Origin of the sequence: Salinimicrobium soli, from assembly GCF_048323655.1 — a bacterium.
GTDB lineage: Bacteria > Bacteroidota > Bacteroidia > Flavobacteriales > Flavobacteriaceae > Salinimicrobium > Salinimicrobium soli.
Map to the genome: position 1 here is coordinate 288358 of NZ_JBLUWW010000002.1, position 57671 is coordinate 346028.

A 57671-nucleotide genomic window follows, 5' to 3' on the forward strand; every position below is an offset into this window, starting at 1 on the left:
GCTATTTCCGGTTTATTAAAAAAAGTTTTAGATTTTCATTTTTTTAAAAAAAAGACCCACGCGTTGAAACGTGGGTCTTACACCGGAGCTCTTTTAACACTAACCATCAATGTACTTTAAAGCGCCCCAATGCGGGAAATATTTCTTATCTTAAAGACTGCAGAGCCGTTGCTTTGTTACACTAACTGAAGAAAATATTTTTATGAGTAAAAAAACCTTAGTACTGGGAGCTACCACCAATCCTGCCCGCTATGCCTATATAGCTATTAACCGGTTGGTTTCCAATAATATTCCCGTAGTGGGCCTGGGCCTACGAAAGGGAGAGGTAGCAGGTGTAAAAATTGAAAACGAAAAATTGCCTTTTAAAGATATCCACACGGTCACTCTTTATATTGGGCCTCACAGACAGGATGAGTATTATGAATATATCCTGTCTCTCAAACCAAAAAGGGTGATCTTCAATCCGGGTACCGAAAATCCTGAGTTTTACAGAATACTTCAGAAGAACAACATAGAAGTGGAAGTTGCCTGCACCCTGATCTTACTTTCTACGCAACAATACTAACCCAAGAAAGGTCAGGAGTCCGTTCAGGATCAGGACAAAGAAACCGAACTCAAAACCGAACCAGGCAAGACTGTTCACACTAATAAGATAAGTTAGTATTGGAGAGGCAATGGCCACTACCGGAACAAGTTTGTCCTTCACCTTCCAGTTGGTAAAGAGTCCGAAACTGTATAAGCCGAGCAAAGGACCGTACGTGTAGCCAGCAAAAACAAATAGTTTGGCTATCACGCTCTCATCCTTTATCACGTATTTAAAACTGATAATGACCAGGATGAGCACTACTGATGTCGCGATGTGGATCTTCTTCCGGATGCTTTCCTGTTTTTCTGCCGGATACCTGTTCTCAATATCCATAATGTCGATACTAAAGGAGGTGGTAAGTGCTGTCAATGCACTGTCTGCACTACTATACGCCGCTGCGATCAATCCAAGAATAAAGAATACTGCGATTCCCATTCCCATAGTTCCCTGTGTGGCGATGACCGGGAAAAGATCATCTTTAGAAGCGTCAATTCCATTCTGACGGGCGTATTCGGTTAAAAGTACTCCAAGGGTTAGGAACAACAGGTTCACAAATACAAGGACCACGGTAAACCAGAACATGTTCTTTTGAGCGTCACCAAGGTTGCGGCAGGTAAGGTTCTTCTGCATCATATCCTGGTCCAGCCCGGTCATTACAATGGTAATGAATGCTCCTGAAATAAATTGTTTCCAGAAAAAGTCGGCACTTTTAAAATCATCAAAAAAGAACATTTTTGAGAGGCTACTGTTTGAAATATGAGAGATGAGGTCTCCGCCTTGAATTCCAAGATCTGTAGAAACATAATAAATACTTACCCCAACCGCGATCAACATACAAAGGGTCTGCAAAGTATCGGTATATACAATGGTCTTGATCCCCGATCTAAAGGTGTACAGCCAGATGAGGAGAATGGTCATGACCACAGTAGCCCAAAAGGGGATTCCCAGTTGATCAAAAAGAATTATCTGCAGTACATTCGCTACCAGGAACAACCTGAAACTGGCACCTACAACCCTCGAAAGCAGGAAAAAGGAAGCTCCCGTTTTGTAAGAGTAAAATCCGAACCGGCTTTCCAGGTAACTGTAAATAGAGGTAAGGTTCATCCGGTAATACAGCGGCAGTAATACCAGCCCTATGACCGCGTAACCTACAACATATCCCAGCACTACCTGCATATAACTGAACTGGCTGGCTTCCACCCATCCGGGGACTGAAATAAAGGTGACCCCGCTGAGGGAGGCTCCAATCATTCCGAAGGCAACCACATACCATGGCGATTGCCGGTTAGCTTTAAAAAATGTAGCGTTGTCTGCTTTGGTTCCGGTGATCCAGGAAATTCCAATAAGCGCTATAAAATAGCTGGCAATCAAAAGAAGGATATAGAGGGGCTGCATGTAGTAAATTTTTCGGCAGCAAAATACAAATAAAGCCGAAATAGGCACTAGTTGCCGTGTGCCTTAATTTTATGGCGCTTGTCACAAAAAGCTGTAATTTTGACTTATGGAATTTTCATCAAAATTATTGGAGGAAGCGGTGAATGAAATGTCACAGCTTCCGGGGATAGGAAGAAGAACAGCCTTACGGCTGGTGCTGCATTTGCTCAAGCAGCCGGAATCACAAACGGTGGCGCTGAGTAAAGCTTTACTCGACTTCAAGACCGATGTCAAATTTTGCAAGAACTGTCATAACATCAGCGATACCGATCTTTGTGAAATCTGTGCAAATAAGAGCAGGCAAAGCGAAGTGGTTTGTGTGGTGGAAGATATCAGGGATGTGATGGCTATTGAGAACACCAGCCAGTATCGCGGACTTTATCATGTACTCGGCGGAAAGATCAATCCGATGGAAGGCGTGGGTCCATCTCAGCTGAACATAAAATCCCTTATTGAAAAGGTGAAACTGGGAAAAATAGAGGAGATAATTTTCGCGCTGAGCAGTACTTTGGAAGGAGACACCACCAACTTTTATATCTATAAACAATTGGAGGGGCTGGAAGTAAAGACCAGTACCATTGCCCGCGGGATCGCGGTGGGTGACGAACTCGAATATGCAGATGAGGTTACACTTGGGCGCAGTATTACTAACAGGATCCCGTTTGAAAAGTCTCTGAAGAGTCAGTAAAATCTGGAGTACTTGATATTTGTCAGGGGAAAAAGCAAAAATTAAACTTCGTTTTAAAGACCTGAAGTTGTAATTTTACTCGGAAAATTTTTTGAAGATCCTTACTTCAGGGGCGGCGAAAATCTTTTCGGAATATAAAATTATTATTAAAAAAGCATATTTTTTAGTAATTTCGCATCATACTAAATTTAAAACATCTTCGATTTAAGAATATGGCAAAATTTGAACTTAAGTTACCTAAAATGGGAGAAAGTGTTGCTGAGGCAACAATTACTAATTGGCTTAAAGAAGTGGGGGATACCATTGAAGCCGATGAAGCTGTTCTGGAGATCGCTACAGACAAAGTAGACAGTGAAGTGCCGAGTGAAGTTGATGGGGTATTGGTTGAAAAGTTTTTTAACGAAGATGATGTAGTGCAGGTAGGGCAGACCATTGCTATAATAGAAACAGAAGGAGAAAGCGGTGCTACCGAAGAAGCTTCTCAGGAAGAAGAGATCCCTTCAGAAGATGTGCAGGAAGCTGTGGCAGAAGCAGAGAAGCGGGTAGAGGAAGCAAAAAGCATCAGCGTACAGGATTTTTCAGACAGCAACCGTTTTTATTCTCCGCTGGTTAAGAATATCGCTAAGGAGGAAGGAATTTCCCTTGAAGAGCTAGAACAAATGGAGGGAAGCGGGAAAGATGGAAGAGTCACCAAAAATGACATTTTAGCCTACCTTGAAAGCAGATCTTCAAAACCTTCACAGCCCGCACCAAAAGCTCCGGAAAAAGCACAGGCTGCGCCTCAGCCTTCCAAAACACCGGTAAGTGTAAGCGGAGAAGATGAGATCATTGAAATGTCCAGAATGGGTAAAATGATCGCTCACCATATGGTGGAGAGCGTTCAAACCTCTGCTCATGTACAGTCATTTATAGAAGTTGACGTTACCAATATCTGGAACTGGCGTAAAAAGCACAAAGATGCCTTTGAAAAGAGAGAGGGTGAAAAACTCACTTTTACACCTATTTTTATGGAGGCGGTTGCCAAAGCGATCAAAGATTTCCCAATGATCAATATTTCTGTGGACGGGGATAAGATCATCAAGAGAAAGAATATCAACCTTGGTATGGCTGCGGCCCTTCCGGACGGTAACCTAATTGTTCCGGTGATCAAGAATGCAGACCAGTTGAACCTGGTAGGTATGGCAAAGGCAGTGAACGATCTTGCAAACCGTGCCCGAATGAACAAACTGAAGCCGGACGATATCCAGGGAGGTACTTATACCGTTACCAACGTGGGTACTTTTGGAAGTATCATGGGTACTCCAATTATCAATCAGCCGCAGGTAGGAATTCTGGCACTGGGAGCCATTCGTAAAGTACCGGCTGTTATTGAGACTCCCGAAGGTGATTTCATCGGGATCCGTCACAAAATGTTTCTTTCCCACAGCTATGACCACAGGGTGGTGAATGGCGCGCTGGGAGGTCAGTTTGTGCAAAGAGTGGCTCAGTATCTTGAGAAGTTTGATAAGAACAGGGATATCTAAACGATATCATGAATTATAAGTAAAAGCCATGATCTGCTCAATAAAGCAGGATTGTGGCTTTGCCTTTTTTGGGCCTCCGGAAGCCTTTAAAATGTAGTATATTTACCCGGAACGGAAATTTAAGTTATGGAGTTGAAACTCACCAAGCCCATTTGTTTTTTTGATCTTGAAGCCACCGGAATGAATGTGGCAAAAGACAGGATCGTAGAGATCTCGATCCTCAAGATCTATCCAAATGGCAATAAAGAAAGCCGCACCTGGCTGGTAAATCCTGAAATGACTATCCCAAAAGAAGTGGTGGCCGTTCATAACATCACCAATGAAAAAGTGGCGAATGAGCCCACTTTTAAAGAACTTGCGGGCACTATCTATGAAATGATACGCGGGTGTGATATCGCGGGCTACAATTCAAATCGGTATGATATTCCCTTGCTGGCTGAAGAAATGTTGCGGGCCGGGGTTGACTTCGATATGAAGAACATGCTGGCGGTAGACGTGCAAACGATCTTTCACAAGATGGAGCAGCGCACGCTGTCTGCAGCTTACCGCTTTTACTGCGGAAAGGAACTCGATGGGGCACACCGGGCAGAGGCAGATACCGAGGCCACCTATGAGGTACTGAAATCTCAGCTTGATCGCTATGGGGAAGATCTTCAAAACGATGTAAAGTGGTTATCTGAATTCAGCGCTAGAAAGAACTGTGCAGATTTCGCCGGATTCATTTCCTATAATAAAAAAGGGCAGGAAGTATTTTCCTTCGGAAAGCACAAGAACAAATGTGTGGAAGATATTCTGGAACAGGAACCGGGTTACTTTGGGTGGTTCCAAAATGCCGATTTTCCCTTGTACACTAAAAAAGTACTGACTGCCATAAAACTCAGGAAACTTAATACCAAGCTTAAATAACGCGATGAAAATAATCTGTGTGGGCCGCAATTATACCGAACACATTGCCGAGCTCGAAAATGAAAGACCGTCAGATCCTGTTCTTTTTCTGAAACCTGACACCTCAATTTTACTTAAGAAGCAGCCGTTCTTTATTCCCGCTTTTTCTAACGATGTACATTACGAAGTTGAATTGCTGGTGAGGATCAACCGCATTGGAAAGCATATTCAGAAGAAATTCGCGCATAAGTATTATGATGAGATAGGCCTGGGAATTGATTTTACGGCTCGCGACCTCCAAAATAAGTTAAAAGAGAAAGGATTGCCATGGGAAAAAGCCAAGGCTTTTGATGGTGCTGCGGTGATCGGGGAAAAGTGGCTGGACAAGAAGAAATTCGAGAGCGTGGATGCCATTCCTTTTAGCCTTCAGAAGAATGGAGAAGTGGTGCAAAATGGAAATTCTTCTCACATGCTTTGGAAAATTAACGAATTAATTGAATATATTTCAGAATATTTCACCCTGAAGATCGGGGATGTTATCTTTACAGGAACGCCGGCTGGAGTAGGTCCCGTAGCGATAAACGATGAACTCACAGGGTTTATAGAAGATGAGCAAATTTTTTCGATAAAGGTAAAATAATGAGTATTTACAATTTAGAAAGCGTAGAGGAAATGGCCGGAGGTGACCAGGACTTCTTAAAAGTAGTGGTACAAACCTTCATTGAAGAGATCCCGCCAGACCTCGTGGCCATGAATGAGGCAGTTGCCGAAGGCAATGCCGGGCAGGCCTACCAATATGCCCATAAAATGAAACCTAACCTCCAGATGTTCGGGCTTGACCTCATGCCCCAGATCAAGATCATTGAAGAATGGTCAAAATCCGGAAAGGATAAGAAAGAAGTGGAAGAAGCTGCAGAGATCATTACCAACCGCGTCAAAACTGCAGAGAAAGAACTGAAAGAAGACTTTGAGCTGTAATGACAGCCGAGATCATCACTATAGGAGACGAGATCCTTATTGGGCAGATCGTTGATACCAATTCCGCTTTCATAGCTAAAGAGCTGAACATGATAGGAATTTCGGTCTATCAGATCGTTTCCATTCAGGATGAAAAAGAGCATATACTGGCAGCACTTAAGGAAGCTGCCGAACACGCCGACATTATTCTGCTAACCGGCGGCCTGGGTCCTACCAAAGACGATGTTACCAAATACACCTTTTGCGAATATTTTGAAGATCAGCTAAAGCTGAATAAGGAGGTGCTTTCTCATATTGAAGAACTTTTTTCAAAGTACAAGGCCAAACCGGTCTCCGATCTAAATCGGGAACAGGCGATGGTGCCTTCGAAGTCTGAGGTGCTGCACAATGAGTACGGTACCGCACCGGGACTGTGGATGGAAAAGGACGGGAAGGTTTATATCTCTATGCCGGGTGTTCCATATGAAATGAAGCAGTTGATGGAGCGGGAAGTGATTCCGCGCTTAAGGGATAAGTTCCACCGGCCGTTCATCTATCACAAGACTTTACTTACCAGAGGTATGGGTGAAAGTGCGGTCGCAGAACGCCTTGCCGACTGGGAGGAGACGCTGCCAAAACATATTAAGTTCGCTTATTTACCGGGATTGGGGACAGTACGCCTGCGCCTCTCCGGAAAAGGGGAGAATGAGGAAGAGCTTATTGGTTCTGTTGAAGCCAAAGTAGAAGAGCTGTATGAGCTCTTAGGAGATATTATTTCTAAGGAGCAGGATGAGGATGAGAAAATAGCGGTACAGATAAGTCAGATACTTACCGAACAAAAGAAATTCCTCTCGGTAGCCGAGAGCTGTACGGGAGGAGCGCTGGCTTCAGAATTTACCACGCATCCCGGTGCATCTGCCTGTTTCAAAGGAGGAATCGTGACTTACGCTACTCAGACAAAGATGGAGCTTCTTAGTGTTCCGGAAGAGTTGATCGAAAAACACAGCGTGGTGAGTGCTGAGGTCGCAGAAGCCATGGCCCGCAATTGTCGGGAGCAATTTAAAACTGATTATGCGCTTTCCACCACCGGCAACGCCGGACCGACCAAAGGGGATAGTGATGCTGAGGTGGGTACGGTCTATATTGCAATGGCCACTCCGCAGAAAGTGATCTCTAAAAAATTCCTTTTTGGAAACCATCGTGATCAGGTAGTGAAAAAGTCGGTTTATAAGGCTTTTGAAATGATCCTGGAGGAGATTACTTCTTAGAGGACAGTGGACAGTTTGTTGGAGAGTAAAGAAAAGAGAACACAGAGCAGAGAGCCAAGAGTCAAGAGCTAAGAACAGAGAACAGAGAGAAAAGGTGAAAGCCTCATTTTTGTCTCTCACTTTGAGTAAATCATCCGAAGAGGCAAGCCAGCTATGGCTTTTAGAACCGGTTTGGAGTGGCCTATCGAAAATTTTGCGTTAAAATTGAAATGAGGTGCCGTGAAATTTTAGGCTGTTTGAGCCAAAACGGATTTTGTTAAAAGAAAAAAGCTTCTGGCGAGTTCCTAAAATTTAGGCGCCAAATGAAAATTTTAGCAACATTTTCGTAAGCCTAGACTTTTTTGGTTCTTTTTTGGGCGATGCAAAAAAGAACAGAAGAACTAAAAACCGTGGGCGTCGATTCTGCTCAAGGCGAGATTGCTTCGGCTTACTTCGTAAACCTCGCAAAGACGATAAAAAAAGTAGTAGTCCGCCGCAAAACACCTATTTTTGAACCTGTCATTGCGAGCGAAGCGTGGCAATCTCACGATTTGAAAGAATAAATTTTTCAGTGGCAGAAAAGCTTCCGTAGAAAGAAGCCTCAAAAACACCATTTCCGGCAGGTATTGCTGCAGAAAGCTTCCGCAGAAAAACTTCAAAAAATATTTTCCATTAGCTATTGGCTATTAGGTAAAAAAATCGTTAATTTGCAGCCTGTTTTGAAATAACGAGTTAAAGTATAGAGCAATGTCAAGAGTTTGTGAACTTACAGGTAAGAAAGCAATGGTAGGAAACAATGTTTCCCACGCGATGAATAAAACAAAACGTAAATTTGACGCCAATTTGGTTAAAAAACGTTTTTACATTCCCGAAGAAGACAAATGGGTCACTTTGAAAGTGTCTACTTCTGCGATCAAAACGATCAACAAAAAGGGAATTTCCGCTGTAATTAAAGAAGCAAGGGAAAAAGGATTTTTAACCAAGTAATAATCCTCACATTTAACAAGCAGTAAAATGGCAAAGAAAGGTAACAGAGTTCAGGTTATATTAGAATGTACAGAGCATAAAGCATCTGGGCAACCAGGTACTTCAAGATACATCACAACGAAAAACAAAAAGAACACGCCAGATAGAATGGAGTTGAAGAAATTCAATCCTATTCTTAAGAAGATGACGGTTCATAAAGAAATAAAATAATAAGTCATGGCAAAGAAATCAGTAGCATCATTACAAACAGGATCAAAGAGGTTAACCAAAGCTATCAAAATGGTTAAATCTCCTAAAACCGGCGCCTATACTTTTGTGGAAGCAATCATGGCTCCAGAAATGGTAAATGACTTTTTGAACAAAAAATAAGTTATTTCAAAGATATTTTAAGCCGTCCCGATACCTATCTGGACGGCTTTTTCTTTTTGTGTATATTTACCTGCAGTATTGGAAGTTTTCAGAATATAAAGGCTGTCACGACTGATGTCCTGCCCTGGAAACTGAACGTTATTATCCATTCATAAATGAGTTTATTCAAGAAGATTTTCTCTAAGGAGAAAAAAGAGACACTAGACAAAGGCCTCGAAAAATCGAAGACCGATTTTTTCTCGAAGCTGGGGAAGGCAGTTGCCGGAAAATCAAAAGTAGATGATGAGGTTCTTGATGACCTGGAAGATGTACTGGTGAGCAGTGATGTGGGCGTGGGAACGACCGTAAAGATCATCAACCGGATTGAAGACCGTGTAGCCCGTGACAAATATTTGGGAACCGATGAGTTGAACCAGATACTAAGGGAAGAGATCGCAGCCCTGCTGGCTGAAACCAATTCCGGAGAGGCAACAGATTTCTATGTGCCTTCAGATAAGAAACCGTATGTGATCATGGTAGTTGGAGTCAATGGGGTTGGAAAGACCACCACCATTGGTAAACTGGCCTACCAGTTCAAGAAAGAAGGTAAAAAAGTGGTGCTGGGTGCGGCCGATACTTTCCGAGCCGCTGCTATTGACCAGTTGCAGGTTTGGGCAGACCGGGTTGGAGTGCCTATCGTGAAACAAAAGATGGGAAGCGATCCTGCTTCTGTAGCCTATGACAGTGTGCAGAGTGCCGTTAAACAGGGCGCCGATGTGGTGATCATTGATACCGCGGGCCGTTTGCACAATAAGGTGAACCTAATGAATGAGCTTTCCAAAGTAAAGAGAGTGACTCAGAAGGTGGTGGAGAATTCTCCACACGAGGTCTTGCTCGTGTTGGACGGATCTACCGGACAGAATGCTTTTGAACAGGCTAAGCAGTTCACTGCAGCGACTGAAGTTACTTCCCTGGCGGTTACCAAACTTGACGGTACGGCAAAAGGAGGAGTGGTGATAGGCATCAGTGACCAGTTTCAGATTCCGGTGAAATACATTGGAGTAGGTGAGGGCATTGAAGACCTGCAGGTGTTCAATAAATATGAGTTCGTAGATTCCTTTTTCAAATAACCAACCAACTAAAGATCCATTTCCCATGAAGAAAGCTTTTCTCCTGTTCTTGATGTGCCTGCTTGTTATCTCCTGTAAAGAGGAAAAAGAAGAAGTAATTACGCAGGAACCTGCAGTGGTGTGGGAACCTCAGGACGAAACAGCTGAACTCGAAGAACAGGCGAAGCATGAGAATGAGCGCATGCGTTTCAAGCTTATCAATTCAAAGTTCCAAGACAAGAATGACCTCTGGAAATCTTTTGAAAAGGACCTGGCGACTTTTTCGGAAGCCCGGTACCAAGAGCTGCAACCGTTGGTGCTTGAGAAGAGCATTCCGCAGTTACAACAGGAGATCAGGGATGGTAAACTCAGTTATACAGATCTTACCCTTTTCTATATCTACAGGATCAGGAAATTTGAGAGTGACAACGATCTTTCTTTAAATGCTGTGATCGCTTTAAATTCGGAAGTGGTGGAGCAGGCCAGAAAGCTGGACGCAGCAAACAAAAAGGCACCTCTGCATTCTGTTTACGGAATGCCCTTGCTGTTAAAAGACAATATCAACACCAATAATATGCCGACTACAGCCGGGGCCTTCGCCCTTGCTGAGAACAGGCCTTCCAAAAATGCTTTTATTGTGGAGCGTTTACAGAACCGGAACGCTTTGATCCTGGGGAAAGTGAACCTGAGCGAATGGGCCTATTATTTTTGCGATGGCTGCCCTCTTGGCTACAGTGCTGTGGGCGGACAAACGCTGAATCCCTACGGAAGGAAAGAATTTGAGACCGGTGGTTCCAGCTCCGGAAGCGGGGTGGCTGTGGCAGCGAACTATGCTGTAGCTGCGGTAGGAACCGAAACCGCCGGATCCATACTTTCGCCGGCCTCCAAGAACTCGGTAGTGGGATTAAAACCAACGGTAGGCTTGTTGAGCCGCACCGGAATTGTTCCTATCTCATCTACCCTTGACACGCCCGGGCCAATGACCCGCACGGTGATCGACAACGCGATCTTACTGGCAGCAATGACCGGAAAGGATGCAGATGATAGTGCTTCAGTGGAGAAACAGAACAATTACATAAAAGGCTTACAGGAAGCCACTTTAGAAGGGAAACGAATTGGAGTCATGCGCTCGCTGCTTCAGGATTCCCTGTACAATGCTGCGGTAGAAAACCTGAAAGCCCAGGGTGCGGTGGTAGTAGAGTTTGAAGCAGCCGATATTCCTCTGGACAACTTTGGAACCCTTTTGGATGCCGATATGAAAAAAGACCTGCCGGCCTATCTTTCTACACAGGCTGGAAAAGAGGTAAAGCAACGACAGGTGCAGGACTTTGTGCAATTCAATGAAGAAGACAGTATAGTAAGAGCTCCTTACGGGCAGCAGTTGTTCGAAGGCATAGTGGCGGACACTACTTCGCCTGAAGAGCTGGAAAAGATCGCCGCTACGCTGCAGGAGAACGGAAGGAAGTTCTTTGATGTTCCCATGCAGGAACACAACCTGGATGCGGTGCTCTCTATCAACAATTACCACGCGGCCTATGCGGCAGTGGCCAAATATCCGGCGCTTACTGTGCCGGCCGGTTTTGAGGATTCCGGAGAGCCCAAAAATGTGACTTTTATCGCCCGTCCTTTCGAAGAAGCCAAACTTCTTGAAATAGGAGCGGCCTTTGAAAATAATTACCGCCAGCGCAAGGCGCCGACCGATTATAACCAGTAGCATGTCTCACAGGAACCTGGTGATCCTCACTAAGATCATTCTTATCTACAGCATCTTTTTCATCGTCATGAAGACGGTGATCATCTTTGGCGGTGCCTGGTTGCTGCCAAACCTGCTGTTAATGCTTCCGTTTCTCATTATCGGGATCATTGCCGGGATACAGGTGAAAAAGGAAAAGTACTCGTGGTGGTTTGTGGGAATTGGCGCGGCAGTGATCATTCTCACCCGCATCTATGAAACACGGCTAGTCGTGTGGATACACCAGCAACTGTAAACAGGTCCAAAAATGACATTTTTGACTACATTTAGATTCGAATTTTTACCGGCAAATTCGTTTCCTCTGCTAAAAGAAAGTCAGCTTCAAAATAGATTTGAAGCTGACCATATATTAGATCGTTGAGAGATAAAGTGCTTAGTTGGTTACTTCGACAGAAACATTGTCAAAGTACACAATTCCCTCGCAAGTATCTGCGCCTCCACAAACTACTTCAAATAAAATGGAAACCCCACCCGTCACATCACCTGCCGTGGTGAAATTATAGGTGTTGGTATTCCAGACACCGGCAGTTGGGTTAATAGTCCCTAAATTATGTAATACTGCAGCCTTTCCTTCGGTTGCACTTTCGGAGAATGCCAGCACATTTACAACGGCACCATCTGCAAGCGACTCAATTTTAGAATCGAATTGAACCGTAAGTTGCTGATTAGGCTGAATAGTTCCTACTCCAAAACGTTCCTGCTTGATCCCCGGGTTGTTCTGCGTTCCACTTTGGACGCGGGCAGAGTAAGTTCCTCCCGCGGTATTATTTTCTGCGTTACTTATTCCGGCCGTACCGCCATTGGTAGTTTCGGTGTCAAAGAACAACCATCCGGTTTCGTCCCCTGTCTCAAAATCTCCGTTAGTAAGGAAATTTCCATCACCTCCTGATCCACCGCCGCCGTCATTCAGGGTTAACGAAACATTGTCAATATTTACCAGACCAACCTGTGCTCCTGAATCGAATAGAACTCTCGCATTATTGGCTCCAAAATTGACCGCGGTAAGGGTAAGCGTATAGGTTTTCCTTTGAGTATCGATCGTTACTTCTTCGACAGTACTTGAAAAATCTCCGTCACTCAAACCGATACCTGCAATGATCGATCTTTCACGATCAGACCAGGCATCAAAAGTCAGGGTATAGGTGGATCCCTGAGTGATCTCCAGCTTTTGGCTCAAATTGACATCATAAGGATTTCCTGCTGCGGTCACATCTACTGAATAATACGTGTTATCCCCTTCCGTAGCGATTGGGGCGGGATCGGTTCCTACTCCAATAGTCCAGGGAGCTGCACCTGCCTCAAAATCCCCATTTACAAGCAATCCGGAGTCAAATTCACCACCTCCTGCATCTGCATCTAATTTCAGGGAAACATTATCGATGTTCACCAGGCCGACTTCTGCTCCGGAATCAAATAATACCCGGGCATTTGCGGCTCCAAACTCAGCAGCGGTAAGTGAGAGAGTGTAAGTTTGCCGTTCAGTATTAATGGATACCTGTTCGGTAGTATTTGAAAAATCTCCGTCGCTTAATCCAATACCGGCAATAATAGATCTCTCCCGATCAGACCACGCATCAAAGGTAAGGATATACGTAGCTCCCTGGGTGATCTCGAGTTTTTGGCTCATATTAACGTCAAATGGATTACCGGCGGCAGTCACATTTACAGAGTAATAAGTATTGCCACCCTCAGTCACTATGGGTACAGGATCATTCCCGACTCCAATAGTCCAGGGTGCAGCCCCGTCTTCAAAATCGCCGTTTACCAGCAAACCGGAATCAAATTCCTCTCCGCCACCACCGTTACCGCTGTTACCTTCTCCATAAAGGGCGAAATCGTCAATATAATAGGTCTCTGTAGTATTGGTATTCAGTTCAAAGAACAGAACGATCTTGTCATATTTTCCACTCTCACTGGCGGCAAACGGGAAAGTAAGTTCTTCCCACTCATTGGCCCCCACTGTAGTAGTTCTCGATAATTCGGTATTAATATTCGCGTCTGCCGAATTCTCTAACTTTACAAGAACATCGTAAGTTACGGCAGAAGAATATACTTTGAGTTTTAATCCCTGGCTATCACTAAAATCGAGTGGGTTGTCAAATACTATCTGGTTATTGGCAAAGAGGGCACCGCCATTTCTTTCGATCTTTCCTACGAAACATGAAGCATTCACCTCATTCTGGAAATCGGGATTAGCAACGTAGCTATATTGCGCATCAAAGGACTGGATCATTTCCGCAGGATCATTCAGGAAGGTCATATTGAATCCCTCAGCTGTCAGATCCTGTTCAGTTTCAGGTGTACATTGTGCTGAAGTTACAGTCTGTTCAATATCATCGATGTAAAAGGTTCCGGCAGTTGTACCGGGACCGTCTGCAAAAATGGTTAATCTTGAATAGCTATTGGAAGAAGAGAATTCGAATTCCAAAATTTCCCATCCACTTCCGCTATGAGTTGTGCTTACTTCAATATCAGCTCCTGTACCATCTTCTAATTTTAACAGAACAGGAATTGCAGTCTCTGACCAGAAATTCATGCTGATGGTTTTTTCTGAAGTCAGGTCAATCGGCATTCCCACATCGAAACTTATTCCTTCAAATTCTGCACCGGCATTGGTGATCTCACCTACCTGTGAAACTACATCATTAGAGCCTGACACACCGGGATTCTCAACTACACTAAAAGAAGTACCTCCAAAGGTGACTGCTTCATAATTTACATTTGGATCATCAAAAGTAATAGGTAAGTTCAGGGGTAAGGGTATATCGATGATGATAACATCTTCAAAAACATCAGATGCGCCGGCTATGTTGGAAGCCGTTAATGTTACGGTGTGAGATCCTGAAGCGAAAGCCCTGATAGGATTAATCTCGGTGGTAGTACGACCATCTCCAAAATCCCAGACATATTTTGTGGCATTTTCCGAAGTGTTGATAAAGCTAACCGCCCCTGTGTCTTCATTTAGGGTATAGGTAAAACCTGCAGTCACCTGGGGCAGATCTGCGTCATCTTGTTCACATCCCAAAAATATCACTGCCGAAGCAGTCAGAATAACGAATGATAACAGCCTTGATATTTCTACTAATTTCTTCATGGTGATAAATATTAATTATTGGGAAAGTTGCCTTCATAAATTCTCACGTAATCCACTAACATAGTTTGTGGAAAAACGGTTTCTTCGTTAGGTGGTCCTACGAAATCACCTCCTACGGCCAGGTTCAGGATAATGTAAAAAGGATCATTAAAAACCCACTCGCCCGGTACGTCATTTGGAGTGACCTGATTATATAGTACATCATCTACATAATAATTAATGTACTCCGGCCCCCATTCAATTCCAAAAATGTGAAAGTCCGTATCAAAACGTTCGTTGGTTAGAGTATAACTTTTAGTTACTGAATTACCGGCTGAATAACCGGGACCATGGACACTTCCCAACACAACAGTAGGATTTTGTCCCCGATATTCCATAATGTCAATTTCACCTATTTCCGGCCAAACCTCCCCGGGAGTATCTGCTCCTAAAAGCCAGAATGCGGGCCACATACCCCGGCCGTATGGTAATTTTATACGAGCCTCATAGCGACCATAGGTCTGTTCAAATTTACCTTTAGTAACCAGCCGTGCTGAAGTGTATTGAGAACCTTCAAAAGCTTCCTTTCTGGCAGTGATAAGAAGATAGCCGTTTTGCACACTTACGTTCTCATTCCTGCTGGTGTAGTATTGCAGTTCATTGTTTCCCCATCCGTCCTCCCCGGTTCCTATGTCGTAACTCCAGATGGAAGGATCTGGAGCTCCATCTATATCGAAGTTGTCTTCAAGAACAAGATCTGAAAAGTTCGTGACCGTCTGTTCTTCGCTGGTTGTGCAGGCTGTTACGCCAAGTACGAGTGCCGCTATCAGAACTTTGCTGAAGGCAGTAAGCCGGTTTATATGCCAAAGGGGTATTATTTGCTGTTGCCAATTCATGAGCTTCGATCTTTTTTTATTCTTTGTAGAAATAAATATTGTCCACGAGTATTTCTGTGATATTGGCGCTGCTGTCAAATAGCAGCAGTCCCATATTTGTTCTTCTGCTTAGGCTTGAAAAATTCGAAAGCGGAATGTCAATACTTGCCCACTCCCCGCTGGAAAGCCGGCTGCTTTCAATCCGCACACGAGAAACAGCGTCATCACCACCGCCGGGGGAGGCATCAGCGCCATAATCCTGCAGCTCCACCTCTACATAGTCATTTCCGGTCAGGCTAATGTCCTCGGGTATTAGGATGTCCAAATGCAAAGAGGTCATAGCAGATACATCGACAAGGCCAAACTGTATTCCGACAAAATTGAAGTTGGTATAATTAATTATTCTATTACCATTGACGTTGATATTGTCTCCGCCCAGGGTGGTCTGGAAAGGTTCAAAAAACCCGTTGTAAAAGTCGACATTGATATTATTGTAGGCGTCACTGTAGATTGAAATGACATTAGCCGGATCACGTGTTGGGGTAGGTGCAAGTTCAAAACTTCCGGTCACCATAAGATTCATAGAGCCTGCTGCTTTTACCCCGCCGAGCAAGGCTGTTATTTCAGCAGAACCTATGCCCACCGGACTTATTATTCCCTGTTCGTTTACGACCGCGACATCAGTATTTGAAGACATAAAGGTATAATAGGAGGGAGCAGCATTCACTGTTTGATTGACTCCCGAAGCAAGATTGAAAGTTTGCGTTAGTCCGGTAATGGGAATATCAACATTGATAAAAGCCAACTGCTCAATATCCTGACCATTAAAGATCGCAGGTCTTGGTTGAGCGACCGTACCTAGTTTTTCGAATTTGATTTCATCTACCCAAAAGGTATAGCCGTCATTGTCTTCGGGACCTTCAGCATACCAGAACATTCCTCTTTCTCCTATCAGTTTGTCGGGATCGGGAATTGGGATGATATATTTGACCCAATTCGTAGTGATCCTCAAATTATTTTTAGTTACCACATATTTATTTTCGCCGAAATCATTTCCAAAACCTATTTCATTTATGGTAGCTGCTTTTGTCGCTTTGGCGTAAAAGGTAAGGGCATCATAGCCTGAAAGATCGCGGGGAGTGGAAGTGGGAAATATAGCTCCTGCATAAGCTCCTTCGGGATCTCCAAAATTTGGAACATCAAAACGCATGGATGATGATCCCTCATATTTTACATCGGTATCCACCGAAAATGCATCAAGTTTAGAGCCTGCAAAAGGAAAATACTGTAATCCAGTACTAAAGCCGTCTATATAAACATCTCCGTTGTCGCTGTACCTGGCAAATTCAATGTCATCTGAATAAGGTCGTTCACAGCTTACGGATCCGATTAAAACCGCCATTAGAAGTGTTACGCTTAGAAAATTTATTAATGTCCTGGTCTTCATAGTACTTTCTTATTTACCAATATTGATGTGAACATAGGTCCTGATCTCCCACTCATTTCCATCAGGAAAACCTACCGGACTTACTATAGGAGATTCAGTGAACTCGCCAGTTTCGTTTGGGCTGTACCGGTTTGAATATTCGTTGAGAGATCTCCAGGTACCACGAATTCCAACCCGGGTGTTTGGCAGAATGAACCAATTGGGTTTCCCGGTAGTTGTGGAAATATCCAGCACTAACTGAACCGGATACGTAAGATTAAAGTCCCTGTGATAATCGTATGGCCCCCAATCGTCTATTTTGAATGAGTGTATAAATTTCACTTTGTTGTAGATGACGCGTATATCTCCTCCAAAGCGCTCAATTAAGCGGGGGTCACTACCCCTGGCCTGGGCATTTCCGAAGTAGATATTGGCAATCAAACCAAGATTAGGAGACATTTTGGAAACGATGCGGGTGTTGGACTCCCAAAGATCATGGGCAGGCACCGAACCTGGAAAAGCGAAGGAAGTACGGTTACTCAGAAACCCGATGGCCGCATCCATAGTGGTAGGAAGATGACGGTATACGAACCCGCTGCTAAAAGCGAATTTTGCATCTTCCATCTCATCACTATCCCAGGCATACATCCAGGTGGCCGGGGTAGGATCATAGGTGACTAAAAGTTCTCCCGCCACAGTTTCTCTGTTGTCGCGCACGGCAAACGGATCATCCTCAATGTTACGCAGCCTTGCCGGGGGAGGCGCATCGTTAGGAATAGCTTCTACAATAGGTTTTTGCCATAAAAAATTAGGAGCAATGGTAAAGTCACCTGTGAGATAGGTGAAGCCTGTAAGTATGTTGGTTTGATTTTCACTCCCGGTGTCTTTTAATCTCCAGCCTGTAAAGGTCTGGGTATTGTCATAACCTCCGCGGGCTACGAGGCCCATAATTGCGCCCTGGGCATACCAGTTAAAAGGACCGCTGGAAAAGGTGATCTTTGCTTTTCCTCCCCAGTTGTCCATGGTGTTCACTTCATCTGTATACACCACATAATTATCGGGGTTGTCACCTGTCACTATTTGAAATCTTCTGCCATTCAAGGGTTGACCTGCCCAGATCGCGCCTGCCTCGAGTCCGAATTTTCCAAGTTCGGTTTTTGCCTGTAATGTCACCCTTCTGGTCTTTGGCTGCGGAATGGCGATAGAACTAACGGCGGTGCCGTAATCATCAATATCTTCGTGGTAAATTGCGGCTACCTCGAACTTCTCAAAGGTCTTGTAGTATTTCAGAAGTACTGCAGGATTTGCTCCCCACCACAATTGCGGGCCAAAAGCGAGTGAAAAGTTTTTAAAAGCACGCTTCCCGTCCACTTCAAATCCCAGGATTTCCCCATTATAGATATCGAGGTTAGGGCCGTAATTAGCTTCAGGATAAAGGTTGAAGAAATCTCCCTCGTACCCCCAGTGATAATGACCGGTTCGGTAAAAGCCATTCAGATCAAAATACTTTGAATTCCAGTCGTATTCTGCACTGTATACCTGCACACGGTTAACATCAGTCACATCCAGCTCCCCTTCAGGAGTCAGCACTCTTCTTTTACGGGCTCTGTTCTCATAGAAGATCTCATCAATCGGGTTCTCGGCAACATTACCCACAATGTTGAAGGTTACCTCGGCTCTCATATTTGCTGCAGGATTTCCTTCTACACCTACGTAATAAGATTGCATATGATCAAATCCTAATTCGTCAGGGTAAGTATTTGCATCAGGGTCTGCATCTTCGGGAGTAGTGATCAGGCTTCCGTCTGTATAAAAGGTAGTGAATTCTGCCCGAAGCGTGCTTAACCGGATCTTACTACTGCTTTCGGCCCCCAAAGCTGCTTTATCCCCGCGCGCCCTTAAGACCGCCTCCATTATTTCGATATTATTGAAAGCGATTTCAATATATTCTGCAGTTGCACCTTCGGCATAAGGCTCTATTTGGTGTGCCTGTTTTAAAGCGTAATAGGCCGCTCTAGGATAGAGATCATATAAACCCCGCTCATTGGTAGGTCCTTTTGCGCAGATCCCAAACCACTCTTCATTCATATTATTTTCACCTTCCTCATAGTCAAAGGTATAACCCCCGTTGATCCAGGAGGCATTCGTGTTGTGAATGGACAGGTCAATGGTTTGTCCATATTTCCACCACCCATCACTGAATTGAAAAGTAAATCCACCTATCGAGTTTCCGGCTCTGCCCAGGCCGGCAGCATTGGCATAGATCTCTTTCCAGTTTTCCACCAGGTAATAGGCCTGGGCTTTTTGGTCTTCCTGCCTTTCAATAGCATTAAAAGCATCAGAGCCAAACTCGGTGAACATAATAGGCTTACCCAGTTTTTCCTTTACTTCAGTAAAAATATTTCCGAAGGAGGCACCGCGGTAAACGTTCGTGCCAAATATGTCAATGTCTTTACATTCCTCGGCTATGATATCCAGAAACAGAACATCTCCATTACAAATGGCAATTGGGTGAGAGCTGTCGATATCCTTCATGGCCAGAACGGCAGTGTTAAATAACTCGTACATCGCCTTAGCCCGGATGGTAGATCTACGATCTTCGAGAGGAATATCTTCGGTTTCTGCACCATCCCAGAATAATCCGTAATTATTTTCATTCCCCAGCAAAAACAACAGTAAACCGCGGGTGTTCTTGTATTTTTCAGTCATTTCTGTCACTTCTTCAAGTAACAATTCTTGGGTACGGGGATCAGCGTAATCAGTATTTGGAACCCACTGCCCGTTCAAAGTAAGTCCGTAGCGCCCAAAGGAGTGGTTAAGCATGGTGTAGATACCGTAATTGTCATAGATATACGTGATCCATTTGGGCTGTATCCCCACATACTGCCTTATCGCATTTACACCCATATTGCGCAGGAGGCTCATTTCTGAATCCAGTGCAGCCTTAATAATATCATCTGGCTGATCCCAAAGGCTGTAAGAGAAATTTTTGCCAATGGGAACATAATCCCAGTTCATACCATTGATCATTATGGGTTTTCCGTTGATCTGGAGCTGCATACCCTCATCTGTATTGGAAACTGTAACCTCATCTGCCTGAGAAAAAGAATTCACAGTTATAAGAATGAGAATAAGTGGGGCAAGGAGTTTTTTGAGCGTATCCATTTTCAGTAATTTGATCTTCAATAAATTTAACAGTTTATTGATTAGCAAATCCTAAAGTGGAGTTAATTATCTTATTTTCAACAGCTTAATATAGGATGATGATCAATGAAAACTGAGTCGCAGCAAAGGGTGGACAGCTTTGTTAAAACTTCTGTAAGGCTGATTAGAATTTGGAGTTATCAGGTCCCGGAAAGCTACATTTTTTTCTAATAGTTCTATGGTGAATGACCTGTAGAAAGATCCAATACCTTTCAAAAATGACATTTTTGAAGCCACTTGTTCTTGAGCTTTACGGTTTTCCGGAATCCTCTTTAACAAAATTTTAATAGCTTTAACGAATAGAGAATTGAAATTTTTATGGGAAGATTATCTAAGATATTTAAGACGATAGATTGGAGATATTCTTTAGGGGAGTTATTTCTTATAGTCTCGGGTATCCTGATCGCATTAGCCCTTAACCAATGGAATGAGAAGCGGAAAATATATGATAGAGAAACCGAAATGCTTAAAGAGTTAAAGGTTTCTCTTGAAAATGATATGGAAGATATTCTCATTAATCTAAATGTTCACAATCAAAGCTATGATAGTGCCATCTTACTCCTGGATCATTTGAAGTCAAAAAGATCCTATAATGATACCTTAGATCCCCATTTTGGGAAGGTACTTGGCACCACCATTTTCCTGACAGATGATGCGGCCTATAACAATTTGCAGGATACAGGACGGCATTTAGTCACCAATAATTCTATTAGAGCTAAACTTTCTAAACTGTATGCCCACGATTATAAATTCATAGCAGCCCTGGAAGAAATAGACAGCCAGAATTTACTCCTTCATCTAAAACCGTATTACACGCGGCATTTTAAAAATTTCAGCCTATTTAAAAATGCTGAGCCGAGAAACTATGATTTTCTTATTGAAGATCCTGAATATATTTCACAACTTGAATGGATTCGGGACAATCGAATGTTTACGGTATACAGATACAAAACCATTAAGGATAAGGTAGAGAACATTATTGATATGCTGGATGAAGAACTTAGGGACCGCTCGAGGCCATAAAAGTCTGGTTACCTCCCAAAAATGGCATTTTTGAAGCCGCTTGTTGTTGAGCTTTACGGTTTTCCGGAATCTTCTTTAACAAAATTTTAATAGCTTTACTGAAGCCAAACTTTTTCTGTTGTTATTCAGCGAATTAAAAGGGGAAACAGGAGGGGAGTTTGTGGTAAAATACATTAGCTGTAATTATTTTAGAAGAACCCAAATTCAAATATGGAAAATAATAATAATATCAAATTCAACTTATATATAATATTCTTCCTTCTATCCTTTTTAAGTTTAATCTTATATAACTTACCAGACTTTGCCAATGAGCTTCGGATTATTTACGAGAATAGAAATATTTTGATCGTGGTCTTCTCAATATTACTACATCTTTGTTTTCTATTTGTACCGTTTTTCGTTGGGTATGTAATGATTTTCTTCTTTATCGATTTGGCTGTTATCAAAAGCATATATTGGCAGTTTAAGAAAAGAAGTGTTACTGAAGAAAACTATAATTCAGAAAAGGAAAATATAGAAAGTAGCAATAATTCCTCACTTAGCTTGGCTCTTGTAATTTTTACAATAAATATTTTAATGTTCTTAACCTTTAATGAAACTATATTATCAGTAATCTATCCCATTAATATAAATCAAATAATAGATAATATTTTAGGAACACCTTGTCTATTTTGTCCAATAGAATACTAAAATTCAGATCGAAATAACGAAAAATCCTTTCAATAGATTGATTGAGGATTTTAATTCAAGTGTTGATCTTTATCAGAAGTACTTGACTATATTAAGGGGCAACTTGGAACAATAGAAAGAATAAAAAAAATAAATTCTCAATTAGAAAATAAGCCATCATATTCTGATAGATATTTGGACGAAATAAAACAATGGCTATCCAAAAATGGCTTTTTTGAGAACTTTTTCCCTACATTTAATTCCATAAGAAACACCCCCTTCAACTCAAAGTGAATTCTTTCCTACAGGCCACTTTTGAGAGCCGGGACGTTAGCGATAATTTTATATTAAGGAATAGAGGTAATCAACCAATTCGTGAATATTAGAATAAGCTGATAAATCATAAATCCTTGATCCATTTTGGATATCAACTTCTGCTCTTTCTTGAGCCCACTTACTACTTGCTAAACCATCTTCCTTTTTCGACAAAAGCTGATCAAAAATGTTAGTTGCTTTTTGATAATCCGGAAACCACTTTTTTTGAATATGAGAAATTACATTATCACATTTTCTAAAAGGTTTTGTAGTTTTTTCAAAATGCAGAAGAATATAAAATTCAAAACAGGGAGCCGTAAAAGCAATATTAATTTTCGGCCTTGAATTTCTTGCGATTTCAAAAGCATCAGGTATTCTTGCATGACCATCTTTATCAAAGACAACCCAGATAAAAGCATACGGGTTGTTTTCCCTTCTAGCTTTCTTTATTAACCTTTTCGCCTCATTTACTAAGCCTACAGGAGAATGGTCTTTAGGTTTAAAAATGTTAACATCAATAGCTTGAAACTTACGTTTGTATTTATCTTGAGTAATAAGACCTTTAAAATAATTCTCTTCAGATTCGCCTTCACATAAAATTAATCCTCTTTTTCCAAATTTCTTCTGCTTCTTTGAATTTCTATACCTAGCCATTAAAATTGGAAATTTAATTCATTCTTATTGATAACAGGAGTAGCTCCTAAACGACCAGACATATAATATTTCTCGAAAGGAGCATTTGCCCTAACCCCAGGAATATCCGATATAGAATAATAATGGCTGCAGCCTTCATATTCCTTTTCTGCAAACCAAACTTGATCTCTCCTAAAAAGTTCATTATTCAACAAAGAAATATCATGAGTTGCAAAAATTAATTGTGCGTTTTTAGGATTAGTTTTCTTTGAATGGAAAATTTCAATGAGAACTTTAGTTAATTTAGGATGTAAACTTTTATCTAATTCATCAATGATTAAAACCTGGCCATCTGCTAAGGCTTCTAATATTAATCCTCCCATAGCTAGAAGTTTAATTGTACCTGTAGATTCTTCATCCAATTTAAAATCAACAGTTCCAACTTCCTTATCTCCGTCGAAAAATTTGTGAATTGTACGAATTTTACGTTTATATTTTTCTACTAGTTCTTCTTTTTTTTCATCAGACATTTCTTTCGGTAAAAGATCAACGTCAATATCTTCTTCTGTTACTTCAATTCTTTCAATTCCTGTGTCTGCTTCTTTCATCAAAATATTCATATTTTCTTTGAAAAAAGGAAGGTTATCATTGGCTATTCTATTAGTATAAATTTGAATTAGTAATTCATCATATTTTGAATCATGAAAATTTGATACGAATAAACCTCTTGAGAAAAATTTATATGGTGATGTTAAGGCTTCAAGTTTTTCCACACCTACTTTAGATAAAAAGAGTTGATTATTATAAAGTTTCTCTTCAATATCCTTTTTTCTACCAGTTAAATATTCACCATACTTTATAGGCTTATTCTTAATTCTCTCAAATAATGTTGCTGGTTGGGTTTTGGGATAAAATTTGAGTATTTCATATTCAATTTCTGTATTATTAAAGCCGATTTCATATATATAACGAATATTGTCATCTGCAATGAAATCGATATAAAATTCAGTGGGATCTTTAGAATATCTAGAATCTAATTTAAATGGTTCAAAGGCTGGAATTTTTTTATCCAATTTAAAATCACCTGATTCAAAGACTAAATATTGTAAGGCTTTAAAAGCATTTAATAAATTACTTTTACCTGAAGCATTTCTCCCATAGATCAAACTAGTGCTTAAAACATGGTAATTATCCAGTGTTATAACATTATTCTCATGCTCCTTAATTTTACTTTCAGCAAGCATTGAAAAATTTTGCCAATCTTTTATAGATCTAAAATTCCTAACTTTAAATTCCAGCAGCATAACCTATGAATTAAATTGTTATTTGTAAATATTTTACAAATATAGTCTTTATTCCCTTCAAAAATAGTGTTTTATTGTAATTTTAGGTATAAAAACTACCGCTAATAACAATTCATGGCCAATAAGCGGCAGTGTTAGAAAGAAAATAATTAATTTGACCAACAAACCGATACTAAACCGACTCCCGAAGTCTCGGGACCGCCTCCCTTACTCCGCCAACGGGTGATAAACTGGACAGGTGGCAGCAATCTTTTCAAAGTTATTTTTCTATCATTAGTAACTCTTACAGAGAAAAACAATTCTTTCATCTATTTTTTCAATCATTACCGGTATAATTCGATATTTAGTAATATTTTAATTTAAAATACTAACCATCAGCAATTTGCTACAATCATCCAATTATGAAAAATTCATTAAAATTTGTTTTTGTTTTTCTTGTATTAATTAATCAATCCTGCAGTAAAAATGAAGTAGAAAATAATGAAGTTCTAGATTTAAAAGGTAATTTACAAGGAAGTGAGATTTTGATACCTGATGAAAACTTCAGAAACACTTTAATTAATACAAATTGTGTAGACACTAATGATGATGGAATCTCAGATACCAATGTAGATCTTAATAATGATGGTAAGATCCAAAAGAAAGAAGCGAATTCCGTAGAAAAATTAATTCTCGATTTTGATTATGGAGTACCTGCTAAATTTGTTGATTTAAAAGGGATAGAAAATTTTGGAAATATAAAATCATTAAATATTTCAGGAAGAGGCGGTTCATTATACTACGATGAGGCGTTAAATGAGGAAAACCTTATTTATGATTTTACAGCGCTTAGAAAGCTAGAGTATTTAAAAATAATGTACTTAGCAACCGAATACTTTGATGAAATCAATTTATCAGGATTAACCAAATTAGTTGAAGTAGATTTATCACAAAATAGGCCTATGGACTATTATAGCGAAAGAAATATGTTTATAACAGTAAACTTAGATGGCTGCTCAAATCTCACGAATCTAAATATTGTAAATAGCTTTTTAAGGATAGATTTTTGCCAAATAACATCTCTGGAAAAACTTAATATGATGTATTTAGAAGGTGGGGAACCAGAGGTTTTTGATTTTCACTGTCTTTCGAATTTAAAATGGTTGAACATCTCAGAGAATATGATTGACACTCTTATTCTAAAAAATTCTTCTTTATTAGAAACTTTTATCTACGATGATCCTTACAGGGATTTAGAATGGATGTATCCATCTCCAAAAATAATTTGTATTGATGATATTCCAGAAGAACTTGAACAAATAACTCCATTAGTAGGAGAAAATACAATTGTCACTACAGATTGTTCATTCTAAGTTGGAAATAGATAAAATACAAGCTGCCAACATCTGATAACACAAAAAAGCAGCCCTTCCAAAAATGCCATTTTTGACTACCATTAAAAAACAATGTTTGACGGAAAAATTGAGTCTATAAACCGCAACTTGCTTTGATCTTGACGTTGCCAAAAATTTACCTTAACCCGGTAAGGAAGAAAATATTTTGTATTTCAAATTTCCGATTTAGATTTACATCTATAATTGATAATACCGGATATTTTGAATGATCACAAAGACTAAGGATTTAATCCATTATTTTAAGTTCCCCTCTGGAGCTACAGTAAACTTCACATTATTAAGTCTTCTAAACTTATTGGTTTATAATTATTTGATTGAGGCAGCTTCTTTTTACCAGAGATTTTTTCTGTCGATTTTATTGATATTTCTATATCTCGCGATTTTAATAACAATCAATAATTTTATTGAGAAAAAATGGCTGTCATTAAGCAGGGTTTTGGAGAAAAGGACCGGAATTGGGGATTATAAAGTTGCAATGCAGGATGAAATTGAGAAATATAAAAATACCTTGATTGGTAACTTCACTTTGTCATTTCTAATTCTTGATTTTATTGCAATAATCTCTTATAAAAATTCTTTAATCTTCGATTCCATTTTATTAGGGATCAATATTATTCTTAATCAAGCTGAAGCTGCGGGTTAGGTTTTAATTTCAAAAAAATATAACGATCATCAAATAAAATAAAAACAGATAAACCAGGCCGTTGACGGTCATTATCTTAACCGGATCCCATTGAAAATTGGAAGGAAAAATTAAATATGAATATTCAGCAAAACTGTGGAAACACAATTCCCCCGGAGGTTGGTATTTTATTTCCTTGCCCAAAAAAATATCAAAGGAAATCAGAGAAAACTTAAAATGGCAGGAAGAAGGTTGGGGAAGAATGAAAGCATTTGCTCAAGTTGGAGAATTGACATGGGAAACTGCCATTTGGTTTGACACAAAACTGGATACCTACATCTTACCTGTTAAGGCGGAAATTAGAAAAAAAAGAAAACTAATAGTGGATCAAAATATTGAAATGACTCTTTGGATTTAAAAAAAACCAACCGCCAACAATGTTACCACGCAAATTGCAAAAGACCTCTCAAAAATGCCCTTTTTGACTACCTTTAAGATCAATGATTAAACGTACAAATTCGGGTGCACAACCAGGTAATTTGCTTTAAGCAAGAGGTTATGCATCAGTTTAAAAAAACAATAACCGTGTTTAATTTTTAATAAATATGAAGCGATTACAACTTACAAGTATAATTACCTTAGTTATAGGTATAATCTTTATTTTATCGTGGCGATTTGTTTCACCCGAATCTTCAGACTGGTTTATACGTATTCCCGGGTTGTTAATTCTAATATCAATTTTCAGTTTGGTTTACAGTACGGTTCGACTCAATAAGAATGAAAAAAGTATGTGAGTTAAAACAGGGAAATGATTTCACTAATTCCTACATGACCTGCTAATAAAAGCTTGTACATGAAAAGAGGATCCAAAAATGGCATTTTTGGATCCTCTTTAAAATGGACTTTTAAATAAGGTATAGCAGCTTAAAAATATAAAGAGCCGGAATTCGTGTTCCGGCTCTTTATTTTATGATTCATGAATGATCTATTTCATTCTGTAACCATCTGAGAGGGTTTTCATAAAGGCAACTATAGCATCTTCTTCGGAATCTGTAAGTCCCAGGTTACCCAATTCATCACTATTCACATTTTCCGGGACCTCTGGAGGAGGCCAGGACTCAATGTCACGTGTATTGTAGAAATGCACCACGTCTTTCAATGAGGTGAAAAAACCATTGTGTCCGTAAGCTTTCACATTTCCCTTTCCGGGTTTTTTTGCCACATTCCTTAAAGTGGGCACTTTATGTTTGCCCATATTTTCAGAGGCCATAGAACTCCACATTGCATTATCGTGATTTTCTAAAAAGCCTCCTAAACCTTTATCGATCCAATTTGCTCCTTCAGGATTTATAGGACTGCCGTCATCCAAATAAACGTCAACCATGTCGTAGAACGGATTATCAGGATTTTTAGGAAGCCCCAGGTTGTCATAGGAAAAGTCAGTGAATAAAGGTGGTTCTCCATTTGGACCTTTATCACTCGGATGGCATAAGAAACACTGGCCTTTGCCATTGAACAAATCCATCCCCCGGGTTTCTTCTTCAGTTAACTCCACCTCGCCCGCCAGGTAATAATCATATTTAGAAGAAAACGAATTGACTTCTGCAGAGGCTTCAAAGGCTGCGATCGCTAAACCAACCCGGCCGTAATTTTCCATTATTTCAGAGTTTGAACCATATTCAACAGGTTCGCCCCAAACTTCTTCCCAGAGTTCGGCATATTTGGATTTTGCGATTGCCATAAGTACTTCTGCCATATCTGCATTGTTCTGTTCCACAGGATTCAGGAAGGGGCCCAGAGCCTGATCGGCTGCAGGGTTACCCAACATTTCACCGGTTGCTCTGCCATCCCAGAAATTGCCACCAATGAAAAGGCCTTCCTCTTCATCATAATGGAAGATTGGGCTAAAGGTTGCATAGGCGGCTGTAGGCGGTTTTCGATTACCAAAGCGATGCGGATCTGCTCCCCGGTAAACCCCTGCCATATGCATATTAATTCCGGCAATTGGACCGGAATACCCATAAGAGGGGCCGTGGCAGGTAGCGCAGGACACCCACTGCGGATTCGAGATCTTATCAAAAAACAGATTTTTTCCCAAAGTTTCTATTGGGTTCAGGTCAACGCCGGTATTATTGACTTGCATCTGCAAATTCGCCTCTTCAATTGGGATGTATTCGATCTCATCTGAACACGAATAAAACATTAATCCAATAGAGGCTACCAGCAGGAAATGTAATAGGCCGATTAACTTTTTCATACTTATTTCGATTAGATTATGAAGGAATTGCTATTAATTAAATAAGTATTATACTGATACACAATGACTTTTGTCATGAAAACTGTGTAGTAGAAAAAATCGATCCCCGGAAAAAAGAATGTATAGAGTTTATCATACCGGCGGGGTAGGATCAAAATTTAGTTATCTGTCTTAAAATGGCATTTTTGACTAACTTTAGGAAGCATTGTTGGTCATTTAAATATAAGATCATGAAAACGAAACTTCTTTATTTGTGTACTGTCCTTCTTATAGGAACTATAAGTTGTTCAGATTCAAAAGATGATCTGGAGCAAAAGAACAAAGAAATTGTAGTAAAGGCCTTTGAGGTTGTTGGGAATGGTAATTTTGAGGAAATGGGAAATTATATATCCCAGGATTATAAGCGTCATTGCCAGGCTACACCTGATCTAAAAATCGAATCCCTGGATGCTTTTAAAGAATTTATTAGAATGGATCGCCAGTCAATTCCAGATCAAAAGCTGGATGTGAAAATGCTTATAGCCGAAGACGATCTTGTGGCTTTTTGGGCCACCTATTCAGGAACTCAAACGGGGCAAATGGGACCATTTCCTCCCTCTGGTAAAACTGCTGAACTTGATTTTGCCGGCGTGCACAGAATAGAGGATGGTAAAATTGCTGAAACCTGGGTCACCTGGGATAACATGGCAATACTTACACAACTGGGACATTTTCCTCCTCCAATTCCGGAAAACACGAATAGTGAATAAACGATCTACAGTAATGGAAATTATATTAAAATCAGAGCTCACCTGTCCAAACTGTGGGCGTCAAAAAGTGGAAGCTATGCCTACTGAGGCCTGTCAATTCTTCTACGAATGCGAGAACTGTAAAACGGTGCTGCGACCAAAAGAGGGTGACTGTTGTGTCTATTGTTCCTATGGCTCAGTGCCCTGTCCTCCCATTCAGAAAAATTCCGGCTGCTGTTAAAAGATAGGAGTCAAAAATAACCTTTTTGACTACCTTTAAAAAACTATATTGACCAATGATATCCAGAGTCTCGATCTGTGTTACCGGAGGACATCAGCGATAATTACCAACTAATAAGAACTCTACCCATGGGACAAACCTGGCTACTTTTTACCGCAATATTACTTTTTATAATGATCACTTTTCTTTTTTGGAAGTTCACCAGCGGACCTTTTAAAAAAGAATATGGCCAAAAGAGGTGGGAAAATTGGGGAACTAGACTTTTTTACTGGCAGGGGGTAGTATTTGTCAGTACCGGAATAACCTTTCTGATTCTATTTCTTTTAAAATGGTCAAATGTTTTGACCTTGTAGAGTTTTCTAATAAGCTTTCACAAAACCCCTCAAAGATTTTTAAAAAAGTCCTGAGAAATCTATATTCACGCTCATTTTAAAAGAAGAGCCATGCAAGCAAATAACCTGCTGAAATATATAGAAGAAGTACTGAAGAACATGCCGGAAGACTGGTTGAAATTGACCACCCATCGGTTGGATATTTACAAGGAAGAACTAGCGAAAACAGAATTTCTGGAACAGTTCGAAGCGCTGTATCGGGAAAATAATTCCGATCCTGCGGCTTTGGCTGCCTTGCCTACTGCCTATGATTATATAAGGCTGGGCCATCCGTTATCTTCAGTCCTGGAATGGGCGCTTGCCCGGGTCAATGAGCTGGAACCGGAACAGGTGATCAGCTTTTCCTCAAAGACCATCCCGGTGATGGCGGTGCTGCGCGCGAACCTTTTTGAGGGTAAGAAGACACTTATAGCCTACAAAGGAGAGCTTCCGACTTCCTTTGATCCCGAAACCCTGAAAAGTGTTTACCAGTATGATTTTGAACTGAAACAGGTAGCCTCAGTTGAGGAGGTACCTCAATTCGACGGCAGCGTTGTATTTGTTTCAGAAGAAGAGGACTTCGGAAAGTTGCAGCTTCCTTCAAATATTGACTTCTTCGTCAGCCTTCATGGTAAGCTTGGAAGTATTCTTATGGTAAATGGGAATAAGAGTAAAGAATACATCAAAGAGATTCAGCATGTAAGAAGGAGAGAGACCATCTCCATGACCCCGGCAAATTGTTACACTGTCCTAAAAATAATGACCGGCCAACCTTCCGAAGTTGATACAAATAAAGATGTGGAGGCAAACAAGGCCAGTGTACTGAATTCCATTAAGAAGATCACCGACGCAGAAACAACCGCCCTGCTGGGCTCTTCGGGCCTCTCCATGCAATACGCTATTATGATGGGGCTTATTGATGATGCCCTGGAAAAACACCCCGGAAAGGACATTAAGATCATTGTGCCTCCCAACTGTTATGGGGGAACTAACGACCAGGCTAGAAGGGTAGCTGCCTGCATTGACAAGGTGGAGATCATGGACCTGTCGGTTGACAGAGATAATGATATGGTGCAGAGTATTGACACGGTACTTGAGCAGGTGGCCAAGGCAGATGCCGTTCCCTATATCATTGCCGAGATCCCTACCAATCCGCGGGTGGAAGTGCCCGATCTGGAGAAGTTGCGGGCGGTACTGAGCGCAAAACGGAAGACTTCAGACGGAAAAGAGGCAATTGATCCGGTCTTTATTTTAGACCAAACCTTTTGTCCCAATGTGCAGTTCCTGAGTGAGGACGGAATTTTTTCCACTGTGAGGACCATTTCATACGTAAGCGGATCGAAATTCCCGAGTGGCGGAAAATGTACCGCCGGCTATTGTGTGGCCAATAAAAAAGCTGCGGCCCTGATGGAGAAGATCGAAAAACATCTGAAGCTTTGTGACAACGAGGCTACAGATCTACAGGTAGAGATCCTGGCAGAGCAACTGCCCTCCATGAACCAAAGAATAAAGGATGCCTACCTTAATACACGGGAATTTGTCAACTTCATAAAGGAAACTCTCCCGGAGGCGAAGATCAACTTTGTTTCCGAAGAACTGGCGCATCAGGGTTTTACCCCATCAGTCTTTTCACTGGATCTCCCTACCAAAGGAAATACTCCTGAAGAACGGGAATTGTACAAAAGAGCCCTCAACCAAAAGCTGATCGATATGATGATCACCAGGATCCCTAATGAAAGTAAATATTGTGTGAGCTACGGGCAGCTAAAAGGCTGTTACTGGACGATCCCCGCTACCTCTACCCAAGGAACCACCAAAGAAAGTGATAAGGATTATATCGCCCGGGTATCTGTGTCGCCAGACCTGGACCTGGAGCTCCACAAAAAGGTGTTTTCAGAGTTCGTTGACGGAATTTGATCAGTTGGTAATACTTTTCTGAAAATTATTGGTGAATTATTATATTTAAGTGTTCAAAACCAATAATTCATGAAAAGATCTATCCTGGCAATCTTGATTGCCTTTTTTTCCGTTTCCATGGGAGCGCAGGAAACCGCACATTGGCTGCGTTATCCCAGCATTTCACCTGATGGGCAGACCATTATTTTTGGTTACATGGGAAACCTCTACCGGGTTTCCAGCACCGGGGGAGTAGCAGTTCCCATCACTACGGGGGATGCCTATGATATGCGCCCGGTTTGGAGCAGCGACGGGAAAACCCTGGCCTTTGCGAGTGACCGCTACGGAAATTTCGATGTGTTTACCATGCCTGCTACCGGCGGAACTCCGGTGCGGTTGACTTATAACAGCGCGAATGATTATCCGTATGATTTCACCCCCGATGATCAAAAAGTACTTTTTGGAAGCGGCAGGAATGCCCCGGCAGAAAGCGTACGCTTCCCTATGGCCGGCTTATTTCTCAACCTGTATACTGTTCCGGTAAAGGGTGGAAGGCCCATGTTGGTTACAGCGGCAGGAGCCCAGGAGGCGACTTACAGCAATGACGGCTCTAAGATCGTATTCGAAGACCGCAAAGGATATGAAGATGACCTGCGGAAACACCATACTTCCGCAGTGACCCGTGATATCTGGATCTATGATATTCCGAATAATACTTATAACCAGATCAGCACCTTCGATGGAGAGAACCGTGAACCGGTCTTCAGCGCAGATGCTTCTTCGGTTTATTTTCTGAACGAAAGGGATAAGACCCAGAACCTCTATAAGATCTCCGCAACAGGAGGAGAGGAAACTCAGCTTACCAGCTTTACAGATTTTCCGGTGAGGCACCTCAGTATTTCAGATGACAATCAACTTGCCTTTACCTGGAAAGGGGATATCTATACTCTGAAAGGAGAAGGACAGCCACAAAAACTGGAGGTCAAAGTTATGGATGATGCCGGGTATGAGCCGGTTCAGAATAAAGAGATCAATACGGTTACAGAGTTTGCGGTGAGTCCGAACAACAAAGAGATCGCTTTCGTCAACCGCGGAGAAGTTTTCGTAACGGGCGTGGATGATTCCCGCACCAAAAGAGTGACCGATACACCTGAGCAGGAAAGAATGATCAGCTGGAGCGAAGATGGAAAGACCCTGTTGTTCTCCGGGGAGCGCGATGGCAGTTGGAACGTGTACAAGGTAACTTTAGCACGGCCCGATGAGGAATACTTCTATGCTTCCACGATCTTAAAAACGGAGCCTATTGTGGCTACGGAAGCGGAAGAATTTCAGCCGAAATTCTCGCCTGACGGGAAGAAAATGGCCTTTATAGAAGAGCGGAACATCCTGATGGTAATGGATCTCGATTCTAAAAAGAAAACAACCGTTCTTCCAGAAGGTCGCAACTATTCCTACAGCGACGGCGACTGGAGTTATTCCTGGAGTCCGGACAGTAACTGGTTACTGGTAGATGACCAAAAAGGCTTCTTTTTCAGCAGCAATACGGCACTGGTAAAGGCCCACGGCAGTGGAGAGATCTTCCATCCCGTCAACAGTGGCTTTGGAGAAGCCAACGCCAAGTGGGCCATGGACGGCAAAATGATGACGTACGAAAGTACCAAAGAAGGAAGAAGACCTCTGGCGCTACAGGGTCGTTGGGAATCTGATATCTACGGAGTCTTTTTTGACCAGGAAGCTTATGATGAATATGTGCTGAGCAAGGAGGAATTCGAATTGTTGACCGAGAGGGAGAAAAAGGAGAAAGAGGAGCAGGAGAAAAAAGAAAAAGAGGAAGAGAAAAAGAAGAATAAAAAGAAAAAGGAAGATGAGGCCAAAAAACCTCTCAAACTGGATCTTGAGAATCTCGAAAACCGCAAGATCAAGCTTACCATCAACAGTTCCAGCATTAGTGATTATGTGTTGAACGAGGATGCGAGCAAGGTATTCTACCTGTCTTCCTTTGAAAAAGGATTTGACCTTTGGGTGACCGAGCCCCGTACCCGTGATACCAAGATCCTCACCAAACTCGGCGGTTCCCCAAGCGGACTTGAGATCAGTAAAGACGGAAAAACTCTCTTCCTGAGCAACAATGGCCGACTTGTAAAAGTTGATGCTGAAAGCGGGGACATGAGCAATGTTGAAATTGCCGGTGACATGATGGTAAACGCAGAAGGTGAAAGACAATACATTTTTAATCATATCTATCGCCAGGTGCAGAAGAAATTCTACGATCCTGAATTACATGGAGTAGATTGGGATATGTACAAGGAGGAATATGAAAAATTCCTTCCGCATATCAACAACAACTATGACTTCCAGCAGTTGTTGAGTGAATTCCTGGGTGAACTGAATGCTTCGCACACAGGTGGCCGCTACCGACCTGATAACAATGGGCTCAGAACTGCTTCTTTAGGATTGTTGTTCGATGAGAACTACAAAGGGGAAGGAATAAAGGTTTCCGAAGTTATTGCAGGAGGTCCGCTGGACAAGGCTGGCAATAAGATCAAAGCCGGAGACATAATTACAGCGATCAACGGACATCAGATCGCGGCAGATGAGAACTGGAACAAATACCTGCTGAACCTGATCGATAAAAACATCTTGTTAAGCGTGAAAAGCGGGAACAAAACTTTTGAAGAAAAGCTCAAGCCGATCCCTACCGGGGAAGAAAATGAGCTGATGTATAAGAGATGGACCCGGATGATGGAGCACAAGGTGGATTCCCTGAGTAACGGTCAACTGGGCTATGTCCATGTTCGCGGAATGAACGACAGCAGCTTCCGGGATGTATTCGAGAACGCGATGGGCAGGAATGTTGGTAAAAAGGCCCTGGTAGTTGACACCCGGTTTAACGGCGGTGGCTGGCTGCACGATGACCTCAATACATTTTTGAGCGGTGAGGAATACCTGAAATTTGCACCGCAGGGCAAAGTGGTAAAAGGAGGAGAGCCGGTAATGCGCTGGACCAAACCAAGCATTGTGGTGATGAGCGAAAGCAACTATAGCGATGCGTTCATCTTTCCGTATATCTATAAGCAAAATGGCCTCGGAAAGCTGGTTGGTATGCCCGTAGCTGGAACCGGAACAGCTGTTTGGTGGGAACAACAGATAGATCCTACCATAGTTTTCGGAATTCCAATGATCGCCACTATTGGTGCCGAAGGCAGACCTACCGAAAACTTCGAGCTGCAGCCGGATATCCTGGTACCACTTCCATACAAGGATTTCCTTAACGGAAGAGATCCGCAGATACAAGCGGCGGTGAATGCCCTTGAAAAAGAAGTGAATCAGGAATAATTCTGAAGTAAATTGAATAATATGAGAAGCCTTCCGTAAATTATGGGAGGCTTTTTTATTTCTAACAGATGAAAAATTATCCTTCCGAAGTTTATTTAAACGACAGCTGGCACCCTGCTGGTGAGGCCATGGTCTCTGTTTTTGACCGCGGCTTTATGTTTGGGGATGGACTTTATGAAGTAACGCCTTTTTACGAGGGAAAGCCTTTCAAGTTGCAGGAGCACCTCGCCAGACTGAGGTATGGCTTAAGGGAAATCAAACTAAGTTTTGAGACAAATGATCTTGAAAACCTCATTTTTAAAGCTCTAGACCGGGCAGGATTGTCGAACATCGATTGTGCAGTTTACCTGCAGGTCACCCGCGGAAAAGCTCCGCGGACGCACCATTTTCCACAGCAAACAAGTCCTACTTTTTTAATGTATGCATTTCCGGTTCAACTTAAAGGTTTCCGGCAGATGGAGGCGAGCATCATGCTTGCGCCGGATTTCAGGTGGCAGCGCTGTGACATAAAATCCATTTCTTTAATGGCGAATACCATGCTCAATTCCGAAGCTATCGAAAAAGGGCATTTCGAGAATGTTTTATTCCGGGACGAAAAGATCACCGAAGGCTCCCACAGCAGTATCTTCTTTGTGAAAGATCAGAAAGCATATACCCATCCCGAAGGACCACATATTCTTTCAGGAATTACCCGGAAGGTGGTGATCGGGTTGTGCAAAGAACTCGGAATTCCGGTAGTAGGAGAAGCTGTAAGCCTTCAGGAGGTTCCGGAAGCAGATGAGATCTTCCTCACCGGAACCACCACTCAGATATTACCGGTCACTTCCGTTTTGCACGATGACGAGGAGATCTATAAAAGTTCCGAAGCAGGAAAGATCACCGTACGGTTGCAGGATGCCTTTCACCAGATGACACGCGGTCTCTAAAAGGCTATTTTTCAATCTCTTTTCCCAATTGTTTTATTGTGAAGATAAGATCGTATCTTTGCAGCCCTTTTTGAGGGAAAATTGATCCCGCTATTCAAAGGGACTGAAGATTTTAAGTGTATGAGGACGAAGTCGTTAAAAAAGAACCGTATCAATGTTGTAACCCTTGGCTGCAGCAAGAATGTGTATGATTCCGAAGTATTGATGGGCCAGTTGAAGGCCAACAACAAGGATGTGGTGCACGAGCAGGAGGGCAATATTGTGGTGATAAATACCTGTGGATTTATTGACAACGCCAAAGAGCAGTCGGTAAATACCATTTTGGAATATGTAGAGCTGAAGGAGCAGGGTGAGGTGGACAAGGTATTTGTGACCGGCTGTTTAAGCGAGCGTTACAAGCCCGATCTTCAAAAGGAGATCCCGAATGTGGATCAGTACTTCGGAACCACCGAACTTCCGGAATTGCTCGCGGCTCTTGAAGCTGATTACAAGCACGAACTGGTAGGGGAGCGCCTAACTACGACTCCGAAGAATTACGCATACCTGAAGATCGCCGAAGGTTGTGATCGTCCATGTTCTTTTTGTGCGATTCCGCTTATGCGCGGAAAGCACCGTTCCACTCCTATTGAAAACCTGGTGAAGGAAGCCAAGAACCTGGCCGCGCAGGGAGTGAAAGAGTTGATCCTTATCGCTCAGGACCTTACCTACTACGGACTCGATCTATATAAAAAACGAAACCTGGCTGAGTTGCTGGAGAACCTGGTGAAGGTCGACGGCATTGACTGGATACGCCTGCACTATGCATTCCCTACGGGATTCCCTATGGATGTGTTGGAGGTGATGAAACGGGAGCCGAAAGTTTGTAATTACCTGGATATTCCATTGCAGCATATTTCCGACGATCTTCTGAAATCTATGCGCCGCGGAACCACTCACGAAAAAACGACCAACCTGCTGAAGGAATTCAGAAGCAGGGTGCCAGAAATGGCTATTAGAACAACTCTTATTGTAGGTTATCCTGGAGAGACTGAAGCTCATTTTGAGGAGCTGAAGCAGTGGGTAAAGGAGATGAGGTTTGAGCGCCTTGGCTGTTTTACCTATTCTCATGAAGAGAACACGCATGCTTATAATCTTGAGGACGATGTTCCGGAAGAGGTGAAGCAGGAAAGAGCCAATGAGATCATGGAGATACAATCACAGATCTCATGGGAGCTGAACCAGCAAAAGATCGGAAAAATATTTAAAGTCGTTATTGACCGGAAAGAAGGAGAGTATTATATTGGTCGTACCGAATTTGACTCTCCAGATGTGGATAATGAAGTGTTGATAGACGCTACAAAGATCTACCTCAAAACGGGAGATTTCTATGAAGTAAAGATCACAGATGCAGCAGATTTTGACCTTTTTGGAGAGCCTGTAAATGCAAATGTGGAGAAACCTTCAAGAAAGGAACTGAAGATACGAACAGTTTAAGATTCTACTGCCTGGGTGCTGGAATTGGTAGACAGGCATGGCTCAGAACCATGTGTCCATTAGGGCGTGCGGGTTCGACTCCCGCCTCGGGCACTCTACTAAAATTAAACCTCACAGGTTTTTAAAACCTGTGAGGTTTAATTTTAGTAGGGGAGATGCAATTTTACTGTCTCCGTTAGTTTTTTAAGATACTTAAAACATCAAGGACCTGTGAGGTTTTTTGTTTTTTACGCCACTGTAATATTCTCATCCAGGTACACTTCCTGCACACTATTAATGATCTCCACCCCGTCTTTCATTGGTCGCTGAAAAGCCTTTCTTCCCATGATAAGTCCGCAGCCACCTGCGCGTTTGTTGATCACGGCGGTCTTCACTGCCGCTTCAAAGTCGGAATCTCCCTGGGAGCCTCCTCCGGAGTTGATCAGGCCTATTTTACCCATATAACAGTTTGCCACCTGGAACCGGCAAAGGTCAATAGGATGGTCTGTAGTGAGGCTGTTGTACATGTTTTCACTGGATTTTCCGAAACCAATATCCCTGAATCCGAAGTTGGTTTCCGGAAGTTTTTGTTTAATGATATCTGCCTTGATGGTCACTCCAATGTGGTTGGCCTGCCCGGTGAGGTCGGCTGCGGAATGATAATCTTTTCCATCTTTTTTGAAAGCTGAGTTACGGGTGTAACACCAAAGAATGGTTGCCATTCCCAGCTGATGAGCTTCCTCAAAGGCCGCTGCGATCTCCTGGATCTGCCGTGTACTCTCTTCGGAACCGAAATAAATGGTCGCCCCAATTGCAGTTGCGCCCATATCCCATGCTTCCCGAACGCTTCCGAAGGGGATCTGGTCATATTTGTTCGGATAGGTAAGCAGTTCATTATGATTGATCTTTACAATGAACGGGATCTTATGGGCATATTTTCGGGCATGCCTCGCAAGGACTCCAAAGGTGGAAGCCACCCCGTTGCAACCTGCTTCTATTGCCAGTTTTACAATGTTCTCCGGATCAAAATAATCAGGATTCTTGTAGAAAGAGATAGCCGCCGTGTGCTCAATTCCCTGGTCCACGGGTAAAATACTGAGGTATCCGGTGCCTCCCAGTGCTCCATGATTGTACAACTGGGCCAGGCTTTTCAAAACCTGCGGATTGCGGTCGCTGCTCTCAAAAGTCTCAACAGTATCTGGACCCGGAATGGTCAAACGGTCCTTGGGAATTTTTTTGCAGGTATGGTTGAGTAAGGAATCGGCGTCTTTTCCAAGCCTCTCGGTGATCTTATCGATGGTCTTCATAAAAACGGAATTTGGTTAGAAAAAATGGTTAGCATAGCTGTTATGCTACTGTCCTGAATATAAGGAAACTGCGGGCGCAGAATTCCTAAAAAAAGTATAAAATCAGTAATATTGATAAAAGATCCCGTCGTCGAAAGGAGTCCAGAGACAGGCACGTAATCCGGCTTTTTTGAGACCGGAATTGACCCAGGTATTGCAGGTATAGAAGAAGTTGAGAGAACCCTCCGCAAGGTAGAAGATATCATTACGGTTATAGTGCAGGTTGGGAACCGGCTGAAGCTTTCCCGAAGCATTTCTTTTAAAGCTGTCGAGCACATATTGACTGAGCTCGTTGTATTGCTCTATTGTGATCTGGATAGGTAGATAAGGCTGTTCCACCTGCAACGGTCCCAAATACTCTACATGCAGGGCGGAAGGATGACGCAGGAACACCGCCTGAAAGGCCACAGGGAATCGCAGATCATTCCATTCCGGTGTTTTTCTATAGAATTCCAGGTCTCCCCAACCAAAAGAAATATAGCGGAAATCTGTCCTTTTTGAGAGGCTAAGTTCAGGATCGATGATCCTGCTCCAATCCCGCTGCGCATTCCTCACCGGAAAAACCAGGTCTGTGTGAGTCCCATTGGTTCGCAGGTAAATGGTGATCTCGCCCCCTTCAGGCTGCGAAGTGTTGACCGGAATAATTGAGCCAAAAAGGGCAGCTACAAAATACAGTAACATCACAAGGAGCAGGGAAAGTATTCCCTTCAGAATAAACCGCACCACACGGATCATGGTATCGACCATAAGCTTATAATTTCATGGCAATAAGATCTTTTAGAGCTTTTTTGAACACCTCTATTTCCTCCAGGGTATTGTAGGGAGCAAAACCTATTCTTATCCAGCCGCCACTTTCCATGACCGGAAAAACTTCGGCCATTGTAGAGGCATAAAAATGCCCGTCAGCTATACATAGATTGTACTTTTTAGCGAAGAATTCAGTCGCCTCTCTGGAATGGATGCCTTTTATACGGAAGGAAAAAGTAGGGGTCTTCTTTACATTTTCTGAAGCCCGGTAAAGAGTTACTTCGGGGATCTCCTTCAGAAAGTTTTCCAGTTTTGAAACCAGCACCTGTTCGTGAGCTTCAATGGCTTCCATTCCGGAGATTAGGCGGTGCCGGCGTCTCTCACCCGTTCCCAGGCTTTCAATGAAATGGATCGCCCCGCACAATCCGGCAATTGCTTCGTGATTTTGGGTGCCGGTCTCCAGTTTATAAGGAATTTCATTGGGTGCAGGTTGTAGCTTTGCAACCGGTAGCTCCTCAAAAAGCTCTTTTTTGATGACTGCTATTCCTAAATGCGGCCCGAAAAATTTGTAGGCAGAGCAGAAGAGAATATCGCAGTCGAGCTCCTGAAAATCTACTGAGAAGTGAGGAACGGCATGTACGGCATCCACAATGGTCAACGCCCCTACTTTTTTAGCAAGATCAAAAATGGGTTTTACATTGGTGACTGTGCCCGTAAGGTTTGAAGAAATACCTATTGCCACCAGCTTGGTCTTTTCGGTGATAAGTTTATCCAATTTTTCGGTGTTCAGAACCAGCTTTTCCTTGTCAACCGGAATAAATTTCACGGTAGCACCTGTCTCTTTTGCCAAATGTATCCAGGGATCCACGTTCGCGCGGTGATCTAATTGAGTAACAATGATCTCATCTCCTTGCTCTAAATATTTCCGCAGGCTTTGGGATACCTGGAAAGCCAGACTGGTCATGTTCTGCCCGCAGGCTACTTCTTCCGCCGAACAGTTGAGAAGATCGGCTACGGCCCATTTTGCTTCTTCCAAAAGCCGGTCTGTTTTCTCACTGGTAGAGAAAGTGCCGTGTAGGTTAGCCATTCCGGTGGTGATGTATTCCAGCATCCTGTCAATGCAGGGCTGAGTCATTTGGGTGCCACCGGGACCATCAAAATAGATAGGAAAGACCTGGTCTTTATCACTTATTTGCAAGGCGGGAAAATGAGCCCGTACTTCTTCAATTGGAAATTTTTCAGTCATTTTTCTTTCGTTTTTTATAATCAAAATAGATATAGACCAGATACAGGAGAGTACCTACGCCACCAATCCAATATAAACCATTTTCAAGACGGTCCACATCCTTAGAGAAATAGGCAACGGCAATAGACAACGGCACCATTCCGCAGTAGGTGGCAAACATGAATTTTTTAAAGTTCATATTAAGGATCCCGGCTATAAAACTAATTGCGTCATTGGAAAATAAAGGCGAAACGCGGAAAAGGATCACTGTTCCAAAGCCGTAGTTGGTGATCCAGAAATCCATTTTATCGAATTTCTTTTTACTCAAAAAGACTCCTTTTAGATGTTTTCCGATTCGATAACCTATCGTGGAAGCAATTCCGGCTCCTAGGAGATTAATTAAAATGCCCCACCAAAATCCGTAAGCAAGCACCGCCACTATTATGGGAAGCCACGACGGGAATACAATAAGGAACATTTGAAGCACAATAAAGGTGATGATGGCCAGCGGACCCCATATTCCGAATTGTTCCACATAATCCTGGATTCGCTGCTCATCTTCGCTTAACAGTACGTTCCATGTTTCTTTTACACCGCTCTCAAAAGGAAGGTAGGTAAAATAAAGGATCACTAAAGCTGCAATAATGATCCCGCTGATAAGGAAGGAGAAATATTTTTTAAAAAATGTTTTACTCAAAGTCCCTTTTTTGATCCTAACAAATTAGCGAAAAATTTAAGTGCAGCATATTCAGTTTTCCTTAAAATCTGTGAGTTTCCCGAATAAATTAATCATTTGGTAATTTTTTCTTTACAGCAAAGAGATCGAAAAATGTCATTTTTGACACACTTAACGTTCATTGAGGAGAGTGCAGCCTTTTTTCTTTTACCCAATTTTAATTTGCAGGTAACATTAACTTAACATAGAGGGCATTAATTTGCAGCGACAAAAACAAAGAACACTATGAAAATTAAAAACAACTTAATTATTGCTTTTGTTTTGCTGGTATCTTTTACTTCTGTAAAAGCCCAGGACATTTCAGAAAGCAAATTTGGTAAGGGCATCGTGAATGTTGTTGCCAAAGATAGTTCCTACAGTGCTAATTTTAACATTCGCATGCAATCTCTTTTCACTGCTGACTGGGATATTCCTGAGGTGGGTAACTGGAGTGATGCCCAGACCAATATGTTAGTGAGAAGAGCCCGGCTTAAATTTCAAGGCTTTGCCTATTCACCAAAATTGAGATATAAAATGGAACTGGGTCTGTCCAACCGTGATATTTCCGGTGCTTCTGATTTTACCAGTGACGCACCGCGTTACATTCTGGATGCAGTAGTAATGTGGAATTTCTATGAGAATTTCGAGCTTTGGGTAGGTCAGACGAAATTACCTGGAAACAGGGAAAGGGTAATCTCCTCCGGAAGCCTTGAAACAGTTGACCGATCCTTATTGAACAGCAGGTTTAACATTGACCGTGAAACCGGAGTACAATTGCGTCATTCCTTTGATCTTGGAGGGGATTTCCTGGTAAAAGAAGCTGTTTCTTTGACCGAGGGAGAAGGAAGAAATATTACTTCCGGAAATATTGGAGGCCTTCACTATGTGGGACGCGTAGAAGTGTTGCCATTTGGAGATTTTGATGACTATTCAGGGGCAGATTTTGCTCGTGAAGAAACTCCGAAGCTTGCAGTAGGTGCCAGTTATTCATTCAATAATGATGCTGTAAAGACACGCTCATCCCAGGGTTCTTATATGGTTAATGATCTTGGATTCTATGAGACCGATATTTCGACCTTCTTTTTAGATGCTATGTTCAAATACCAGGGGTGGTCTGTGATGGGTGAGTATGCAAACCGAACAGCAGGTGATGCCTTTGCAAAAAATTCAAACGGAACCCTTACAGGAGCTGAAGTGAATGTGGGTACAGGGCTTAACCTACAGGCTGGATATTTGTTCAAAAATAATTTTCAGGTCGTGGGGCGCTACACCAGTATAGATCTTGATGATGAAATTACTCAGGTTGTTGAGAACCAATACACGCTTGCGCTTTCCAAATATATTGTTAAGCATAAGCTAAAAATCCAAACAGATTTAAGTTATACAGATATGAACCTTAATTTAGATGATGGTTTGATGTATAGATTGCAATTTGAAATCCAACTATAATAGATAAATTATGAAAAAACTAATTCTAGTAACTGCAGTGGCATTATCTGTAATGTCTTGCGGAAACAATAAAAAAGAAAATACTAAAGAGAATTCATCTATTTCTATAGATGGTTCCAGTACAGTTTATCCTGTAACCGAAGCTATTGCCGAAGAGTTTCGTGCCGAAGATCCGGATGTGAATGTAACTATAGGGGTTTCAGGAACAGGTGGCGGATTTAAAAAATTCGGAAGGGGAGAAACTGACATTTCAAATGCTTCCAGACCAATAAAAGAGGACGAAATGAATGATGCTCGCCAGAACAACATTGATTTTGTTGAACTGGAGGTAGCTTACGACGGGCTTGCAGTTGTTATCAATCCTGAAAATGACTGGGTAGACTGTATGACAGTTGAGGAGCTTAAAATGTTGTGGTCTCCTGAAGCTCAGGGTAAGGTCACCCGTTGGAACCAGATCAGACCTGAATGGCCTAATGAAGAAATTCACCTTTTTGGACCTGGAGTTGCCTCAGGAACATTCGATTACTTTACTGAAGCAATCGTAGGAGAAAGCGGAAGCAGCCGTGGAGACTATACTGCCAGTGAAGATGATAACGTATTGGTACAGGGAGTAGCCGGTGATAAATATGGTCTTGGCTTCTTTGGACTTGCTTACTTTGAAGAAAATCAGGACAAACTTGATATAGTTGCAGTAGATGGTGGTGAAGGTTGTGTAGAACCAACTATGGAGACAGTGAGCAGCGGAACTTACGCGCCTCTTTCCCGTCCCTTGTATGTCTACGTGAACAGTTCTTCTGTTCAGAATAATCCAAAAGTGATAGATTTTATTAACTTTTATCTGAACGAAGCACCAACTTTATTAAAAGATGTGGGTTATGTGCCATTGACCTCTGAAGAATATAAGGAGCAAAAGGAAAAATTCCAGGCTTTTGTTGAAAAGCACCAGAAATAATTAAATTTTATCCCAGCGGATATTACCAGGATCCCGAAGGGTCCTGGTTTTTCCGTCTAATGCATTAGGTATATGCAGAAAAAAATTAAAGAGCTTGTAATCGAGAAAACCCTGCTCACCAGCGCACTCATCACGATCGCTGTTACCGCAGGAATTATTCTTGTTCTTTCGATTGAAGCAGTCAACTTCTTTAGTGAAGTTTCCATTATTGATTTCCTGACAGATGATGAATGGACTCCGCTGTTTACCGATAAACATTTCGGAATCCTTCCACTACTTTCAGGTACTCTTTTGACCTCCCTGATCGCTATCTTGTTTGCGGTGCCAATTGGTCTTTCAATTAGTATCTATATAAGCGAGTATGCACCCAAGAGTTTCAGAAGGACAATTAAACCGGCGCTGGAGTTATTGGCCGCGGTACCAACTGTGGTTTACGGTTTCTTTGCCTTAACAGTTGTAACCCCGTTCCTGCAATCTTTTATTCCCGGCCTGTCTGGTTTCAACTCTCTTTCTGCAGGACTTGTTATGGGTATCATGATCATTCCTTTTATTTCTTCGCTTAGTGAAGATGCTTTGCATGCTGTACCTAATTCTCTTCGGGAAGCGGCATACGGAATGGGATCCACAAAACTTCAGAATTCGTTCAGGGTGCTCGTGCCGGCAGCTTCTTCGGGTATCATTGTTTCGATAATCCTGGCTATTTCCAGGGCTATTGGTGAGACTATGATCGTGGCGATCGCAGCAGGGCAGCAGCCAAGATTGACCTTTGACCCTACCGTACCGGTAGAGACCATTACAGCATATATCGTGCAGGTGAGCCTTGGAGATGTGCAGCATGGTTCATTGGAATACCGAACTATTTTCGCTGCGGGGATCACACTTTTCATTTTTACCTTCCTGTTGAATACCATCAGTTATCAGATCAGGAAAAAATTCAGAGAGAAGTATGAATAATATTAAGAAGAATAGAATACTGGATAAGGTCTTTAAGGTTTGGGGGATCGCGTGCACCTTACTTGGCCTAGTGCTGTTGACAATCTTCATAGGTTCGATCTTTATTGATGGGGTTCAGCGTATAGATTGGGAATTTATAACCAACCTCCCATCGCGAAAAGCTGATAGAGCAGGTATTTGGACCGCCCTGTTAGGAAGTGTCTGGATCCTGGTGTTAACTACTATAATAGCATTGCCAGTGGGAATAGCGGCTGCTATTTACCTGGAAGAATATGCCAAGCAGAGTAAACTTTCCTCACTTTTGGAGATCAATATTTCGAACCTTGCAGGGGTTCCTTCCATTATTTACGGACTTTTAGGACTGGAGGTATTTGTAAGGATCCTGCAAATGGGGGCGAGTGTGCTTGCCGGAAGTTTTACCCTGGCGCTGCTTATCCTCCCAATCGTTATCGTTTCTACCCGGGAAGCTTTGAAGGCTGTGCCAAAATCAGTACGCGATGCGTCCTTTGCCCTTGGGGCTTCAAAGTGGCAAACTGTGTCCAGACAATTATTACCGGCATCTTTCGGTGGAATATTGACAGGAGTGATCCTAGCACTTTCCAGAGCTGTGGGAGAGACCGCTCCTCTTATTGTGATTGGAGCACTGGCCTATGTGCCATTCGCACCTTCCAGTCCTATGGATGAGTTCTCGGTACTGCCAATTCAGATCTTTAACTGGATATCGAGACCGCAAGCCGGATTTGAGGTAAATGCGGCAGCGGCAATTATCATATTATTGTTCATTACCTTTGTGATGAATGGAATAGCTGTTTACTTCAGAAATAAATGGCAGAAAAAATTCAAATAAATAAACCTACTTTAATGGGTAAAAAAGATAAAGAAAGCGTAATAGATAAGTCTATTAAAAGAAAACATAAGCTGCAGGCCAAAAACGTAAAAGTGTTTTACGATGATTTTATGGCGATCAAAGGGATCGACATGAACATAAAGGCCAATAAAGTAACTGCCTTCATTGGGCCTTCGGGGTGTGGGAAGTCTACTTTTCTTCGCCTGTTCAACCGGATGAATGATTATGTTGACGGCTTTAGAATGGAAGGTGAGATCAATATCGATGGAGAAAATATCTATAAGAAAAAGGTCAATGTAGAGGAACTGCGTAAGCGGGTAGGAATGGTCTTTCAGAAGCCGAACCCTTTTCCAAAATCCATCTATGAAAATGTTGCCTATGGTTTAAAGATCCAGGGTATTAAAGACAAGACCTACTTAAAAGAAAAAGTAGAGAGATCCTTGAAACAGGTAGCATTATGGGATGAGGTAAAAGACGATCTGAACAAATCAGCTTTGGCTCTTTCTGGGGGGCAGCAGCAGCGTTTGTGTATTGCACGTACTTTGGCGGTAGAGCCTTCTATACTTCTTATGGATGAGCCTACTTCAGCACTTGATCCGCTGTCTACAGCCAAGATCGAAGAGTTGATATATGAGTTGAAGAATGAATATACTATTGTCATAGTAACGCACAACATGCAGCAGGCCGGGAGGGTAAGTGATTATACTGCTTTCTTCTACCTTGGTGAGTTGATCGAATACGACAAGTCGAAAAAACTGTTTACCAATCCTGAGAAACAACAAACTGAAAACTATATAACCGGTAGATTCGGATAAAACCATACACCATGATAAGTCTTGACCAACATAGAGAAGCATTAAATCAATCTGGCCTTGAAATGCTTAATCTTTGCATTAAGCAACTCGAGAATGCCCGTGAGGCGTTCTTTAACCATGACAACGAACTTGCTGAAGAGGTGCTGCACACCGAAAATAGGGTGAATGCCATGGACCTTAAGATAGACAGGGACTGTGAACGCTTTATAGCTCTTCACAATCCTGTAGCAGGAGACCTGCGATTTGTGCTTGCCCTCCGAAAGATCAATTTTGACCTTGAAAGGGTGGGGGACCATGCATACGGGATCTCTAAATACATTATTACCGTTGATACGCCTATAGAGGAGCGGTTAATGAAAAAGATGAGGGTGGAAGAGATGTTTGAAACTACTCTTTCCATGCTCGAAGATATTACTGAGGCTTATGTAGAAGCAGATACCAAAATCGCCCGAAAAGTGTTCAAAAAAGACAAGATCCTTAACCAGATCAATATGGATTCTTTTGCGATCATTTCGGAAGAGGTAAAAGCAGATGCCATGCTTATTGACCAGGTAATGTTGCTTTTTTCAGTGATCAAAAAGCTGGAAAGAATTGGTGATCTGGTAACAAATATTGCTGAAGAGATCATCTTCTTCAGGGAAGCGGAAGTTCTTAAGCACCGCAAAAAGAAAGGCCTGGGAAGAGATAAGAAATAGAAGTTCTTTAAACTATTTTCTAAAAACCCTGTGAGAGATCACAGGGTTTTATTTTTTGGATAAGAATTTCGTAGTCGTTTTATTAACTTACGGCTTCTAACCGAAATATCTTCATATGAAAAAATTACTTTTTCTGGCACTTTTCGTATTTCCCCTATTCATGACGGCTCAAAAGCTGGATATGTCTTTGGTGAAAAACATGGAACCCCGCAATATTGGTCCGGCGGGAATGAGTGGTAGAATAACAGCCATTGATGCTGTTACTTCCAATCCTTATATTATTTATGCGGGTTCTGCTTCGGGAGGACTGTGGAAATCAACTTCGGGAGGAGTCGATTGGAAACCTGTTTTTGAGGATCAGCCAACCGCTTCTATTGGAGCTGTCGCTATTCAGCAATCAAATCCTTCAGTAGTGTGGGTTGGTACCGGGGAAGGGAATCCGCGAAACAGTCTAAATGGTGGCTTCGGAATTTACAAATCTCTTGACGGCGGTAAGACCTGGAAGAATATGGGGCTGGAAAAGACCCGTCACATTTACAGAGTGATCATAGACCCAACAGATCCCAATACCGTCTATGCAGCAGCTATAGGTTCTCCCTGGGGAGAGCATCCCGAGAGAGGGGTTTATAGAACTCAGGATGGAGGAAAGACATGGGAAAAAGTACTTTTTGTAAATAACCGCACCGGGGCAGCCGACCTCGTGATGGATCCTAAAAATCCGAATAAACTTTTTGCTTCCATGTGGGAACATAAGAGGGATCCCTGGTTCTTTAAATCTGGTGGCCCGGGTTCAGGTCTTTACGTGACCTATGATGGAGGAGACACGTGGAAGGAACTGACTTCCAAAGATGGTTTGCCTGAAGGGGAGTTAGGACGAATTGGTCTTGCCATTGCACCAAGTGATCCTTCAAGAGTCTATGCTCATGTGGAATCAAAAAAGAATGCCCTTTACCGGTCAGATGATGGAGGGGATTCCTGGAAAATGGTCAATGATGATGCTGGCCAAATTGGGAACCGCCCGTTCTACTATTCTGATATTTATGTAGCTCCCGATAATAAAAATCGGGTCTATACAATTTTCACCTATGTCAATGTTTCAGAAGACGGCGGAAAGAGCTTTGAGGAGTTAATGCCTGCTTACGGAGTAGATAATGGGGTACATCCAGATCACCATGCCTGGTACATACATCCTGAAAATGGAGATTTCATGATGGATGGAAATGACGGCGGACTTAATATTACCCGTGATGGCGGAAAGACCTGGCGTTTCGTAGAAAATCTGCCGGTAGGACAATTCTATCACGTGGCGGTAGATAATGAGTTCCCATATAATGTCTACGGCGGAATGCAGGACAATGGTAGCTGGCGCGGTCCTGCTTATGTGTTAAGAGCTCAGGGAATCCGAAATTCCTATTGGCAGGAGATCTCTTTTGGGGATGGTTTTGACGTGGTGCCAGATCCCGACAACAGCCACAAAGGCTGGAGTATGAGCCAGGAAGGCTTTGTGAGTCGCTATGACTGGGTAACGGGAGACAATTTTATTGTGAGACCAACTCATCCCGATCCTGACGTGAAGCTGCGATTTAACTGGAATGCAGCTATTCATATCGATCCTTTTGACAATAATACCCTTTACTTCGGAAGTCAGTTTGTTCATAAGTCCACAGATGAAGGTCTTAGCTGGGAAGTAATTTCTCCGGATCTCACAACCAATGATCCCGAAAAGCAAAAACAGGATGAGAGTGGTGGTTTGACCATTGATGCCACGGGAGCTGAAAACCATACGACCCTCCTGGTAATTGAACCCAGCCCTGTAGAGCAGGGAATGATCTGGACCGGATCTGATGACGGGAAAGTATTCTATACCCGAAATGGAGGAGAAGACTGGACCGATGTCTCCCGAAACCTGAAAGGTCTCCCTGAAGGTAGCTGGATCGCACAGATAAAGGCATCTGCCCGTAATAAAGGAGAAGCTCTTTTAGTGGCAAACAACTACCGAAGGTTTGATTACAAGCCTTATGTTTTCCGTACTACCAACTATGGGAAATCCTGGGAGCGAATTGTAGACACTGAGGATACCCAGAGTTATGCGCTTTCGGTTATTGAAGATCCGGAAGAGCCGAATCTAATGTTCCTTGGAACTGATGATGGTTTGTATGTATCTATCGATGCGGGTAAGAACTGGAATAAATGGACCAATGGATTTCCAACAGTTCCGGTAAAGGATCTGGTTATTCATCCAAGGGAAAAAGATCTTGTGATTGGTACTTTTGGCCGCTCATTCTGGATATTAGATGACATTAGGCCTCTGCGTACCATTGCTGCAAATAAAGATCTTCAGAAAAAACTGCAACAGGAAGGCAGTCCAGTAATACAGGTGACTACCCCATCCACTGCATACCTTGCGGCCTATCAGCAACCTACAGGTTCGCGCTTTGGAGCCGATGCTATGTATAGTGGTGAGAACCGGGACAGAGGAGCAAAGGTCCGATATTTCCTTAGGCCTGCTCCAAAACCTGCAGCTGAAAAAGAAAAAGATTCGGTGGCAGCTTCCGAAGAGATGGAAAAGGAAAAATCTTCAGATTCCATCAGCCTGAAGATCTATGATGGTGACAGGTTGATAAGAACTCTAAAGGAAAAAGCACCTGACTCCACCGGGATCTATACGTTCACCTGGTACCTGAACGAAAAAGGAGTAGGCAGATTGTCTCGTGAAATACGCGAAGAAAAGTCAGAACCGGGCGGGGTAAACGTTAAGCCGGGAACTTATAAAGTGGTTCTGGAGTATAAAGATCTTACTTCAGAAGATAAAATTAAAGTAGAGAGTGATCCACGGCTTGATGTTTCGAAAGAAGCGATCAATGAGATCTACGCCGCTCAAAAAGAGCTGGAAGAGAAGAGAGCAGTAGCTGTGAATGCGCTCGATCAACTCAAGCATAGCAAAAAAGCAGCTGAAGATTATCAAAGCCGTATGAAAGAGCAGGATGAGAAGAAATTCAAGGAAGAGCTCAAGACCACGAAGGAGATCATCCAAAAATTAGATGAGAAGATCGCTTTGTTCATCGGGAAAGAGGATAAAAGACAGGGGATTTTGGCTGATCCCGAGCCTAATGTGGAAACAAGACTTTCCATTGCCGGTTACTATATAGGTAGTCGCCAGACCGGTTTATCTCCTACAGAACGACAACTGTTAAAGCAGGCAGAAGATGAACTTCAGGAAGCCCTGAAGGAGGTGAATACTTTCTATAAAGAAGAATGGCCAGGGTACCGCCAGAAAATGGAACAACTCGACCTTTCTCCATTTAAGGAGATCAAGATCTTTACGATCGAATAAAACAGAAGACCTCTAAAATAAAAGGCTGCCAAAAATGCAATTTTTGGCAGCCTTTTTTCTTTAAAGAAGAATTGCTCTATTCCTCCGGATTCAGAAGAACGGGCGCTCCGAATCCTAATTGCCCAATTCTTTCAAGCTGAGTTTCTGCATCCCCAACAATTAGATAATACATCTTGCCCGGATCTACATATTTACGTGCTAAAGCCTGAATTTGAGGAACAGTAATATTTTTTACTGTTTCTTCCTGTTTTTTGACATAGTCTTTTTTCCAGCCGTAGTCACTAATGCTTCTTAGCATCTCCAGTTTGGAAGACATAGTTTCGAATTTCCTCGCATTACTTTTGATCATGAAACCTTTGGTAACCTCCAGATCCTGCTCGTTAAAAGATTCTGGATATTTCTCCAGAATTTCTTTCACAAGATCTGCTGCTTCATAGGAGATATTGGAACGAACTCCGCTATAGATCAAAAACGGTCCGGGTCTGGTGCTGCCGGCAAAGTATGAACGAATTCCGTAGGTGTAGCCTTTTCCTTCGCGTAGCTCCTGGGTTAACTGTGAAGCGAAACCACCACCTCCAAGCCGGTAGTTCATAATGGTCGCGGGATAGAAATCCGGATCGGTTTCTGCCAGTGCAGGGTATCCGAACATGAATACCGATTGTTTAGCTCCGGGTACATCATAGAAAAATACTTTTGATTCTTTGGGCGCTGCCGGAATAGAAAGCTTCGGTAGTTTGACCTTTTTGACCTTCCAGTTGGCGGCAATCTCTTTTACAGGTGCCACTGCTTTTTCCTTTGAAATATCACCTACCACTAAGAAAGAAGTAAGCTGCGGAGTGAGATAATTGTTATAATAGTCCTTTAGATCCTGTAAAGTGATCTTTTCAAGGGAGGCTTCGGTCCCAAGGTTATTGTAGGCTAAAATGTTGTCTTTTCCGTAAAGGAGTTTTTTGAACTCGTTGGATGCAATGCTATTTGGTGAGGCTTTCTCCTGCTGAATTCTGCTTACCACCTGTTGTTTGGCCAGCTCAAACTCTTCTTTGTCCCAACGGGGTTGAAGAAGGATCTCTTTTACAAGGGCCATAGTCTCTGTATAGTTCTTTGCAAGTGTACTTCCGCGGAGCACGATCTTTTCATCGCTGGCATTCACAGAGATCTCAGCTCCTAAAAGTTCTATAGCTTCCTCCAACTCCTTAGGGGTTCTCTTCGCTGTACCTTTGGTCATCAGGTTTGCCAACAAGTTAGAAACTCCCGTTTTTGTAGTGTCTTCAAAGAGCAATCCACCATCCATTTCAAGGGAGAACTGCACCAATGGCACTTCGGAATTTGAAATTCCGAATACCTCAAGGCCGGAAGCTAATTTAGTTTGCCAGATATCCGGTACTTTAATTTCGGGAGTTGCGCCATAGGGAGGTTCAATTGTGCGATCAAAAGAAGAAGCTGTTCTTTCATAGCTTACCTCCTGATCTGGATTCACCTCTTCTTCAGCCCCCATGACGATCTGTTCTTCCTCTACATCGGCCTCCACAGAATTCTCCAGGGCTAGCTCTTTTTGATCCTTCGGCACAAAGCTGGTCGCTACAAATTCCTCTCCTTTAATGTATTTTTCATACACCCTCATTACATCTTCTGCAGTAACAGCCAGGATCTTACCTACTTCTTTATTGATCATCCCGGGATCCTTAGCAAAGATCTCGTATTGGGCCAGTTGAAATCCTTTTCCAAGAACGCTTGACAAACTGTTGTAGAAACTGGTTTCCTGTCCTGCTTTGATCCGTTTCAGGTCTTTTTCTGAAATGCCTTCTTTTTCGAATTTTTCGAAGGTCTTCTGTACTGCACCGTACACACTGTCGAGGTCCACTCCGTCATAAGCCCGGATCTGAAGCAGGAATTGCCCGGCAAGTTCTGAAGTGTAGTTGAACATCTCCACATTTGGAGTTAATTTTTGCTTAGCCACCAGTTCCTGGTAGAATGGTGCATTCTTTCCTTCTGAAAGGTAATTGGCAAGCACCTCGAGTGCATAGGAATCTTCATGGTAAGAAGGAACAGAAGGCCAGGCTATTGTCAATTCGGGCAATCTCGCAAAATTGTCTTCGTAATAAAGCCTTTTTGAATCCTGAAGATTGGACGGTTTTTTCTCCAGCGGACTCACCTCAGGACCCCGCGGAATTTCCCCGAAATACTTTTTCACCCATACTTTCGCTTGCGCTTTATCAAAATCTCCCGCAATGGTAAGGATGACGTTGTTAGGTACATACCAGCGATTGTAAAAATCTTTTACATCCTGTAAAGTGGCATTTTGAAGATCTTCTAATGAACCGATCACCTGCCAGTTGTACGGGTGATCCTCCGGATAAAGATTTTTATCGATTACGTAAAGAGTATGCCCGTACGGCCGGTTGTCAACACTTTGTCTTTTCTCGTTCTTCACAACCTGCTTTTCCTTTGCCAGAACAGGCTCGGTAACAGTGTTGATGAAGTAGCCCAGTTTATCTGCCTCTGCCCAGATCATTTTTTCAAGGGCATCTTTTGGGACAGTCTGATAGTAGTTGGTGCGATCTCTGCTGGTAGAACCATTTGCTCCCGAACCTCCTACGCGGGCACTCAGTTTATCCAGACCTCCTTTTCCAAGATTTTCCGATTCCAGGAAAAGCAGGTGTTCAAAAAGGTGGGCAAACCCGGTTCTTCCTTCTTTCTCACGAGCTGAACCCACATGGCTTGTCAGAGCCACTGCCACAACAGGGTCTGATCTGTCTACATGGAAAATGACCTTTAGCCCATTGTCAAGTTCAAAGGTTTCATAATCTACATTGAATGTTTTTTCCGCAGTAGTGGTTTCCTGTGCGAGAATGTTTCCGCAGGTAACCAGGAAAAGAAAAAACCAGGTAAAAAAGGTATACGTTGTTTTCATTGGTGAGATTGATTAAATGATCAAATATGAAAGATAAGCTATGTAAAGCGCGATAAATACAAAGCCTTCCCAGCGCTCCAGTTGGCGGCCTTTTCCTGTAAAGATAAATATGAACAACAAGAGTCCGGCAAGGATATTTACCAGGATGTCAAAAAAGGTATTTTCTTGCAGGGTTAATGGAACTATGGTTCCGGAGACACCAAGAATGAGAAAAATATTGAAGATGTTAGACCCTACCACATTTCCAATGGCGATGTCCACATTCTTCTTTCTTACAGCAATGATCGAAGTGGCAAGTTCCGGAAGGGAAGTTCCTATAGAGACGACGGTAAGACCAATGACCCTTTCTGAAAGTCCGATCATTTCAGCCAGGCTTACTGCACTTGTCACAATAAGCCTTCCTCCAATAATGAGTCCGGCCAGTCCAAGAATGATGAAGGCAATGGCAGCAAAATTGGAATATTCTTTTGTCTCGATCTCCTCGTCTGCTGCTCCGCCTTTGGCTACAATAAGGTTGTAGGCGAGGAAGATCAGGAAAAACAGCAACAGCACTATACCTTCAGAACGGGAAATAATATTAGCGCCTGCCCCATCCAGTAGAACATCTGCTCCCACTACGAACACTAAAATTGCTGCGAGGAAACTGAGCGGAACTTCGATCCAGGTAGTGTTTGTTTTGACAGTCAGTGGAAAAATTATGGCAGAAATACCCAAAATACCAAGTACATTAAAAATGTTACTTCCCAGAACATTTCCCATGACCATTTCTTTACTTCCTTTTAGGGCTGCGAAAACATTCACCACAAGCTCGGGGGCTGAGGTTCCAAAAGCTACAATGGTAAGCCCAATAACTATGCTCGGCACACCCATTTTTGCCGCCAGGCTGGAAGCCGCATCTACAAGTTTTGACGCTCCAAAAATGAGCGCAACAAATCCTACTAATAAGAGAAGAATGTCTATAAGCATCTTATGATTTTTTAAATATTAGTTACTTCGGAAGACTGGTCAGGTCCATTCTGTATTCATCGTTATTCACGAAAAAGATCGAATTGACAAAGAAAAGTTTTCCGTTCTCCCAAAAAGCTCTGAAGAGCGGGTTGTCCACAAAATATACAAAACTTCCTGCTCCCATGGGTTCCTCTCCAAAGACAAGGGAAGATTTAATTTTCTTTTTTGCATCACTTCCCGCGAAACCAGCAATAAATTCAGGATCTTCTCCCAGGTAAGCCACATTGTATCCGTCATCCAAATATTTGTAGCTGTCATCGCTAAGTTTCAAACTGAGATAGGTGTCTCCATAACCAAAGGCCATGGGATGAGTCTTGTCAACTTTGGTTCTTACTATGCTTCCTGTAATTAGATCTTTTATGCTTTCCCGTTCCCGCTGGGCGTAAGGAATCAAATTATTTTGTTGTAAACTGTCCTTTTTTGGAGCTTTATTCTTTTCAAGATCAAAACCTTCTTTGCTGGCAAAAAGATCCATGGCACCTCCAAAAGCGATGACTTTTCCGCCATTCCTGACCCATGCAGTTAGTTGATCCATACTTTTGAGGTTTAAACTGTCGCGGTAGCTTCCGGAGGGAAGAATAAGAACGTCCAGTTTTTCCAGATCTCGGGCACCAAAATAGTCAGTACCGATAGAAGTGATAGGGTAATTAAGTTCCTGTTCGAAGAAATACCAGATCTCCCCATAATTCAGGGAAGAAGTGCCTTCGCCTCGAAGTACTCCAATTCTTGGTTTGTTGATGATCTTTACCTGCGAGGAGCCAAAATCGGGACCGCGGGTTGAGAAGCCTGTTTTAGCGGCAGTAAGTGGTTGCTGAAATTCATTGGCAATATTCACCACTTTTTGATCAAAATCTGCTGTACTATTGTCACTCTTAGTGATCACCAGGCTACCGGGCATAAATTTCTTTCCTGCTGTTTCGAGTTCAGTTTCCGTAAAGCGAACTTTAATTCCTGCCTTGAGAAGAGCCGCCAGGAACCTCGCGTCTTTCATACTATTCCAGTCTGATAAATATCCCGTGGCAGCTGGATCTGCAGTATTGGTTACTGCGATAGGTTTTTCTGCTTTGACCGTAGCAATATTTCTGTCTGTTGCCACTGCATCAAGGCCATAGGCGTACGGCAGGCTCCAGGCTGTGATATCGTATGTAAGAGAATCTACCAGTTTCGTTGAAGGTTCAAAAAGCACTTTTACCATTTTACCTTTTGGTTGTGCAGTGGTTACTACCAGGGTATTTTCGTTTACCTGTAACTCTGAATTTTTCTTCTGCCCGTAATTATAACCCTTAACCTTTCCTTTCTGAGCCATGGCATAATTGATTTCATGCCTGTCTAAAAGGTCTTTTACCGCCTCGATCTTATCTGCTCCGCCTGAAAGTGCATAATTGATCTTCTCATTATTCCTATAGAATTTCTGAAATTCGGAATTAAGTCGGTCCACATTTTGAGCAGCTATTTCTACAGTCGAAATTCCGGCGGTGAAGTGATGAGCCACCCGATCAACCAGCGTGAGGACGTGGCCTTCGCCGGTTTGTATGCCTAATCCGGCACGTCCATGACCCGCCTGTTCATAGGTCATCCCAACGGCTCCCATGTAAGTTGGGTAAGTATCCCCGTAACTTGGATAAAGCAGGTCAAAAAATTCCTTGGTGAAATACAACCAGCCCTGCTCATCAAAATACCGCGCGTTGTTCTTTCCAATTTGGGTCTGGAAATCCCGCTGGAAAGGAGTTATGATCTCGTGAAAAGGTTGAGCTGCCGGAGCAAAATAATATGGTTCGTCAATTCCCTGCTCATGAAAATCCACATGAACGTGGGGCAGCCATTTATTATAAACTTCAAGACGTTGTCTGGTTTCAACCTGTGTAGCCCAGGCCCAGTCACGGTTCAGGTCAAAAAGATAATGGTTGGGCCTGCCTCCCGGCCAGGTTTCATTATGTTCTATGGCAATGGGAGAAGTATTATAAGGAGTAGCTTTCATCTGTTTGTACCAGTTCACATAACGGTCGCGCCCATCGGGATTCAATGCGGGATCGATGATCACCACCACATCCTTTAACCAGTCTTTTTTAGAAGAAATAAGCTCATAAAGGGTGAGCATAGCGGCTTCTGAACTGGAAGCTTCGTTGCCATGGACGTTATAACTCAGCCACACGATCGCCTTTTGAGGCATTTCTGAAGATACTCCTTTAGTGCTTTGCAAATGTTGCTGCCGGATCTCTTCCAGGTTCTGCAGGTTCTCTTCCGAAGAGATCACTGCATAAGACAGGATCCTGCCTTCATTGGTAGTTCCATAGGTCTCGTGTTTGACCATCGGGGAATTTTCGGCAACATGCCTGAAGTAATCTACTATTTGATGGTGCCTGGTAAAATGAGTCCCAACTTTATACCCCAGGAATTCTTCCGGAGTTTTTTGGGCAAAAACGAATTGAAAGCTGAAAAGAAAAAGTAAAATGAAAAGCGGCGTTTTTTTCATGAATGCAAACAGATTAGGTTTAAAGTGGTTAAAGGTAATGTCCTGCGGGGAATTAATATAAATTCTCTTAAAAAAATATAGAAGTTCGGTATCTTTACGATCTCAAAAAAATTTTATGCCGAAAGAATCCATTTCCTACATCGACACAAACTTTTTCTCTCCTCTGATTACTGATTATTTAGCTGAAAATGAACGGGTAGCTGAATTCTATAACCGTTTCCCGAAACTCGATAATTTTGAGAAGCAGATCGAAGAGAAGAAGAATTCTTATAATGGAAAAGGATTCAGAAAGACGCTCGTAAATGCCCTTTTTGAGCAGTATAAAGACACAAAACTTTCCGAAGAGACGAAAAAGAACATAGAAGCTCTTGAACAAGAAAATACCTTCACGGTAACTACCGGTCACCAGCTGAACCTGTTCACTGGGCCCATGTATTTTTTGTATAAGATCATCACTGCCATTAACCTTGCTGCCGAATTAAAGAAAAAATATCCGGCCAATAATTTTGTGCCTGTTTACTGGATGGCAACCGAGGATCATGATTTTGAAGAGATCAGCTTTTTTAATCTCCACGGAAAGAAGTTTCATTGGAATCCGGGGAAATCGAAATTTTTGGGAGGTGCAGTGGGGGAGATGCCAACCGAAAGTCTTCAGGATGTGTATGATCTTTTTTCCGCAGAAGTTGGGAACTCTGCAAATGCCCGCCGTCTGAAAGAACTTTTTGAAGCCGCGTATTTACAGCATAAGAACCTGGCCGAAGCGACCCGGTATCTCGCCAATGAACTTTTTGCGGCTTACGGAGTCGTCATTATCGACGGAAATAACGCCGATCTAAAAAGGCATTTTTCGCCCTATATGAAGGAAGAATTGCTGGAGCAGGTCTCGTACAGTGAAACCCTTCCGTTGGCTCAAAAGCTTGAAGAGGAGGGATACTCTG

47 protein-coding genes and 1 tRNA gene (1 of these 48 running past the window's edge) are annotated in these 57671 nt (G+C 42.4%); 32 read left to right on the top strand and 16 right to left on the bottom strand.

Annotated elements, in window-relative coordinates; all coding sequences use genetic code 11:
• Positions 1–202: 202 nt before the first annotated feature.
• Positions 203–565, top strand: a complete 363-nt coding sequence (locus ACNORC_RS06760) for a CoA-binding protein (protein ID WP_418334862.1) — start codon at positions 203–205, stop codon at positions 563–565.
• On the opposite strand, the gene ACNORC_RS06765 is transcribed toward ACNORC_RS06760, so the two are convergent.
• A complete protein-coding gene (locus ACNORC_RS06765) occupies positions 542–1981 on the bottom strand; it encodes a sodium:solute symporter (RefSeq protein WP_418334863.1) in 1440 nt (479 codons plus the stop codon). The two genes, ACNORC_RS06760 and ACNORC_RS06765, sit on opposite strands and share 24 nt — an antisense overlap.
• Positions 1982–2087: 106 nt before the next feature.
• Here ACNORC_RS06765 and recR point away from each other — a divergent pair, with 106 nt between their 5' ends.
• The 9 genes from recR (at position 2088) to ACNORC_RS06810 (ending at position 8676) form a co-directional block, all read left to right on the top strand.
• Positions 2088–2708: a recombination mediator RecR gene (recR, locus tag ACNORC_RS06770; protein ID WP_418334864.1), complete on the top strand. Its 621-nt coding sequence runs from the start codon at positions 2088–2090 to the stop codon at positions 2706–2708.
• 212 nt (positions 2709–2920) lie between these two features.
• Positions 2921–4231, top strand: coding sequence for a dihydrolipoamide acetyltransferase family protein (locus ACNORC_RS06775; protein WP_418334865.1), 1311 nt, complete (start codon positions 2921–2923; stop codon positions 4229–4231).
• 126 nt (positions 4232–4357) lie between these two features.
• A complete protein-coding gene (locus ACNORC_RS06780; RefSeq protein ID WP_418334866.1) occupies positions 4358–5137 on the top strand; it encodes an exonuclease domain-containing protein in 780 nt (259 codons plus the stop codon).
• A gap of 4 nt (positions 5138–5141) precedes the next feature.
• On the top strand, positions 5142–5756 hold the full coding sequence (locus tag ACNORC_RS06785) for a fumarylacetoacetate hydrolase family protein (protein WP_418334867.1): 615 nt from the start codon (positions 5142–5144) through the stop codon (positions 5754–5756).
• On the top strand, positions 5756–6094 hold the full coding sequence (locus tag ACNORC_RS06790) for an Hpt domain-containing protein (RefSeq protein ID WP_418334868.1): 339 nt from the start codon (positions 5756–5758) through the stop codon (positions 6092–6094). Before ACNORC_RS06785 ends, ACNORC_RS06790 begins: the two co-directional genes overlap by 1 nt.
• Positions 6094–7341 carry a competence/damage-inducible protein A gene (locus ACNORC_RS06795; protein ID WP_418334869.1) on the top strand — a complete coding sequence of 416 codons (1248 nt, stop codon included), beginning with the start codon at positions 6094–6096 and terminating at the stop codon, positions 7339–7341. Before ACNORC_RS06790 ends, ACNORC_RS06795 begins: the two co-directional genes overlap by 1 nt.
• 726 nt (positions 7342–8067) lie before the next feature.
• On the top strand, positions 8068–8307 hold the full coding sequence (gene rpmB / locus ACNORC_RS06800) for a 50S ribosomal protein L28 (RefSeq protein ID WP_418334870.1): 240 nt from the start codon (positions 8068–8070) through the stop codon (positions 8305–8307).
• A 27-nt stretch (positions 8308–8334) separates the two neighbouring features.
• A complete protein-coding gene (rpmG, locus tag ACNORC_RS06805; RefSeq protein ID WP_013070733.1) occupies positions 8335–8517 on the top strand; it encodes a 50S ribosomal protein L33 in 183 nt (60 codons plus the stop codon).
• A 6-nt stretch (positions 8518–8523) separates the two neighbouring features.
• Positions 8524–8676, top strand: a complete 153-nt coding sequence (locus ACNORC_RS06810; RefSeq protein WP_418334871.1) for a DUF4295 domain-containing protein — start codon at positions 8524–8526, stop codon at positions 8674–8676.
• Positions 8677–8693: 17 nt separating this feature from the next.
• Here the strand turns inward: ACNORC_RS06810 and ACNORC_RS06815 are convergent, their stop codons facing one another.
• The gene (locus ACNORC_RS06815) at positions 8694–8825 is read right to left on the bottom strand and encodes a hypothetical protein (protein ID WP_418334872.1); all 132 of its coding nucleotides are present in this window, start codon (positions 8823–8825) and stop codon (positions 8694–8696) included.
• Between the two features lie 6 nt (positions 8826–8831).
• Between ACNORC_RS06815 and ftsY the strand changes: the two genes are divergently transcribed.
• From ftsY to ACNORC_RS06830, 3 genes are read left to right on the top strand one after another with little or no spacing between them, the layout of a single operon-like run.
• Positions 8832–9785: a signal recognition particle-docking protein FtsY gene (gene ftsY, locus ACNORC_RS06820; protein WP_418334873.1), complete on the top strand. Its 954-nt coding sequence runs from the start codon at positions 8832–8834 to the stop codon at positions 9783–9785.
• 25 nt (positions 9786–9810) lie between these two features.
• Positions 9811–11478 (top strand): amidase family protein, encoded by a 1668-nt coding sequence (locus tag ACNORC_RS06825; protein WP_418334874.1) that lies wholly within the window; start codon positions 9811–9813, stop codon positions 11476–11478.
• Position 11479: 1 nt separating this feature from the next.
• The gene (locus ACNORC_RS06830; protein ID WP_418334875.1) at positions 11480–11752 is read left to right on the top strand and encodes a hypothetical protein; all 273 of its coding nucleotides are present in this window, start codon (positions 11480–11482) and stop codon (positions 11750–11752) included.
• Between the two features lie 138 nt (positions 11753–11890).
• On the opposite strand, the gene ACNORC_RS06835 is transcribed toward ACNORC_RS06830, so the two are convergent.
• Genes ACNORC_RS06835 through ACNORC_RS06850 form a run of 4 tightly spaced genes read right to left on the bottom strand, consistent with a single transcriptional unit; the run spans position 11891 to position 20056 of the window.
• Positions 11891–14611: a carbohydrate binding domain-containing protein gene (locus ACNORC_RS06835; protein WP_418334876.1), complete on the bottom strand. Its 2721-nt coding sequence runs from the start codon at positions 14609–14611 to the stop codon at positions 11891–11893.
• Between the two features lie 11 nt (positions 14612–14622).
• Entirely contained in the window at positions 14623–15486 is an 864-nt protein-coding gene (locus ACNORC_RS06840) for a glycoside hydrolase family 16 protein (protein ID WP_418334877.1), read from the bottom strand.
• 16 nt (positions 15487–15502) lie between these two features.
• Positions 15503–16867, bottom strand: a complete 1365-nt coding sequence (locus ACNORC_RS06845) for a glycosyl hydrolase family 16 (RefSeq protein WP_418334878.1) — start codon at positions 16865–16867, stop codon at positions 15503–15505.
• A 54-nt stretch (positions 16868–16921) separates the two neighbouring features.
• Positions 16922–20056 carry a glycoside hydrolase family 2 TIM barrel-domain containing protein gene (locus ACNORC_RS06850; RefSeq protein ID WP_418334879.1) on the bottom strand — a complete coding sequence of 1045 codons (3135 nt, stop codon included), beginning with the start codon at positions 20054–20056 and terminating at the stop codon, positions 16922–16924.
• A gap of 357 nt (positions 20057–20413) precedes the next feature.
• On the opposite strand from ACNORC_RS06850, the gene ACNORC_RS06855 reads away from it, so the two are divergent.
• Entirely contained in the window at positions 20414–21118 is a 705-nt protein-coding gene (locus ACNORC_RS06855; protein WP_418334880.1) for a DUF6090 family protein, read from the top strand.
• A gap of 1011 nt (positions 21119–22129) precedes the next feature.
• Here ACNORC_RS06855 and ACNORC_RS06860 read toward each other — a convergent pair.
• Positions 22130–22756, bottom strand: coding sequence for an RloB family protein (locus tag ACNORC_RS06860; RefSeq protein ID WP_418334881.1), 627 nt, complete (start codon positions 22754–22756; stop codon positions 22130–22132).
• Positions 22756–24039, bottom strand: coding sequence for an AAA family ATPase (locus ACNORC_RS06865; RefSeq protein WP_418334882.1), 1284 nt, complete (start codon positions 24037–24039; stop codon positions 22756–22758). The genes ACNORC_RS06860 and ACNORC_RS06865 overlap by 1 nt, the downstream gene beginning before the upstream one ends.
• Before the next feature lie 401 nt (positions 24040–24440).
• Here ACNORC_RS06865 and ACNORC_RS06870 point away from each other — a divergent pair, with 401 nt between their 5' ends.
• The 3 genes from ACNORC_RS06870 (at position 24441) to ACNORC_RS06880 (ending at position 26473) form a co-directional block, all read left to right on the top strand.
• Positions 24441–25391, top strand: a complete 951-nt coding sequence (locus tag ACNORC_RS06870; protein ID WP_418334883.1) for a leucine-rich repeat domain-containing protein — start codon at positions 24441–24443, stop codon at positions 25389–25391.
• Between the two features lie 247 nt (positions 25392–25638).
• Positions 25639–26076, top strand: a complete 438-nt coding sequence (locus ACNORC_RS06875) for a hypothetical protein (protein ID WP_418334884.1) — start codon at positions 25639–25641, stop codon at positions 26074–26076.
• 97 nt (positions 26077–26173) lie between these two features.
• On the top strand, positions 26174–26473 hold the full coding sequence (locus ACNORC_RS06880; RefSeq protein WP_418334885.1) for a DUF1905 domain-containing protein: 300 nt from the start codon (positions 26174–26176) through the stop codon (positions 26471–26473).
• Positions 26474–27040: 567 nt separating this feature from the next.
• On the opposite strand, the gene ACNORC_RS06885 is transcribed toward ACNORC_RS06880, so the two are convergent.
• Positions 27041–28312, bottom strand: a complete 1272-nt coding sequence (locus ACNORC_RS06885) for a cytochrome-c peroxidase (RefSeq protein WP_418334886.1) — start codon at positions 28310–28312, stop codon at positions 27041–27043.
• 230 nt (positions 28313–28542) lie between these two features.
• Between ACNORC_RS06885 and ACNORC_RS06890 the strand changes: the two genes are divergently transcribed.
• The 7 genes from ACNORC_RS06890 (at position 28543) to ACNORC_RS06920 (ending at position 37376) form a co-directional block, all read left to right on the top strand.
• Positions 28543–29061 carry an ester cyclase gene (locus ACNORC_RS06890; RefSeq protein WP_418334887.1) on the top strand — a complete coding sequence of 173 codons (519 nt, stop codon included), beginning with the start codon at positions 28543–28545 and terminating at the stop codon, positions 29059–29061.
• Positions 29062–29074: 13 nt separating this feature from the next.
• Positions 29075–29281, top strand: coding sequence for a GDCCVxC domain-containing (seleno)protein (locus ACNORC_RS06895; protein ID WP_418334888.1), 207 nt, complete (start codon positions 29075–29077; stop codon positions 29279–29281).
• Positions 29282–29724: 443 nt separating this feature from the next.
• Positions 29725–31569 carry a PLP-dependent aminotransferase family protein gene (locus ACNORC_RS06900; protein WP_418334889.1) on the top strand — a complete coding sequence of 615 codons (1845 nt, stop codon included), beginning with the start codon at positions 29725–29727 and terminating at the stop codon, positions 31567–31569.
• Positions 31570–31638: 69 nt separating this feature from the next.
• Entirely contained in the window at positions 31639–34884 is a 3246-nt protein-coding gene (locus ACNORC_RS06905; protein WP_418334890.1) for a S41 family peptidase, read from the top strand.
• 68 nt (positions 34885–34952) lie between these two features.
• On the top strand, positions 34953–35810 hold the full coding sequence (locus ACNORC_RS06910; RefSeq protein ID WP_418334891.1) for an aminotransferase class IV: 858 nt from the start codon (positions 34953–34955) through the stop codon (positions 35808–35810).
• Positions 35811–35930: 120 nt separating this feature from the next.
• The gene (gene rimO / locus ACNORC_RS06915; RefSeq protein ID WP_418334892.1) at positions 35931–37283 is read left to right on the top strand and encodes a 30S ribosomal protein S12 methylthiotransferase RimO; all 1353 of its coding nucleotides are present in this window, start codon (positions 35931–35933) and stop codon (positions 37281–37283) included.
• A gap of 9 nt (positions 37284–37292) precedes the next feature.
• Positions 37293–37376, top strand: a tRNA-Leu gene (locus ACNORC_RS06920).
• 134 nt (positions 37377–37510) lie between these two features.
• Here ACNORC_RS06920 and ACNORC_RS06925 read toward each other — a convergent pair.
• From ACNORC_RS06925 to ACNORC_RS06940, 4 genes are all read right to left on the bottom strand, one after another.
• Positions 37511–38569, bottom strand: coding sequence for a class I fructose-bisphosphate aldolase (locus ACNORC_RS06925; RefSeq protein ID WP_418334893.1), 1059 nt, complete (start codon positions 38567–38569; stop codon positions 37511–37513).
• A gap of 102 nt (positions 38570–38671) precedes the next feature.
• Positions 38672–39355: a TIGR02117 family protein gene (locus tag ACNORC_RS06930; RefSeq protein WP_418334894.1), complete on the bottom strand. Its 684-nt coding sequence runs from the start codon at positions 39353–39355 to the stop codon at positions 38672–38674.
• 4 nt (positions 39356–39359) lie between these two features.
• Positions 39360–40601 carry a cysteine desulfurase-like protein gene (locus tag ACNORC_RS06935; RefSeq protein WP_418334895.1) on the bottom strand — a complete coding sequence of 414 codons (1242 nt, stop codon included), beginning with the start codon at positions 40599–40601 and terminating at the stop codon, positions 39360–39362.
• Positions 40594–41277: a TVP38/TMEM64 family protein gene (locus ACNORC_RS06940; RefSeq protein WP_418334896.1), complete on the bottom strand. Its 684-nt coding sequence runs from the start codon at positions 41275–41277 to the stop codon at positions 40594–40596. The genes ACNORC_RS06935 and ACNORC_RS06940 overlap by 8 nt, the downstream gene beginning before the upstream one ends.
• Before the next feature lie 264 nt (positions 41278–41541).
• Here ACNORC_RS06940 and ACNORC_RS06945 point away from each other — a divergent pair, with 264 nt between their 5' ends.
• From ACNORC_RS06945 to ACNORC_RS06975, 7 genes are all read left to right on the top strand, one after another.
• Positions 41542–42744: a porin gene (locus ACNORC_RS06945; protein ID WP_418334897.1), complete on the top strand. Its 1203-nt coding sequence runs from the start codon at positions 41542–41544 to the stop codon at positions 42742–42744.
• Between the two features lie 10 nt (positions 42745–42754).
• Positions 42755–43696 (top strand): PstS family phosphate ABC transporter substrate-binding protein, encoded by a 942-nt coding sequence (locus tag ACNORC_RS06950; protein WP_418334898.1) that lies wholly within the window; start codon positions 42755–42757, stop codon positions 43694–43696.
• A 72-nt stretch (positions 43697–43768) separates the two neighbouring features.
• Positions 43769–44650: a phosphate ABC transporter permease subunit PstC gene (gene pstC / locus ACNORC_RS06955; protein ID WP_418334899.1), complete on the top strand. Its 882-nt coding sequence runs from the start codon at positions 43769–43771 to the stop codon at positions 44648–44650.
• Positions 44643–45497, top strand: a complete 855-nt coding sequence (gene pstA, locus ACNORC_RS06960) for a phosphate ABC transporter permease PstA (RefSeq protein WP_418334900.1) — start codon at positions 44643–44645, stop codon at positions 45495–45497. The genes pstC and pstA overlap by 8 nt, the downstream gene beginning before the upstream one ends.
• A gap of 14 nt (positions 45498–45511) precedes the next feature.
• Complete coding sequence (pstB, locus tag ACNORC_RS06965) at positions 45512–46312, top strand: phosphate ABC transporter ATP-binding protein PstB (protein ID WP_418334901.1); 801 nt, start codon at positions 45512–45514, stop codon at positions 46310–46312.
• Positions 46313–46323: 11 nt separating this feature from the next.
• On the top strand, positions 46324–47007 hold the full coding sequence (phoU, locus tag ACNORC_RS06970; protein WP_418334902.1) for a phosphate signaling complex protein PhoU: 684 nt from the start codon (positions 46324–46326) through the stop codon (positions 47005–47007).
• Positions 47008–47122: 115 nt separating this feature from the next.
• Positions 47123–50341 (top strand): VPS10 domain-containing protein, encoded by a 3219-nt coding sequence (locus ACNORC_RS06975; RefSeq protein WP_418334903.1) that lies wholly within the window; start codon positions 47123–47125, stop codon positions 50339–50341.
• A 76-nt stretch (positions 50342–50417) separates the two neighbouring features.
• Here ACNORC_RS06975 and ACNORC_RS06980 read toward each other — a convergent pair whose 3' ends face one another.
• From ACNORC_RS06980 to ACNORC_RS06990, 3 genes are read right to left on the bottom strand one after another with little or no spacing between them, the layout of a single operon-like run.
• Positions 50418–53252, bottom strand: a complete 2835-nt coding sequence (locus ACNORC_RS06980) for a M16 family metallopeptidase (RefSeq protein WP_418334904.1) — start codon at positions 53250–53252, stop codon at positions 50418–50420.
• Between the two features lie 12 nt (positions 53253–53264).
• On the bottom strand, positions 53265–54218 hold the full coding sequence (locus ACNORC_RS06985; RefSeq protein WP_418334905.1) for a calcium/sodium antiporter: 954 nt from the start codon (positions 54216–54218) through the stop codon (positions 53265–53267).
• Positions 54219–54240: 22 nt separating this feature from the next.
• Positions 54241–56733 (bottom strand): M14 family metallopeptidase, encoded by a 2493-nt coding sequence (locus ACNORC_RS06990; RefSeq protein WP_418334906.1) that lies wholly within the window; start codon positions 56731–56733, stop codon positions 54241–54243.
• 115 nt (positions 56734–56848) lie between these two features.
• Here ACNORC_RS06990 and bshC point away from each other — a divergent pair, with 115 nt between their 5' ends.
• Positions 56849–57671, top strand: partial view of a bacillithiol biosynthesis cysteine-adding enzyme BshC gene (gene bshC / locus ACNORC_RS06995; RefSeq protein ID WP_418334907.1) — the 5' portion only. The gene runs 788 nt beyond the window's last position; the window shows 823 of its 1611 coding nt (coding positions 1–823); its start codon is at positions 56849–56851; its stop codon lies beyond the right edge, outside the window.

Coding starts and splice junctions, on each gene's coding strand:
- ACNORC_RS06760 (WP_418334862.1), top strand. CDS start 203: ATGAGTAAAAAAACCTTAGTACTGGGAGCTACCACCAATCCTGCCCGC.
- ACNORC_RS06765 (WP_418334863.1), bottom strand. CDS start 1,981: ATGCAGCCCCTCTATATCCTTCTTTTGATTGCCAGCTATTTTATAGCG.
- recR (WP_418334864.1), top strand. CDS start 2,088: ATGGAATTTTCATCAAAATTATTGGAGGAAGCGGTGAATGAAATGTCA.
- ACNORC_RS06775 (WP_418334865.1), top strand. CDS start 2,921: ATGGCAAAATTTGAACTTAAGTTACCTAAAATGGGAGAAAGTGTTGCT.
- ACNORC_RS06780 (WP_418334866.1), top strand. CDS start 4,358: ATGGAGTTGAAACTCACCAAGCCCATTTGTTTTTTTGATCTTGAAGCC.
- ACNORC_RS06785 (WP_418334867.1), top strand. CDS start 5,142: ATGAAAATAATCTGTGTGGGCCGCAATTATACCGAACACATTGCCGAG.
- ACNORC_RS06790 (WP_418334868.1), top strand. CDS start 5,756: ATGAGTATTTACAATTTAGAAAGCGTAGAGGAAATGGCCGGAGGTGAC.
- ACNORC_RS06795 (WP_418334869.1), top strand. CDS start 6,094: ATGACAGCCGAGATCATCACTATAGGAGACGAGATCCTTATTGGGCAG.
- rpmB (WP_418334870.1), top strand. CDS start 8,068: ATGTCAAGAGTTTGTGAACTTACAGGTAAGAAAGCAATGGTAGGAAAC.
- rpmG (WP_013070733.1), top strand. CDS start 8,335: ATGGCAAAGAAAGGTAACAGAGTTCAGGTTATATTAGAATGTACAGAG.
- ACNORC_RS06810 (WP_418334871.1), top strand. CDS start 8,524: ATGGCAAAGAAATCAGTAGCATCATTACAAACAGGATCAAAGAGGTTA.
- ACNORC_RS06815 (WP_418334872.1), bottom strand. CDS start 8,825: ATGGATAATAACGTTCAGTTTCCAGGGCAGGACATCAGTCGTGACAGC.
- ftsY (WP_418334873.1), top strand. CDS start 8,832: ATGAGTTTATTCAAGAAGATTTTCTCTAAGGAGAAAAAAGAGACACTA.
- ACNORC_RS06825 (WP_418334874.1), top strand. CDS start 9,811: ATGAAGAAAGCTTTTCTCCTGTTCTTGATGTGCCTGCTTGTTATCTCC.
- ACNORC_RS06830 (WP_418334875.1), top strand. CDS start 11,480: ATGTCTCACAGGAACCTGGTGATCCTCACTAAGATCATTCTTATCTAC.
- ACNORC_RS06835 (WP_418334876.1), bottom strand. CDS start 14,611: ATGAAGAAATTAGTAGAAATATCAAGGCTGTTATCATTCGTTATTCTG.
- ACNORC_RS06840 (WP_418334877.1), bottom strand. CDS start 15,486: ATGAATTGGCAACAGCAAATAATACCCCTTTGGCATATAAACCGGCTT.
- ACNORC_RS06845 (WP_418334878.1), bottom strand. CDS start 16,867: ATGGCGGTTTTAATCGGATCCGTAAGCTGTGAACGACCTTATTCAGAT.
- ACNORC_RS06850 (WP_418334879.1), bottom strand. CDS start 20,056: ATGGATACGCTCAAAAAACTCCTTGCCCCACTTATTCTCATTCTTATA.
- ACNORC_RS06855 (WP_418334880.1), top strand. CDS start 20,414: ATGGGAAGATTATCTAAGATATTTAAGACGATAGATTGGAGATATTCT.
- ACNORC_RS06860 (WP_418334881.1), bottom strand. CDS start 22,756: ATGGCTAGGTATAGAAATTCAAAGAAGCAGAAGAAATTTGGAAAAAGA.
- ACNORC_RS06865 (WP_418334882.1), bottom strand. CDS start 24,039: ATGCTGCTGGAATTTAAAGTTAGGAATTTTAGATCTATAAAAGATTGG.
- ACNORC_RS06870 (WP_418334883.1), top strand. CDS start 24,441: ATGAAAAATTCATTAAAATTTGTTTTTGTTTTTCTTGTATTAATTAAT.
- ACNORC_RS06875 (WP_418334884.1), top strand. CDS start 25,639: ATGATCACAAAGACTAAGGATTTAATCCATTATTTTAAGTTCCCCTCT.
- ACNORC_RS06885 (WP_418334886.1), bottom strand. CDS start 28,312: ATGAAAAAGTTAATCGGCCTATTACATTTCCTGCTGGTAGCCTCTATT.
- ACNORC_RS06890 (WP_418334887.1), top strand. CDS start 28,543: ATGAAAACGAAACTTCTTTATTTGTGTACTGTCCTTCTTATAGGAACT.
- ACNORC_RS06895 (WP_418334888.1), top strand. CDS start 29,075: ATGGAAATTATATTAAAATCAGAGCTCACCTGTCCAAACTGTGGGCGT.
- ACNORC_RS06900 (WP_418334889.1), top strand. CDS start 29,725: ATGCAAGCAAATAACCTGCTGAAATATATAGAAGAAGTACTGAAGAAC.
- ACNORC_RS06905 (WP_418334890.1), top strand. CDS start 31,639: ATGAAAAGATCTATCCTGGCAATCTTGATTGCCTTTTTTTCCGTTTCC.
- ACNORC_RS06910 (WP_418334891.1), top strand. CDS start 34,953: ATGAAAAATTATCCTTCCGAAGTTTATTTAAACGACAGCTGGCACCCT.
- rimO (WP_418334892.1), top strand. CDS start 35,931: ATGAGGACGAAGTCGTTAAAAAAGAACCGTATCAATGTTGTAACCCTT.
- ACNORC_RS06925 (WP_418334893.1), bottom strand. CDS start 38,569: ATGAAGACCATCGATAAGATCACCGAGAGGCTTGGAAAAGACGCCGAT.
- ACNORC_RS06930 (WP_418334894.1), bottom strand. CDS start 39,355: ATGGTCGATACCATGATCCGTGTGGTGCGGTTTATTCTGAAGGGAATA.
- ACNORC_RS06935 (WP_418334895.1), bottom strand. CDS start 40,601: ATGACTGAAAAATTTCCAATTGAAGAAGTACGGGCTCATTTTCCCGCC.
- ACNORC_RS06945 (WP_418334897.1), top strand. CDS start 41,542: ATGAAAATTAAAAACAACTTAATTATTGCTTTTGTTTTGCTGGTATCT.
- ACNORC_RS06950 (WP_418334898.1), top strand. CDS start 42,755: ATGAAAAAACTAATTCTAGTAACTGCAGTGGCATTATCTGTAATGTCT.
- pstC (WP_418334899.1), top strand. CDS start 43,769: ATGCAGAAAAAAATTAAAGAGCTTGTAATCGAGAAAACCCTGCTCACC.
- pstA (WP_418334900.1), top strand. CDS start 44,643: ATGAATAATATTAAGAAGAATAGAATACTGGATAAGGTCTTTAAGGTT.
- pstB (WP_418334901.1), top strand. CDS start 45,512: ATGGGTAAAAAAGATAAAGAAAGCGTAATAGATAAGTCTATTAAAAGA.
- phoU (WP_418334902.1), top strand. CDS start 46,324: ATGATAAGTCTTGACCAACATAGAGAAGCATTAAATCAATCTGGCCTT.
- ACNORC_RS06975 (WP_418334903.1), top strand. CDS start 47,123: ATGAAAAAATTACTTTTTCTGGCACTTTTCGTATTTCCCCTATTCATG.
- ACNORC_RS06980 (WP_418334904.1), bottom strand. CDS start 53,252: ATGAAAACAACGTATACCTTTTTTACCTGGTTTTTTCTTTTCCTGGTT.
- ACNORC_RS06985 (WP_418334905.1), bottom strand. CDS start 54,218: ATGCTTATAGACATTCTTCTCTTATTAGTAGGATTTGTTGCGCTCATT.
- ACNORC_RS06990 (WP_418334906.1), bottom strand. CDS start 56,733: ATGAAAAAAACGCCGCTTTTCATTTTACTTTTTCTTTTCAGCTTTCAA.